Annotated in this window: 52 protein-coding genes and 4 tRNA genes; 39 read left to right on the top strand and 17 right to left on the bottom strand. The window is 64.8% G+C overall.

What is annotated here, in order from left to right:
- Positions 1-96 precede the first annotated feature (96 nt).
- Positions 97-585, top strand: a complete 489-nt coding sequence (locus E3O45_RS00280; RefSeq protein ID WP_134441037.1) for a hypothetical protein — start codon at positions 97-99, stop codon at positions 583-585.
- A 127-nt stretch (positions 586-712) separates the two neighbouring features.
- Here the strand turns inward: E3O45_RS00280 and E3O45_RS00275 are convergent, their stop codons facing one another.
- The 4 genes from E3O45_RS00275 to E3O45_RS00260 form a co-directional block, all read right to left on the bottom strand.
- Positions 713-2,878, bottom strand: a complete 2,166-nt coding sequence (locus tag E3O45_RS00275; RefSeq protein WP_134441036.1) for a 3-hydroxyacyl-CoA dehydrogenase NAD-binding domain-containing protein — start codon at positions 2,876-2,878, stop codon at positions 713-715.
- Positions 2,875-4,080: a thiolase family protein gene (locus E3O45_RS00270; RefSeq protein WP_134441035.1), complete on the bottom strand. Its 1,206-nt coding sequence runs from the start codon at positions 4,078-4,080 to the stop codon at positions 2,875-2,877. The genes E3O45_RS00275 and E3O45_RS00270 overlap by 4 nt, the downstream gene beginning before the upstream one ends.
- Before the next feature lie 98 nt (positions 4,081-4,178).
- Positions 4,179-5,375 (bottom strand): HRDC domain-containing protein, encoded by a 1,197-nt coding sequence (locus E3O45_RS00265; RefSeq protein ID WP_134441042.1) that lies wholly within the window; start codon positions 5,373-5,375, stop codon positions 4,179-4,181.
- Between the two features lie 19 nt (positions 5,376-5,394).
- The gene (locus E3O45_RS00260) at positions 5,395-5,934 is read right to left on the bottom strand and encodes a DUF3000 domain-containing protein (RefSeq protein WP_092449193.1); all 540 of its coding nucleotides are present in this window, start codon (positions 5,932-5,934) and stop codon (positions 5,395-5,397) included.
- Between the two features lie 76 nt (positions 5,935-6,010).
- Here E3O45_RS00260 and E3O45_RS00255 point away from each other — a divergent pair, with 76 nt between their 5' ends.
- The gene (locus E3O45_RS00255; protein WP_134441034.1) at positions 6,011-7,267 is read left to right on the top strand and encodes a S9 family peptidase; all 1,257 of its coding nucleotides are present in this window, start codon (positions 6,011-6,013) and stop codon (positions 7,265-7,267) included.
- Between the two features lie 12 nt (positions 7,268-7,279).
- Here E3O45_RS00255 and E3O45_RS00250 read toward each other — a convergent pair whose 3' ends face one another.
- Together E3O45_RS00250 and E3O45_RS00245 are read right to left on the bottom strand one after the other, a co-directional pair.
- Positions 7,280-7,708 (bottom strand): SufE family protein, encoded by a 429-nt coding sequence (locus tag E3O45_RS00250; protein ID WP_134441033.1) that lies wholly within the window; start codon positions 7,706-7,708, stop codon positions 7,280-7,282.
- Positions 7,705-8,616, bottom strand: coding sequence for a sulfurtransferase (locus E3O45_RS00245; RefSeq protein WP_092449134.1), 912 nt, complete (start codon positions 8,614-8,616; stop codon positions 7,705-7,707). The genes E3O45_RS00250 and E3O45_RS00245 overlap by 4 nt, the downstream gene beginning before the upstream one ends.
- A 159-nt stretch (positions 8,617-8,775) precedes the next feature.
- Here E3O45_RS00245 and zapE point away from each other — a divergent pair, with 159 nt between their 5' ends.
- Positions 8,776-9,828 (top strand): cell division protein ZapE, encoded by a 1,053-nt coding sequence (gene zapE / locus E3O45_RS00240; RefSeq protein WP_104135025.1) that lies wholly within the window; start codon positions 8,776-8,778, stop codon positions 9,826-9,828.
- A 177-nt stretch (positions 9,829-10,005) separates the two neighbouring features.
- The gene (locus E3O45_RS00235) at positions 10,006-11,226 is read left to right on the top strand and encodes an ammonium transporter (protein WP_134441032.1); all 1,221 of its coding nucleotides are present in this window, start codon (positions 10,006-10,008) and stop codon (positions 11,224-11,226) included.
- Positions 11,227-11,489: 263 nt separating this feature from the next.
- Here E3O45_RS00235 and E3O45_RS00230 read toward each other — a convergent pair whose 3' ends face one another.
- Positions 11,490-12,671 (bottom strand): MarP family serine protease, encoded by a 1,182-nt coding sequence (locus E3O45_RS00230; protein WP_134441031.1) that lies wholly within the window; start codon positions 12,669-12,671, stop codon positions 11,490-11,492.
- A 192-nt stretch (positions 12,672-12,863) separates the two neighbouring features.
- Here E3O45_RS00230 and E3O45_RS00225 point away from each other — a divergent pair, with 192 nt between their 5' ends.
- Entirely contained in the window at positions 12,864-13,595 is a 732-nt protein-coding gene (locus E3O45_RS00225) for a YqjF family protein (protein WP_134441030.1), read from the top strand.
- A 68-nt stretch (positions 13,596-13,663) separates the two neighbouring features.
- Positions 13,664-14,233 (top strand): hypothetical protein, encoded by a 570-nt coding sequence (locus E3O45_RS00220; protein ID WP_134441029.1) that lies wholly within the window; start codon positions 13,664-13,666, stop codon positions 14,231-14,233.
- Positions 14,234-14,246: 13 nt separating this feature from the next.
- Here the strand turns inward: E3O45_RS00220 and E3O45_RS00215 are convergent, their stop codons facing one another.
- Both E3O45_RS00215 and E3O45_RS00210 read right to left on the bottom strand, forming a co-directional pair.
- The gene (locus E3O45_RS00215; protein WP_134441028.1) at positions 14,247-14,900 is read right to left on the bottom strand and encodes an SDR family oxidoreductase; all 654 of its coding nucleotides are present in this window, start codon (positions 14,898-14,900) and stop codon (positions 14,247-14,249) included.
- A gap of 36 nt (positions 14,901-14,936) precedes the next feature.
- Positions 14,937-15,650, bottom strand: coding sequence for a M50 family metallopeptidase (locus tag E3O45_RS00210; protein WP_134441027.1), 714 nt, complete (start codon positions 15,648-15,650; stop codon positions 14,937-14,939).
- Here E3O45_RS00210 and E3O45_RS17340 point away from each other — a divergent pair.
- Positions 15,649-16,002 carry a three-helix bundle dimerization domain-containing protein gene (locus tag E3O45_RS17340; protein ID WP_166789338.1) on the top strand — a complete coding sequence of 118 codons (354 nt, stop codon included), beginning with the start codon at positions 15,649-15,651 and terminating at the stop codon, positions 16,000-16,002. The genes E3O45_RS00210 and E3O45_RS17340 overlap by 2 nt on opposite strands.
- Positions 16,003-16,071: 69 nt before the next feature.
- Here the strand turns inward: E3O45_RS17340 and E3O45_RS00200 are convergent.
- Positions 16,072-16,144 (bottom strand) — tRNA-Val (locus E3O45_RS00200).
- 358 nt (positions 16,145-16,502) lie between these two features.
- On the opposite strand from E3O45_RS00200, the gene E3O45_RS00195 reads away from it, so the two are divergent.
- The 4 genes from E3O45_RS00195 (at position 16,503) to E3O45_RS00180 (ending at position 17,182) form a co-directional block, all read left to right on the top strand.
- Positions 16,503-16,574, top strand: a tRNA-Gly gene (locus E3O45_RS00195).
- A gap of 60 nt (positions 16,575-16,634) precedes the next feature.
- Positions 16,635-16,705: transfer RNA gene (locus E3O45_RS00190), tRNA-Cys, on the top strand.
- A 60-nt stretch (positions 16,706-16,765) separates the two neighbouring features.
- Positions 16,766-16,837, top strand: a tRNA-Val gene (locus tag E3O45_RS00185).
- Positions 16,838-16,987: 150 nt separating this feature from the next.
- Complete coding sequence (locus E3O45_RS00180; protein ID WP_092449125.1) at positions 16,988-17,182, top strand: DUF1918 domain-containing protein; 195 nt, start codon at positions 16,988-16,990, stop codon at positions 17,180-17,182.
- 106 nt (positions 17,183-17,288) lie between these two features.
- Here E3O45_RS00180 and E3O45_RS00175 read toward each other — a convergent pair whose 3' ends face one another.
- Positions 17,289-18,350: an Ig-like domain-containing protein gene (locus E3O45_RS00175; RefSeq protein WP_134441025.1), complete on the bottom strand. Its 1,062-nt coding sequence runs from the start codon at positions 18,348-18,350 to the stop codon at positions 17,289-17,291.
- Positions 18,351-18,575: 225 nt separating this feature from the next.
- Between E3O45_RS00175 and thrS the strand changes: the two genes are divergently transcribed.
- The 13 genes from thrS (at position 18,576) to E3O45_RS00110 (ending at position 32,465) form a co-directional block, all read left to right on the top strand.
- Positions 18,576-20,549 carry a threonine--tRNA ligase gene (gene thrS / locus E3O45_RS00170; protein ID WP_241985149.1) on the top strand — a complete coding sequence of 658 codons (1,974 nt, stop codon included), beginning with the start codon at positions 18,576-18,578 and terminating at the stop codon, positions 20,547-20,549.
- 25 nt (positions 20,550-20,574) lie between these two features.
- Positions 20,575-21,168 carry an HIT domain-containing protein gene (locus E3O45_RS00165; RefSeq protein WP_134441041.1) on the top strand — a complete coding sequence of 198 codons (594 nt, stop codon included), beginning with the start codon at positions 20,575-20,577 and terminating at the stop codon, positions 21,166-21,168.
- 103 nt (positions 21,169-21,271) lie between these two features.
- Positions 21,272-22,174: a pyridoxal 5'-phosphate synthase lyase subunit PdxS gene (gene pdxS / locus E3O45_RS00160; protein ID WP_092449122.1), complete on the top strand. Its 903-nt coding sequence runs from the start codon at positions 21,272-21,274 to the stop codon at positions 22,172-22,174.
- Between the two features lie 17 nt (positions 22,175-22,191).
- On the top strand, positions 22,192-22,827 hold the full coding sequence (pdxT, locus tag E3O45_RS00155; RefSeq protein ID WP_370450279.1) for a pyridoxal 5'-phosphate synthase glutaminase subunit PdxT: 636 nt from the start codon (positions 22,192-22,194) through the stop codon (positions 22,825-22,827).
- Positions 22,828-22,901: 74 nt separating this feature from the next.
- A complete protein-coding gene (locus tag E3O45_RS00150; protein WP_134441023.1) occupies positions 22,902-23,471 on the top strand; it encodes a DUF1697 domain-containing protein in 570 nt (189 codons plus the stop codon).
- 105 nt (positions 23,472-23,576) lie between these two features.
- Positions 23,577-24,341 carry a YebC/PmpR family DNA-binding transcriptional regulator gene (locus E3O45_RS00145; RefSeq protein WP_134441022.1) on the top strand — a complete coding sequence of 255 codons (765 nt, stop codon included), beginning with the start codon at positions 23,577-23,579 and terminating at the stop codon, positions 24,339-24,341.
- 4 nt (positions 24,342-24,345) lie between these two features.
- Complete coding sequence (gene ruvC / locus E3O45_RS00140) at positions 24,346-24,972, top strand: crossover junction endodeoxyribonuclease RuvC (protein ID WP_092449119.1); 627 nt, start codon at positions 24,346-24,348, stop codon at positions 24,970-24,972.
- Positions 24,969-25,649 (top strand): Holliday junction branch migration protein RuvA, encoded by a 681-nt coding sequence (gene ruvA, locus E3O45_RS00135; RefSeq protein ID WP_134441021.1) that lies wholly within the window; start codon positions 24,969-24,971, stop codon positions 25,647-25,649. Before ruvC ends, ruvA begins: the two co-directional genes overlap by 4 nt.
- The gene (gene ruvB / locus E3O45_RS00130; protein WP_134441020.1) at positions 25,646-26,695 is read left to right on the top strand and encodes a Holliday junction branch migration DNA helicase RuvB; all 1,050 of its coding nucleotides are present in this window, start codon (positions 25,646-25,648) and stop codon (positions 26,693-26,695) included. The genes ruvA and ruvB overlap by 4 nt, the downstream gene beginning before the upstream one ends.
- Before the next feature lie 108 nt (positions 26,696-26,803).
- Positions 26,804-27,208, top strand: a complete 405-nt coding sequence (gene yajC, locus E3O45_RS00125) for a preprotein translocase subunit YajC (RefSeq protein WP_092449116.1) — start codon at positions 26,804-26,806, stop codon at positions 27,206-27,208.
- Positions 27,209-27,298: 90 nt separating this feature from the next.
- On the top strand, positions 27,299-29,026 hold the full coding sequence (secD, locus tag E3O45_RS00120; protein WP_134441019.1) for a protein translocase subunit SecD: 1,728 nt from the start codon (positions 27,299-27,301) through the stop codon (positions 29,024-29,026).
- Positions 29,026-30,039, top strand: a complete 1,014-nt coding sequence (gene secF, locus E3O45_RS00115; RefSeq protein WP_104133159.1) for a protein translocase subunit SecF — start codon at positions 29,026-29,028, stop codon at positions 30,037-30,039. The genes secD and secF overlap by 1 nt, the downstream gene beginning before the upstream one ends.
- Before the next feature lie 170 nt (positions 30,040-30,209).
- On the top strand, positions 30,210-32,465 hold the full coding sequence (locus E3O45_RS00110) for a bifunctional (p)ppGpp synthetase/guanosine-3',5'-bis(diphosphate) 3'-pyrophosphohydrolase (protein WP_092449113.1): 2,256 nt from the start codon (positions 30,210-30,212) through the stop codon (positions 32,463-32,465).
- Here E3O45_RS00110 and E3O45_RS00105 read toward each other — a convergent pair.
- The 3 genes from E3O45_RS00105 to E3O45_RS00095 form a co-directional block, all read right to left on the bottom strand.
- Positions 32,462-33,064 (bottom strand): type IV toxin-antitoxin system AbiEi family antitoxin, encoded by a 603-nt coding sequence (locus E3O45_RS00105; RefSeq protein ID WP_134441018.1) that lies wholly within the window; start codon positions 33,062-33,064, stop codon positions 32,462-32,464. The two genes, E3O45_RS00110 and E3O45_RS00105, sit on opposite strands and share 4 nt — an antisense overlap.
- 113 nt (positions 33,065-33,177) lie before the next feature.
- Positions 33,178-34,410: a DUF349 domain-containing protein gene (locus E3O45_RS00100; protein ID WP_134441017.1), complete on the bottom strand. Its 1,233-nt coding sequence runs from the start codon at positions 34,408-34,410 to the stop codon at positions 33,178-33,180.
- Positions 34,411-34,519: 109 nt separating this feature from the next.
- Positions 34,520-35,314, bottom strand: coding sequence for a peptidylprolyl isomerase (locus E3O45_RS00095; RefSeq protein ID WP_134441016.1), 795 nt, complete (start codon positions 35,312-35,314; stop codon positions 34,520-34,522).
- 106 nt (positions 35,315-35,420) lie between these two features.
- On the opposite strand from E3O45_RS00095, the gene E3O45_RS00090 reads away from it, so the two are divergent.
- The 11 genes from E3O45_RS00090 to aroB all read left to right on the top strand — a co-directional run bounded on the left by E3O45_RS00090 (position 35,421) and on the right by aroB (position 46,999).
- Positions 35,421-36,761: a replication-associated recombination protein A gene (locus E3O45_RS00090; protein WP_134441015.1), complete on the top strand. Its 1,341-nt coding sequence runs from the start codon at positions 35,421-35,423 to the stop codon at positions 36,759-36,761.
- A gap of 295 nt (positions 36,762-37,056) precedes the next feature.
- Positions 37,057-37,686 (top strand): 30S ribosomal protein S4, encoded by a 630-nt coding sequence (rpsD, locus tag E3O45_RS00085; protein ID WP_092107727.1) that lies wholly within the window; start codon positions 37,057-37,059, stop codon positions 37,684-37,686.
- 129 nt (positions 37,687-37,815) lie between these two features.
- Positions 37,816-38,187, top strand: a complete 372-nt coding sequence (locus E3O45_RS00080; protein WP_092449108.1) for a DUF948 domain-containing protein — start codon at positions 37,816-37,818, stop codon at positions 38,185-38,187.
- A gap of 133 nt (positions 38,188-38,320) precedes the next feature.
- Positions 38,321-38,551, top strand: a complete 231-nt coding sequence (locus E3O45_RS00075; protein WP_092449107.1) for a hypothetical protein — start codon at positions 38,321-38,323, stop codon at positions 38,549-38,551.
- A 63-nt stretch (positions 38,552-38,614) separates the two neighbouring features.
- Positions 38,615-41,269, top strand: a complete 2,655-nt coding sequence (gene alaS, locus E3O45_RS00070; protein WP_134441039.1) for an alanine--tRNA ligase — start codon at positions 38,615-38,617, stop codon at positions 41,267-41,269.
- A gap of 101 nt (positions 41,270-41,370) precedes the next feature.
- Entirely contained in the window at positions 41,371-41,841 is a 471-nt protein-coding gene (gene ruvX, locus E3O45_RS00065) for a Holliday junction resolvase RuvX (protein ID WP_134441038.1), read from the top strand.
- Positions 41,842-41,843: 2 nt separating this feature from the next.
- Positions 41,844-43,247 (top strand): endolytic transglycosylase MltG, encoded by a 1,404-nt coding sequence (gene mltG / locus E3O45_RS00060; protein ID WP_134441014.1) that lies wholly within the window; start codon positions 41,844-41,846, stop codon positions 43,245-43,247.
- Positions 43,240-44,148, top strand: a complete 909-nt coding sequence (locus E3O45_RS00055) for a shikimate dehydrogenase (protein WP_134441013.1) — start codon at positions 43,240-43,242, stop codon at positions 44,146-44,148. Before mltG ends, E3O45_RS00055 begins: the two co-directional genes overlap by 8 nt.
- Positions 44,149-44,153: 5 nt before the next feature.
- Positions 44,154-45,362 (top strand): chorismate synthase, encoded by a 1,209-nt coding sequence (aroC, locus tag E3O45_RS00050; protein ID WP_134441012.1) that lies wholly within the window; start codon positions 44,154-44,156, stop codon positions 45,360-45,362.
- A 7-nt stretch (positions 45,363-45,369) separates the two neighbouring features.
- On the top strand, positions 45,370-45,891 hold the full coding sequence (locus E3O45_RS00045) for a shikimate kinase (protein ID WP_134441011.1): 522 nt from the start codon (positions 45,370-45,372) through the stop codon (positions 45,889-45,891).
- Positions 45,892-45,910: 19 nt separating this feature from the next.
- Complete coding sequence (aroB, locus tag E3O45_RS00040; RefSeq protein WP_134441010.1) at positions 45,911-46,999, top strand: 3-dehydroquinate synthase; 1,089 nt, start codon at positions 45,911-45,913, stop codon at positions 46,997-46,999.
- A gap of 3 nt (positions 47,000-47,002) precedes the next feature.
- Here aroB and E3O45_RS00035 read toward each other — a convergent pair whose 3' ends face one another.
- From E3O45_RS00035 to E3O45_RS00025, 3 genes are all read right to left on the bottom strand, one after another.
- Positions 47,003-47,482 (bottom strand): DUF779 domain-containing protein, encoded by a 480-nt coding sequence (locus E3O45_RS00035; RefSeq protein WP_092449100.1) that lies wholly within the window; start codon positions 47,480-47,482, stop codon positions 47,003-47,005.
- A gap of 142 nt (positions 47,483-47,624) precedes the next feature.
- On the bottom strand, positions 47,625-49,148 hold the full coding sequence (locus tag E3O45_RS00030) for an aldehyde dehydrogenase family protein (RefSeq protein WP_134441009.1): 1,524 nt from the start codon (positions 49,146-49,148) through the stop codon (positions 47,625-47,627).
- A 58-nt stretch (positions 49,149-49,206) separates the two neighbouring features.
- Entirely contained in the window at positions 49,207-50,559 is a 1,353-nt protein-coding gene (locus E3O45_RS00025; protein ID WP_166789337.1) for a GAF domain-containing protein, read from the bottom strand.
- 295 nt (positions 50,560-50,854) lie between these two features.
- On the opposite strand from E3O45_RS00025, the gene E3O45_RS00020 reads away from it, so the two are divergent.
- The 4 genes from E3O45_RS00020 to nusB all read left to right on the top strand — a co-directional run bounded on the left by E3O45_RS00020 (position 50,855) and on the right by nusB (position 52,851).
- A complete protein-coding gene (locus E3O45_RS00020; protein WP_134441007.1) occupies positions 50,855-51,259 on the top strand; it encodes a hypothetical protein in 405 nt (134 codons plus the stop codon).
- Between the two features lie 9 nt (positions 51,260-51,268).
- Positions 51,269-51,703: a type II 3-dehydroquinate dehydratase gene (locus E3O45_RS00015; protein WP_134441006.1), complete on the top strand. Its 435-nt coding sequence runs from the start codon at positions 51,269-51,271 to the stop codon at positions 51,701-51,703.
- A gap of 168 nt (positions 51,704-51,871) precedes the next feature.
- Positions 51,872-52,435 (top strand): elongation factor P, encoded by a 564-nt coding sequence (gene efp, locus E3O45_RS00010; protein WP_092107753.1) that lies wholly within the window; start codon positions 51,872-51,874, stop codon positions 52,433-52,435.
- The gene (gene nusB, locus E3O45_RS00005; protein WP_134441005.1) at positions 52,432-52,851 is read left to right on the top strand and encodes a transcription antitermination factor NusB; all 420 of its coding nucleotides are present in this window, start codon (positions 52,432-52,434) and stop codon (positions 52,849-52,851) included. The genes efp and nusB overlap by 4 nt, the downstream gene beginning before the upstream one ends.
- Positions 52,852-52,962: the final 111 nt, after the last annotated feature.

The raw sequence follows: 52,962 nt of genomic DNA, 5'->3' as shown, positions 1-52,962 counted from the left end.
ACGAATTGGAAGCAAGCCCTCAGCCAGCTCGTGATGATTTACCCCGACCGAATCAACCCCCACCTCTAACCAATTCCCAACACTTACACAAAAGATTTGACAGGCTCCGGTGTCGGCCCCGACCGTGGCGGGCCTGCTGCGCGAGGAGAACTGCAGCCTTCAGGGCGACGCCAGACGATCGAATGCGGCCACTATCCGGACCGAGATGCCCAGTTCGCCCGCATCAACGCCGCGGCCGTAGAGCACCTAGCGGCGGGGCAGCCGGTGATCAGTGTGGACGGCAAGAAGAAGGAGCTGGTCGGCAACTTCCGCAACGGTGGTCGGGAGTACCGGCCGGCTGGTGAGGCGGTGGCGACCAGCGTCTACGACTTCACGGGGGCACTCGGCAAGGTCACGCCCTACGGCGTGTATGACAGGGCTGCCCGCACCGGCCTAACCGTCACCGCCGGACTCGACGACACGATGTACCCCAAAGGCATCAAGATCACCGGCCGTGAGATGACAGACCTGGAAACCCAACACCTCACCGGGCACGACTTCCACGGCGACTGGAACTACACCGTAAGCCCAGCAGATCAACCCTGAACTACGCGTGTTGTTGATTTACAGGCCCTAAGAACATGGACGGGCCGGGCCCCGTCCGCGGGCCCAGCTTATAAACTGGGCCCGCGACCATAAGGTGGGCCCGGTCTATGACCCGGCCCCGTTCTCGCTATATTTGAGCGGATGTCGCCCCGACGGCAGCACCGATGCCGCGGATCGCGGGGGTGTGGAAGGTGCCGCCGAAGACCCGCTCGCTCGCGCCGACCCGGTCGAGGTACGGGGTGATCCCGCCCATCTGGAACGGCCAGCCGGCGCCGAGGATCATGCACAGGTCGATGTCCTCGGCTGCGTGCACCACGTCGTCGTCCAGCATCCGCTTGATCTCGTCGACCAGACCGTCTTCGACCCGCTGCAGAATTTGCTCGGCGGTCATCGGGGTGCTGCCGCCGGCGACGATCTTGAGTGCACCCTTGTCGAAGCCGGTACGGCGGCCCTTTCCGTCCCGCTCAAGGATCTTGCCGTGTTCGGCAAGCTTGTGCAGGTTGTCGCTCTCGAAGAACCGGTCGGGGAACGCCGCATGGTGCGTGTCGAGCACGTGAGCGCCCACGGTGAGGCCGACCAGCTCGAGCAGCTCGAACGGGCTCATCGGCAGCCCAAACGGCGCCACGGCGGCCTCCACGACCTCGAACGGGGTTCCGGTGTCGACGGCGTGCATCGCTTCACCGAGCAGCTTGGCGAGTACGCGGTTGACCACGAAGCCGGGCGTGTCCCGGGTGATCACCGCATTCTTGCGTAACTTGCCGGCGATGGCCATGGCCGTGGCGAGGGTGACCTCGTCGGTCTGCGGGGTGTTGACCACCTCGATCAGTGGCATGACGGCGACCGGGTTGAAGAAGTGGAAGCCGACCAGCCGCTCCGGGTGGGCAAGCTTCGACCCGATCTGCTCGACCGACAGCGACGATGTGTTCGTCGCCAGAATCGCCTCGGGCGACACGAACTTCTCGATCTCGGCGAACACGTTCTGCTTGACGCCGAGTTCCTCGAAGACGGCCTCAATCACCCAATCGGCATCGGAGAACAACGACTTGTCGGTCGTACCGGTGACGAGCGCGCGCAGCCGGTTGGCCTCGTCGGAGGAGATGCGATTCTTAGCCTCAAGGGCCGCGATCTCACCGTGAATGTACGCAATGCCCTTGTCGACGCGGGCCTGGTCGAGGTCGGTGATGACGACGGGGACCTTGAGCCGCCGCACGAACAGCAGCGCGAACTGGCTGGCCATCAGGCCGGCGCCGATAACGCCGACCTTAGTGATGGGGCGGGCGAGCTTCTTGTCCGGCGCGCCGGCCGGCCGCTTGGCCCGCTTCTGCACGAGGTTGAAGGCGTAGATGCTCGCCTGCAGCTGGTCACCGGCGATGAGACCGGCCAGGGCCTCATCTTCGCGCTCGAAGCCCTCTGCGCGGCTGCCGCTCTTGGCGGCCTGCAGCAGATCGAGTGCCACGTAGGGGGACTTCGCGACCTCACCGATGCGGTTCACCAGCATCTTGCGGGCGATGCCGATGGCAACGTCCCACTTGACCAGGCGTTCGATCTTGCCGGGCGCGTTTGGACGCGACACCTTCGTGGTACCGGCGATCACCCCGTCGGCCCAGGCGATGGAATCTTCGAGGAACCGCGCCGACGTGAACATGACGTCCGCGATTCCGAGCGCGAGGGCATCCGCTCCGGTGAGGGTGCGGTTGTTCTTGAGCGGGTTCTCGATGATGACCTTCAGGGCATTCTCAATGCCGATCAGGTTGGGCAGCAGGTAGGAGCCACCCCAGCCGGGGATCAGGCCGAGAAAGACCTCGGGTAATGCGATCGCCGGCACGGCCGCGTCGACCGTGCGGTAGCCCGCGTTGAGGCCGATTTCGAGCCCGCCACCGAGTGCGAGTCCGTTGATGAAGACGAACGACGGCACACCCAGCGTGTCGAGCTTGCCGAGGGCGTGGTGGCCGAGCTGGCTGAGCAGCTTGCCGGTGTCGATCGAGGGGATTTCGGCTACCTTACTGAGGTCCGCTCCGGCGGCGAGAATGAACGGCTTGCCGGTGACGGCGACGCCGTGTATCTCGCCGCGCCCGGCGCGAGCTTTCAGCTCGTCCATAGTGGCGGCGAACTCGAGCAGGGTAACCGGGCCGAGCGTGTTCGGCCGGGTGTGGTCACGCCCGTTGTCCAGGGTTACCAGGGCGAGGGTACGGCCGGCACTCAGTGGCACGTCGCGCACAAAAGAGTGCGTGACGACCTCGTCAGCGGAGATCGCAACGAGCGAGCTGAAATCGAGAGAATCGTAGTTGGTCATCGCTTCGCTGCCTTCTTGTTGAAGTGCGGGTTTTCCCAAATCACGGTGCCACCCTGGCCGAGACCGATGCACATGGCGGTGAGGCCGTAGCGCACCTCCGGGTGGCGCTCGAACTGGTGGGCCAGCTGGTTCATCAGGCGAACGCCCGAGCTGGCAAGTGGATGTCCCAGCGCAATCGCTCCGCCGTATTCGTTCACGCGCGGATCCTCGTCATCGATGCCGAAGTGGTCGAGGAACGAGATCACCTGCACGGCGAATGCTTCGTTGAGCTCGAATAGGCCGATGTCGGTGATCGACAGGCCGGCCTTGCGCAGCGCCTTCTCGGTGGAGGGCACGGGGCCAAGGCCCATGACCTCCGGTTCGACGCCGGCGAAGGCGAAACTCGTCATGGTCATTTTCACGCCGAGGCCAAGCTCCTTGGCGGTGGCGCCGCTGGCCAGCAGGCAGGCGGATGCGCCGTCATTGAGCCCGGAGGCGTTGCCGGCGGTGACCCGTCCGTGGGAGCGGAAGGGAGTGCGCAGGCCTGCGAGTCCCTCCATGGTCGTCTCCGGGCGCGGCGCTTCGTCGCGCGTCGCCAGGCCCCACCCTGATTCGCTGCGGGTCGCCACCGAAATCAGGTCGGGCTGAATCGTGCCAGCTTCGTAGGCCGCGGCGACCTTCTGCTGGCTGCGCAGCGCGAACCGGTCTGAACGTTCCTTGGTGTATTCGGGGAACCGGTCGTGAATGCGTTCGGCGGTCGCTCCCATGTTGAGGGCGTCTTCGCTGACCAGACGCTCGGACAGGAATCGCGGGTTCGGGTCGGCCCCGAATCCCATCGGGTGACGGCCCATGTGCTCGACGCCCCCGGCGATGGCGAGGTCGTAGGCACCGAAACCGATCGAGGACCCCATCATTGTCACCGCGGTCATCGCCCCGGCGCACATGCGGTCGATCGCGAAGCCGGGCACCGATTTCGGCAGCCCGGCCAGCAGTGCAGCCGTGCGACCGAGGGTCAGGCCCTGGTCGCCGGTCTGCGTTGTGGCAGCGATCGCGACGTCGTCGATACGCTCCGGGGGTACCCCCGGGTTGCGTTCCATCAACCCGATGATCGCCTTGACCACGAGGTCATCGGCTCTGGTATTCCAGTACATGCCCTTTTCGCCGGCGCGTCCGAACGGGGTGCGAACCCCGTCCACAAAGACGACTTCTGCTCTCTCGGCCACAATGCCTCCAGTACGTGTTGGATCAGATTCGAATCGACCTGTCAGGTCGTTTCGATCCTAGGGTGGTGAAATTTCCCACCCGAATCGTTTGCCGGATCCTACGACTCCAGATCCGACACGGGATCGGCAACTTGTGGAACTGCTACAAAAGCATCCGCTATAAATTGTGCAGTCACGTCAACTTGCCAGCGTCGCGCCCCCAACTGGGTCAGCACTTCTCCGACGGATGCCGCATCCAGCGGCTCCGGCGGCGTCCACGCCACCCGGCGCAGAAAGTCCGGGGTCAGCAGGTTCTCCAGGGGAATCGCCAACTCGTCGCTGACGGTCTGCAGCGCAGCCCGCGCCGCCTTGTAGCGCACGTCCGCCTCGGGGTTGCGGTCGGCCCAGGCGCGTGGTGGCGGGAGGGTGTCGTTGCTCGCCTTGAGCGGTGGCAACTCGGTGGTGACGCGGCCACGTTGAATGGCGGCCCACCAGCGGTCGAGTTCGTTGCGACTCGCCCGCCCGTTGAACTCGCGCAGGTCGGACAGCGCCTGGCGGGTCGCGGGAAGCACCCGTGCCGCGGCGAGCAGGGAGGCGTCGGGAACCAGACGGCCGGGGGAGACATCCACGTCGCGGGCGAACTCGTCGCGGGCCAGCCATAGTTCCCGGGCGACGGCGAGGTTGCGCTGGCCACGCAGCGAGTGCAGGCCGGACAGTCGGCGCCACGGGTCGACGCGGGCGGCCTTGGCCTCCTTGGCCAGGGTGGCGGCGAATTCCTGGTCGGCGATGTCGGTCTTGTCGGATTCCACCAACAGATCGACCATGCGGTCGCGCAGGTCGGGCAGTAGCTCCACGTCGAGGGCGGCGTAGACCAGCCACGATTCCGGCAGCGGCCGGGTTGACCAGTTCGCGGCGGAGTGTTCTTTGGCCAGGTGGATGCCGAGCAACTCTTCTACCACGGTGCCCAGGCCCACGCGGGGGAGGCCGAGTAGCCGGGCAGCGAGCTCGGTGTCAAAGATGCGTGCCGGGTCAAGCCCGACCTCACGCAGGCAGGCGAGGTCCTGGCTGGCGGCGTGCAGAATCCACTCCGTGTCGGCGAGGGCCTCGTTCAGCTCGCTGAAATCGCCGATCGGCGGCGGGTCGAAGAGAAACGTTCCGGCGCCGCGACGGTAAATCTGAATCAGATAAGCGCGTTGCGAGTAGGTGAAACCGGATGCCCGCTCCGCGTCGACCCCGACCGGCCCGGTTCCGGCCGCCAGGGCGGCCGTGGCGGCGAGGTAGGCCTCGCGGGTATCCACGACCCGGTGCAGAGCGATGGTCTGGTTGGATTGCGATTCAGCCACGGGCTGCTCGGCGTGCTGACAACATGCTGACTCCTTCCCCAGCGGGAGGGAGTCCGGCGAGCATGCAGAGCAGCTCGCCCCACCCCTCGACGTGGGCGGTGAGATTGTGATCCAGGGGTGTCCACGACGCGCGCAGCTCAATCTGCGCGCCATCTCCCTGTTTGGCGAGTTCGCCAAAGCCTGACGAGATTATTTTAGTCGCCGTTCCCGACGCCGCGGTGTACTTGGCCTTGCGGGAGTTCAGGGCATCGACCAGCCAGGCCCAGGTGACTTCGGCCAGAAAGGGATCGAGTCCGATTTCTACCTCGAGCGGTGCCTGCGCAAAGCATACGACGCGAAAAGCACCGTTCCATCCCTCGGGCTCATCCGGGTCGTACAGCAGAATGAATCGGCCGGTTCCGAGCTCGGAGTCTTTGCCGGGTCGCATCGGCGTGATATTGGCCGCCAGGGCGAAGGAGTACGGTGCAAGCTGGGCCGGCGCGGAAATCTCGGTGACGACTAATTCGGCCCGACTCGTCGCGCGACGAATCATTGACAAAGCCGCGGCAAACTCCACGGGCAGCGATTGATCTGTTTCGGGCACGTCTGCAGACTAGAGTTTTTTCTGGGTGTTGTCCGTGAGGCACGCCGACCAGTTGGAGGTGCGGGTGAACGAGGCACAGCCCCCAAACGGGCGCGCAGACGCTGCGCAGCGGTCGATTCTGGGGCCGATCCTGGCCGTCACGGGCCTGGCCATCGCCGGTGCGGCCGTCGTCGGTCTCGCCACCAGCGCCATTCTCGCCGCGGTCATGGCCAAAACCATCGTCACACCCCCGGCCAAACGTGCGGATGACACGCGGGTGTTCGCGGTCGACCTCGGGCGCGGCCTGATCACCCTGCAACGGCACCGTGATTCGGTGCTCGCGGGCGACTATAGCTTTTTCTTTGGCAACGACACCGGCCACGCCCGCGTCGGCGCGATCACCGATCGAACGGGCGCCACCGTCACCCGGCGTATCCTCGCTGTGGACTACGGCGACCTCCAGGCCGCCCGGCGCGGCCGGTTCAGCGGCTGGCTCTACACCGGCCCCGACGATCTCGGCTTCCCCTGGCACAGTGTCGCCGTCCCGACCGCACTTGGCCCGGCCCCTGCCTGGCTCATTCCAGCGGATGCCGCAGCTGCGGGTGGTCGCTGGGTGATCCAGGTGCACGGCCGGGCGGTACGCCGGGAGGAGGCGCTGCGGGCGGTGCCCGTGTTTCGAGCGGCCGGCTACACGTCGCTGCTCGTCTCCTACCGCAACGATGGGGACGCCCCGGCCAGCCCCGATGGGCGCTACGGGCTGGGCGACACGGAGTGGGCCGACGTCGATGCGGCCATGAGCTTTGCCGCTGACCAGGGAGCGACCAGCGTCGTGCTGATGGGCTGGTCGATGGGGGGAGCGATCTGCCTGCAGGCCCTCACCCGCAGCGCACAGGCGCCGCTGATCGTCGGGGTGGTGCTGGAATCTCCCGTGATCGACTGGGCCGACGTCGTGGCCGCACAGGCCATCGATCGCCGGCTGCCGAGGCAGATCGCCCGCGGAGCAGTCGCGCTGATGGGGTCACGGCAGGGACAACGGCTGACCGGACTCGGAGCGCCGATCGACTTCGGGCGGCTCGACTTCGTGGCGCGCGCCCGTGACCTGCACCGGCCCATTCTGCTGCTGCACAGCGACGATGACGGTTTCGTTCCGGTCACCGGGTCGCGCCGCCTCGCTGACCGGCGGCCCGACTCGGTGACCTTCGTGGCGTTCACCGAGGCGCGCCACACCAAATTGTGGAACTACGACCCCGGCCGTTGGGAGGCCGAAATCGCCGGCTGGCTGGCGCGGTTGACGCGGCGTTGACCGCGCCGAGCGTCACGCAGCCACACGCTCCCGTAATTGACGCTTGGCCCGGCCGAGCATCGCGCTCATGCCGCGCAGGCGCAGCGGTGAGACGGCCTCACTGAGTCCGATCGACTGCGGGTAGTCATCGGGAACGCCCAGTACCTGCTCCACGCTCAGGCCGTCGAGACCCTGCGCGAGGATCGACGCGAAGCCGCGGGTGGTGGGTGACTCGCGGGGAGCCGTCGCGTGCAGGTGGAACAAACCATCGGCATCCACTTCAACGAAGATGAAGACCGGCGACTGGCATTCGACGACGCGTTCGAGCAGGTCGGGGTGATCCTGAAACTTCTGCGGAAGTTCCGGCAGTTCGTTGGCGAACTCGAGCAGCAACAGCAGTCGGTCCTTCTGCTCGAGGGCGAGGAAATCCTCCCGAATCTCGGCCAGCAGGTCCGCGGTCATCGGCGAGGTGCCGGAGCCGGGGCGTCGCCCGGCTCGGTGCCGACGGCGATCGGCACGGCGACGGCGTTGCCCCACTCGGTCCAGGATCCGTCGTAATTGCGCACATTCTCGAAACCGAGCAGGTGGGTCAGCACGAACCAGGTGTGGCTGGAGCGTTCGCCGATGCGGCAATAGGCGATGACGTCGTCGCCGTCGGTCAGTCCGGCCTCATCCCGATAGATCGCGTCGAGTTCACTGCGCGAGCGAAAAGTCGAGTCGGTGTCTGCGGCGCGAGCCCACGGCACCGAGGCGGCCGAGGGAATGTGGCCGCCGCGCAGGGCACCCTCTTCCGGGTAGGCGGGCATCGTCGTGCGGGCTCCGCTGTATTCCTCGGGGGAGCGTACGTCGATGAGCGGCTGTCCGAAGTGGCCGAGTACGTCGTCTTTGAACGCCCGAATGGGAGCGTCGTCGCGTTCGACGACGGGGTAATCGGTGGGGGTCACGTTCGAAGCGTCCGTGGTCATCTCGCGTTCCTCGGCGAGCCATTTCTCGCGGCCACCGTCAAGCAGGCGCACGTCGTCGTGTCCGAACAGGGTGAAGACCCAGAGGGCGTAGGCGGCCCACCAGTTGCTCTTGTCCCCGTAGATGACGACGGTGCTGTCGCGGGCGATGCCCTTGCTCGACAGCAGGGCGGCAAAGGCGGCGCCGTCGATGTAGTCGCGGTTGACCTTGTCGTTGAGGTCGGTGTGCCAGTCGATCTTGACCGAGCCGCGAATGTGGCCGACTTCGTAGAGCAGCACGTCTTCGTCGGACTCGACCACCACGAGACCGGCATCGCCCCGGTGTTGGGCCAGCCACTGCGTGGAAACCAGTTTCGAGGGGTGCGCGTAGGCGGCGAATTTCTCGGTCGTGTCGAACGGGGCAGACATGTAACCTCCAGGTGGGCAGCGGATGCATTCGCAAGTCGGGTTGACCGCGGATTAGGCTTATCGATGCCCACCAGTTAAACCTACGCGGTGCCGGCACACTGCGCATTTTGGTTACACCGCGCATTTCGCAGATCGAAGAACGAGAACGGGCGTTTCAGCATGGCACCAGAGGCCCACGAAAAGGCACAGCACACGGTTCCGCAACTCGCCGACCGCACGCCGACGATCACCGGTCGCGAAATCGTGGCCGAGCTAGTGCCGCCTCCCCAGTTTGAACACGCTTCGTTTGAGAACTACCGCCCCGACCATGACTATCCGTCGCAGATGACCGCGGTCGAGAAACTCATCGAATTCGTAAACCCCCGGCCGGCCGGGTTCTTCTCCCGCCGCCGTCAGGCCAAGGACGACCTGCCCGGCATCTACCTCGACGGCGGTTTCGGCGTCGGCAAGACCCACCTGCTTGCAGCGCTCTGGCATGCGGCGACCGGCCCCAAGTATTTCGGTACCTTCATCGAATACACTGCGCTGGTCGGTGCGCTCGGCTACCAGGAAACCATCAAGGAGCTGCGCAGCGCGAAGCTCATCTGCATCGACGAGTTCGAACTCGACGATCCGGGCGACACCATGGTGATGACCCGGTTGCTCGGCGAACTCGTCGCCACCGGCACCCGGGTAGCCGCCACGTCGAACACCCCGCCGAACTCGCTCGGCGAGGGCCGGTTCGCCGCGCAGGACTTTCTGCGGGAGATTTCCGCAATGAGCGCCAACTTCGAGACCCTGCGCATCGACGGGCTCGACTACCGTCGTCGCAACGTGTCCGGCCAGGCCGTCTCCGTCGAACCCGAAGCGCGCGAACACCTGGTGAATACCCTCCTTCAGCGCGGTTCGAAGGTAACCGAAGACGACTTCGGTGCCCTCATGCGCCACCTCGGCACCGTGCATCCCTCCAAGTACGTCAAGGTCATTCGCGACGTCGAGGTCATCGCCATCCGCGGGGTGTACCTGCTGACCGATCAAACGGATGCCCTTCGCCTGGTGGCCTTCATCGACCGCGTTTACGACGCTGAAATTCCCATCGTCGCGAGCGGGCGCCCACTCAACGAGGTGTTCGACGACGAAATGATGGCGGGCGGCTACCGCAAGAAATACCAGCGCTCCCAGTCGCGTATGGTCGCCCTCACCACCGGTGAGCTACCGCCGCACACCGATTAGCGCACATTTACCGCGCACGAGGCACGAAACGTGGCGTTAACAATTCACTCGGGCTCGTAACCGGCACGAAACACGTCGGAACGTTTGTTGTAACAGCCACCTCAGATACTTGACTCGTATCCGAGGTGGCTCACTTCGCGTTACACCCTGCACATTCGAGACGCGTGAGGACAATCTATGGATACCGGAAGCATCGCATGGGGGCTGACAGCCACCGCACTGGTGTTGTTTATGACACCGGGTGTCGCCTTCTTCTACGGCGGACTGGTCAAGGCCAAGAGCGTCATCAGCATGATGATGATGAGCTTCGGCGCATTGGGTCTCATTAGCGTCCTCTGGATTCTCTATGGCTTCAACATGAGCGCTGTCGGCAGCCCCACTCAATTCGCCGGAAACCCGTTCTCGGACTTCGGCCTGGGCCAGCTCGCCATGGGCGAGACCGGCAGCATCGATCTGCTCGGTGCCACCTACGGTGCCACCTTCGCCATCATCACCGTTGCCCTGATCAGTGGCGCGGTCGCCGACCGGGCCAAGTTCGGGTCCTGGATGATCTTCGCCGGCGTCTGGGCGACCCTCGTCTACTTCCCGGTCGCTGCCTGGGTCTGGGGCGGTGGCTGGATCATGAAACTGGGTGAGACGCTGAGCCTCCCGGGCGTCATCGACTACGCCGGCGGCACCGCGGTGCACATTAACGCCGGTGCAGCTGCTCTCGCCCTCGCGCTGGTTCTCGGCAAGCGGGTCGGCTTTCAGAAGGGCATCACCAAGCCGCACAACGTGCCGCTCGTGCTCATCGGTGCCTCCATTCTCTGGTTCGGCTGGTTCGGCTTCAACGCCGGCGCCGAATGGCTCAACGGCCTCGCCAACGTTGGCATCATCGTCGTCAACACCCTCGGTGCCACCGCAGCGGCCATCCTCGCCTGGATGCTGGTCGAGAAGTTCAAGGACGGCAAGGCCACCTCGGTCGGTGCAGCATCCGGTGCCGTTGCCGGACTTGTCGCCATCACCCCGGCCTGCGCCAACCTCGAGCCCGGCTGGGCACTGCTGCTGGGTGCCGTCGCCGGTGCCGTCTGCGCCCTCGCCGTCGAACTCAAGTTCAAGCTCGGCTTCGACGACTCGCTCGACGTGGTCGGCATCCACCTCGTCGGCGGCATCATCGGCACCCTGTACCTCGGCTTCTTCGCCATCGGTACTGGCCTGTTCACCGGTGGCGACCTCGGTCAGCTCGCCGTGCAGGCTATCGCGGCCTTCTCGGTCCTCGTCTACTCCTTCGTCATCGCGTACCTGCTTGGTCTCGCGATCGAGAAGACCATCGGTTTCCGCATCAAGAACGAAGACGAACTGGCCGGAATCGACACCAGCGTGCACGGCGAAGAGGGCTACGCCCTCGAGCGTGTCTAGGCTCTGAACAGTCCCGACTGGTCGGGTAACGGGCGGTACGGAAGCGGGATCATCCGCTTCGGTACCGCCTTTCTGCGTAACCGCCCACGGTGCCGCCGGTGAACGGATGCGGCGGGTGAACGGATGCCGCGGGTTCACCGGCAACTGCGGGTGAACCCGCCGCTGACTCACCGAACTGTCGGCGAATGGATGCCGCTGGCTCTTCCGTGACTGCCGACAATCAATAGCTTTGCCGCAACTGCGGGTGAGCGGATGCCGCTGACTCAGCCGCGAACGCAGGTGCCGGACGAGACCGGGGCGTTCCGGCCCGGTGCCTCGTTGATGACCGGCTGAACCTCATCGAGCGCGAGGGCGTAGCCGACATTGTCGGTGTTGGACGCCTTGGCAAAGATGACGCCGACGACGAGGCCGGACTCGTTCAGCAGCGGACCGCCAGACTCGCCCTGCTGCACGTCGGACGCCACGGTGTACACCTGGCGCGGCGTCGGGTCCTGGCCGTAGATGTCGGCGACGCTGATGGTGCCGAGCGAGATAACCTGGGCCGGGTCGGAGACGTACGGACCGCCGAAGGGGTACCCGTCGGCGACCGCGCCACTGCCCGCGGAAAGATCGGCGCCGACAGTGAGTGGGGCTGCGCCGAGTCCAGGCACCGAAATGACGGCGAGGTCATCGACCGGGTCGAAGTAGACGATTTCCCCGGCCAAAGCCTCACCGGACGGCGTCTCAATCACGGGCTGGTTCACCCCGGCCACGACGTGGGCGTTGGTGATGACGCGGCCGTCGGACACCACGAATCCGCTGCCCGACTGGCTCTGGCCACAGGCGTAGGCCGTTCCGGTGATGCGTACGACGGACTGCGCGGCCACGGCCAGGGCCGGGCTGCTGGTGTCGGCCTGGGCAGCATCCGGTGTCGGGCCGGTGAAGGCGTCGACGATGCGCGGCAGACCCTGGGACACCGCAACGGAGCGAAGTTGCGCGAGGAGGGCCTTGACCCGGTCAGGGGTCGCCGAGTCGATGCGAGACACCACGGTAGATTCAGCGATGGCGGGGGAGAGGAATGGTATACCCAGTGCACCGATGCTAAACGCGACCATCGACGCCACGAGCGCCGAGGCGACCGCAGCGAAGGCTGCACCGAGTACGCGGTTGATCGTGCCGAGCGGGGAACGCTTCGATTTGCGGCCGACCATGCTGCCGGCGGAAGCACCGACCGAGTGTCCAATGAGTACGAGCAGAACGGCCACGGCGATCGTGCCGGGGGTGCGCCATTCCGGCGCGGGAATCCAGCCGCCGACCAGCGGTACCACGAAGAAGGCGGCGAATCCACCGGCGACCGCGCCGATTATGCCGGTCAGGCTGCGCAACAGACCGCTGCGGTAGCCGTTGACGAGGGCGACGACCAACAACAGAATGAGCAGGAGGTCGAGCACGGTTGAGCCTGGCATTCGTCTCCCTTAGTTGATGCTGCACGTGTTGTTCGGTCACGATCTCGTATTGTTCATGGTTACACAGGCCTCCTTCGCGATTGCTGAGCGCAGCCGGCGCCCCGCGTGCTTTCCCGGCCGATCAACAGGCGCGGGGCACGCCAAACTGAAGTATCGTGAACCGACAACCGACGTCGGCCCGAAAGGACAGCGGTGACTCCAGCAGAGTCCTTGCCCATCTCCACGATCGCACCGCCCCTGGCCGGGCGGGCCGTGGCCAGCCAGCGCTGGTCGCACCTGGTGTTTCTTCATTGGAGAGTGGATGCTGCGCTGATCGCGCCGCTCCTGCCCAGCGGCCTGGTTCCCGATGAGCATGACGGATCGAGCTGGGTGGGCCTGATCCCGTTCGTCCTCGATCGCGCGACCGTTCTCGGGAGCCCGCCGATTCCGTACTTCGGCACCTTCGTCGAGGTAAACGTGCGCCTCTACGCCGTTGACGCCCGGGGGCGTCGCGGCGTTGTGTTCGTATCGCTGGAGGCCAGCCGCCTCGCTGCCGTGCTCGCTGCGCGTGCGCTGTTCTCGCTGCCCTACATCTGGTCGCGCACGCGGCTCTCGGTTGATTCCGGACAGTACCGGTACACCGCGACGCGCCACCGCGACCGGACCGCGCACACCGAGGTGGTGGCTCGGCCGGGTTCAGTCGCCGTGCTGGATGACCCGTTGGCCGATTTTTTGACCGCGCGCTGGGCCCTGTTCACAAGCATCCGTGGTCGCATCGTGCACCTGCGCAACCATCATGAGCCGTGGCCGTTATACCGTGCTGAGCTCCTGAGTATTGACGACAGCCTGCTGGCCGCAGCCGGTTTCCCCGGTCTGGCCGATCGCGCTCCCGACTCTGTGCTCTACTCGCCCGGCGTGACGACCTGGTTCGGACGGGGCAACTGACCGGGTGGGCGTACTCAGAAAGTTCTGAAAAAATGTTCTGATCGACCACGATACTGAAGGAGTACAGCATGGGATTTCTTGATTTTCTGCTCGGGCGCAAGGAGCAGGCACCCACCGACGATCGGCCAGTGCGGTCGAATAGCGGTCCGGTCCGCAGCGAGGATGAGATCGCCGTCGAGCGCTACCAGTACCTGCTGCGCACCGCACCGCCCGAGACCATCGAGAAGGTGCACACCGAGGCGTTCTCCAAATTGACCGAGGAACAGCGCGATATTCTCTTTCGCCAGCTCACCGAGAACCTCGAACCGAGTGAGCGTCCAGCGGATGCCGCGCCGGCCCACCTGGCCCAGGCGGCGACCCGGGCCGAGCTCCGCGAGCCGGGCACGCTCACCCGGACCTTCGGAAACCAGAACGGCATGGGCTTTGGCAGCATGGTCGGCGGATCACTGCTCGGTACGGTCGCCGGTTTCGTCATCGGATCGGCGCTGGTCAGCTCCTTCATGCCGATGGACGGTGGCGGCACGGATGCCGGTGCCGACGCGAACAGCGAGACCAACGCCGATTCGGGCAGCGACTCCGGTGGAGACGCTGGAGGAGATTTCGGCGGCGGCGACTTCGGTGGAGACTTCGGGTTCTGATCTCCCAGGGCCGTTAGTGGACGGCGGCGATGGCCTCACCAACGGGAACGTCGCCGTCGGTGAACTCAATGAACTTCCCGATGCTGTTGTCGCTCGCGAGCACGGCTGCGGCGACGAGCGCGACGTTCTCGCGTGAGGTGTCGCCGCCCGTGCCGTCGGACCCCACCATGATGGAACCGCTCGCGGCGTCGAGGGTCAGCGCGCTCGGTCCGAGGATGGTCCAGTTCAGTGAGGTTGCTCGCAGGTAGTCGTCGGCTGCCGCCTTGGCCTCGTAGTAGGCGAACATGCCGTCGTCGGGGGAGGCGCCGTGGTCGGCGCGCGATCCCTTATAGGAGACCATCACGTAACGGTAGATGCCGGCCTGCGCTGCGGCGACCATTGAGCGGATGGCCGCATCTCGGTCGACCGCATAGGTGCGCTCAGCGCTTCCCCCGCCGGCCCCGGCGGACCAGACGATGGCGTCGTGGCCGGCCAGGAGGGCCGTGAGCTGATCGGTGGACAGATTCTCGACATCCGCTTGCAAGGGGGTTGCGCCGGTCGCCAAAACGTCGGCGGCATGCTCGGGGTTGCGGACGAGGGAGCTGACCTCGTGGCCGGCAGTCGTGAGCAGACGGGCCAGGTGGAGGGCAACTTTTCCGTGCCCGCCGATGATTGCAATATTTGTCATGTGATTAAGCCTGTCACGATTGGCTGCCGGCAGCGCTCAGGGTTGAAGAAAACCCAGCAGTATCGCGGCGAGCGTAACGCAGCCCAGTTGGACGCCGAGAAAGACGGCCACCCAGAACAGCCCCGGAATGTGGGTGAGCCGAGCCAGCTGGTCGGCGTCAGACGATGACTCGGCCCTGCGCGACCGGGACTGTTGCAGCTCGAGGGACGTGCGCAGTGCACCGAGCAGGAGAAATGCCGTGACTAGTAGGGCGAACACGCCCTGTAGCTGCGGCGTGCCGAACCAGGAGACACCGAAGACGATGGCACCCGTGACGGCGACCGACCAGAGCCCGAACCAGTTGCGAATCTGCACGAGCAGCAGCGCGAGCGCCGCGAGCAGCGCCCAAAGCAATCCCAGGTCGTACCCCCGGCTGAGCAGCCAGGCAGCGCCAAGGCCGAGCAGCGCGGGGGCGGGGTAACCGGCCAATAGGGTGAAGATCATGCCCGGCCCGCTCGGGCGACCGCGGCTCACGGTGAGTCCTGAGGTGTCCGAATGCAAGCGGATGCCGCCCAGCCGCCGCCCACAGACCACCGCGACGACTCCGTGGCCGCCTTCGTGCACGATGGTGATGGCGTGCCGGGCCAGGCGCCATACCGGCGGAAAAAACACGATCGCCGCGGCCGCCGCCACGGTCAGCCACGCGGTGAGGGGGGCGAGCGCGGCGTGCGGAGTCGTCATGCGCTGCCAGATGTCGAGGAGCAGGTCCATGCGTCTCAGACTAGGTGTCTGCCGAGCAGCCCTGGATAGCTGGGGCGGCGAGCAAATGCCACCGTGCGACGGCGTGGTTCGGGAGGAACACGCACAGGGGGTGCGTAAGCGAGATGGGCCGCTGGACACTGGTTCCATGGAGAAACGCACGGAACGGCAGAATATCCACGAAATTATCGAGCGGCTGACGGCGCAGTTTCCGCTGGTTACGCGATCGCGAGTTGACCACGTCATTGAACTCGAATACGTGAAATTGAATGGCAGGCCGGTTCTTCAGTACGTTTCCAATCTGGTCGAGCACGCTGCGAAGGCCCGCCTCGCCCGGGTTGCCGTGGTCAACGTTGCTGCCTGAGGACGGCGTGAATCAGGCGACTTAACCATGAAAAGCCCCGATTTCTCGGGGCTTTTCGTGTATTCGCGGTGGGCGATGCGGGACTTGAACCCACGACCTCTTCCGTGTGAAGGAAGCGCGCTACCAGCTGCGCCAATCGCCCAATTGCACTCACACCACAAACCAAAGTTGCTGGTGCGACTTTTGATACTAGCCCAGACTGGCGGGTCGTCGCACATCGACGCCGCTCTCGGTGTGGCGCGGACCACCCCCGCACCAGCTCGACGGCACAGCCACGTCACGCGGGAGCTTCGCCGCTGCGCGGGAGACGGCGGAACTGGCGCAGGTCCAGCGCAGCGTGTTGCGCGCGGGTTGTGGCCAGCGCGCTTACTCCTGGCGCAACTCCCGTGCCGCCCGCACCCCACCCACGCCACCCGGCGCAACACGCCGTAAAAGCCTCGGTTTGGTTTCCGTCTGGCTATTCAGCTAGAGTCTCTGAGTACGCAGAAATGCGAACAGTTGCGGATGTGGCGCAGTGGTAGCGCATCACCTTGCCAAGGTGAGGGTCGCGAGTTCGAATCTCGTCATCCGCTCGAATGAACTGGAATCGCACCTTTGGGTGCGGTTCCAATTCGTTTGGTATGAACCCAACTGGTGGATTGGCCGAGAGGCGAGGCAGCGGCCTGCAAAGCCGTTAACACGGGTTCGAATCCCGTATCCACCTCAATTCCTGGTGCACTCGCCGAGAACTGTATTGCAGAGACACCGTAATTCCCAGAATCTTGGGCGATTGGCGCAGCGGTAGCGCGCTTCCCTGACACGGAAGAGGTCACTGGTTCGATCCCAGTATCGCCCACACAGCATTTGAAGAAACATGAAAACCCCGGTCAGCCGGGGTTTTTTTGTACCCAAAACCGGCCGTGCACTATCTGGGCAACACGCCGGCTGGTGTGCCCTTGTGCAGCATCCACTGCCCGCGTAGTTTTGCGCGCAGGAGGTGAGTGCAATGCGCGCCACAGAGGGAGATCGGATTGTCATTCGCGGCAAAACGGTGGAACGTCCGGACCGTCGCGGCGAGATACTCGAGGTTCGCGGGATCGACGGCGGGCCGCCGTACCTCGTGTTGTTCGACGACCGGCACGAGAGCATCGTGTATCCCGGTGCCGACTTCGTGATCGAACGTTCGTCGGAGTCGGTTTAGGTCAGCGCCTGATTTGCGCGTCTGCCAACCCGCGAATGCGGATGCCGCGCCCAGGTCGCCGGGAGAGGGTGAGAGTTCAGCGACGCTGAACTCTCACCCTCTCCCGTTACCGAATAACCCGCACCAATCGCGGCAGGGCCAACGCCGGAGCGTACTTCGTCGTACCCAGATAGCGGGCCACGAGCGCGTGCGTGCCTACCTTCAATGACGTGTACTTGAACGTGGCTGAACCTTTCGAAAGCGCTACCGGCTGGCCGACCTTGGTCGTCACGTCATAGAACTGCACGAACCCGGTCACCGTTCCGGCCGCTGACGTGAATGTCGCTGTGGCCGAGACGGGCGTTCCCACGTGCACATCACCCCGGGGCATGACGGTCAGCGTTCGACTTACCCTGGCCGGCTTCGCCACGACCGTGACAACCACTGTTGGTGAGGTCGATGGGTTGTAGAAGACGGCGAAACTCTCCGCCGTGATTCGGTGCACCCCCACGGACAACCTCGTCGTCGTGATCGTCGAATGCCACTCGCCGAATACCTGGTCGCCGACCAGCGGTCGGCCATTGTCGAAGAAGGTGATCTCTTCGCTGGAACGATCACCGTCCAGGGCGCGGCCCTGACTGTCCGTGACGTCTGCGGTGAAGGTGATGCGCTGACCGGCCGTGATGGTGCCGGACGGCGTCGCGGTCAGGGTCGTTTTGGTGTCGGGTCCGGTCGGCACGAAGTAGTCAAAGGTTTTCGATGCCGGGGCAAAGTTTCTATCTCCGAGATAGTCCACTCGAAACTGGCGCGTGCCCGCCTTGCTGGGGTAGGCATCGGAGAAGAAGATGCCGGCCGTGTCGCTCGGCAGGAGCGCGGGTGTCTCGGTGCGGTTACCGGGCTCAAGCGACACGACGCGCACACTTCCCGTCGGAACGGCAGTGGCGGGGGCAACGGCCGAGATCTCGCCGTAAACGGATGCCGCCTGGCCGGCAAAGTAGAAGTCAAAGGTGCCAGCCTCAATGCTGACCGTGCCCCGCCCCGTGGAAAGGGCCGGGGCATCCGTTGCTGCCGATGCGGCGGGTGCGACGATCAGGGCACCGAGCACGGACGCAATCACCAGTGCGGGCAGGCGCCAGGAACGCTTCACGCCGCTGCGGGCGGCTGGGGTTGGGTGCAGTAAAAGTGTCATGGCTCGCTTCTTCGCGGTCGGTGGTGCTCGGACCCCCAAATCACGGACAAAGTACTCCCATATCGGCTCGGTTTGTAGGGCGTGCGAGCGCTATCGCGGTCTCTCGGTCGCTCAACCGACGATCAGCCCGGCGCACGCCGCTAAAGTTGACGGGTAGGCAAACAACAGGGAGTAGTACACGTGGCTGACGGCTTTGCGCTTTTCACCGACCGATCCGTTGTCGCAATGCGCGTCAACGGTGAGTTGAAAGATCTGGCGGCCACCGTGTTGCCGACGGATGCTGTCGAACCGGTCACCATAGATTCTCCCGATGGCCTAAATATTCTGCGCCACTCGGCCACCCACGTGCTGGCCCAGGCCGTGCAGACCGTCAACCCGGCCGCCCGCCTCGGCATCGGCCCATTCGTCACCGACGGCTTCTACTACGACTTCGATGTGGCCGACCCGTTCACCCCCGAGGACATCAAATCGCTCGAAAAGGCGATGGACCGCATCATCCGCCAGGGCCAGCGGTTCGTGCGTCGCGTCGTCACCCACGACGAAGCCCGCGCCGAACTGGCCGCCGAACCCTACAAGCTCGAGCTCATCGGCATCAAGGGCGGTCCCGGTGAGGGCGACGCTGCCGCCAACAACAGCCCGACCGCCGACGACGAGTCGGTCGAGGTCGGCGGCGCCGAACTGACCATCTATGACAACGTCGACCCGAAGACCGGGGAAACAGTCTGGAAGGACCTCTGCCGCGGCCCACACCTGCCCAACACCCGCATGATCGGCAACGGCTACTCACTCACCCGCCTGGCCGCCGCCTACTGGCGCGGCTCAGAGAAGAACCCGCAGCTGCAACGCATCTACGGCACCGCGTGGCCCACCAAGGACGAACTGCGCGCCTACCAGGCCCGTCAGGAAGAGGCGGCCAAGCGCGATCACCGCAAGCTCGGTGCCGAACTCGACCTGTTCAGCTTCCCGGAGGAGATCGGCTCCGGCCTGGCCGTATTCCATCCCAAGGGCGGGATCATTCGGCAGGAGATGGAGAGCTACTCCCGCAAACGCCACGCCGAGGCTGGCTACGATTTCGTCTATTCACCGCACATCACCAAGTCGACGCTGTTCGAAACCTCGGGCCACCTCGACTGGTACCGCGAAGGCATGTTTCCCCCGATGCACCTCGACGAGGAACGTGACGATACCGGTCACGTCACCCGCCAGGGCGTCGACTATTACCTCAAGCCGATGAACTGCCCGTTCCACAACCTCATCTTCAAGTCCAGTGGCCGCAGCTACCGTGACCTGCCGATGCGCTTGTTCGAATTCGGATCGGTCTACCGGTACGAGAAGTCCGGCGTGCTCAACGGCCTTACCCGCGTTCGCGGCATGACCCAGGACGACGCCCACATCTACACCACCAAGGAAGGCATGAAGGAGGAGCTCACCAGCACCCTCAACTTCGTGCTGCAGCTGCTCGCCGACTACGGCCTCGAGGACTACTACCTCGAACTGTCCACCAAAGACCCAAAAAAGTTCGTCGGCAGCGACGAAGCCTGGGACGAAGCCACCGAGACGCTCCGCGAGGTCGCCGAAGTCTCCGGTCTCGATCTGGTCGCCGACCCGGGTGGAGCGGCCTTCTACGGCCCCAAGATCTCGGTGCAGGCCAAGGACGCCATCGGGCGCACCTGGCAGATGTCGACCATTCAGCTCGACTTCAACCTGCCCGAACGGTTCGACCTCGAATACACCGCGAATGACGGCAGTCGCCAGCGCCCGGTCATGATTCACCGCGCCCTGTTTGGCTCGATCGAGCGCTTCTTTGCCGTGCTCACCGAGCACTACGCCGGGGCGTTCCCGGTCTGGCTGGCCCCGGTGCAGGTTGTCGGTATTCCCGTCTCCGAGCAGTACGGCCCCTTCCTCGACGACGTGATCGCCACCTTGAGGAAGGCCGGCGTGCGCGCCGAAGTCGACCATTCTGACGATCGCATGCAGAAGAAGATCCGCACTCACACCAAGGCCAAGGTGCCGTATCAGCTCATCGTGGGCGAAGATGACCAGGCCAACGGCGCGGTGAGCTTTCGCTTTCGCGATGGGACGCAGCAGAACGGGGTGCCGGTAGACGAGGCCGTGCGCATCATCGTGGAGTCGATCGAGAACCGCGCGCAGGTGAGCACGACCCCGGTCGCCCCCGCTGTGGCCGAAGTGCAGGCCTAGCGTGCCGGCGATTCCGGCCGATCGGCTGCGCGGTTCCGACGCGCTCGGCGCGGGTGCCAACGAAACCGATGCAGAATTCGCGGGTGTTCCGGATGCCTTCCAACGGCTCTGGACGCCGCACCGGATGGTCTACATCCAGGACGGGCAGCAGCCGCACCCCGACGACTGCCCGTTCTGCATCGCGCCGACCCTGGACGACGAGAAGGCGCTGATCGTGGCGCGCGGCACCCATGCCTACGTGCTGCTCAACCTTTTTCCGTACAACAGCGGCCACCTGCTGGTCTGTCCGTATCGGCACGTCGCCACCTACGACCAGGCCACTCCGGAGGAGATCGCCGAAATCGGCGAGTTCACCCAGATCGCCATGCGGGTGCTCACCCAGGTGTCGAACTGTGACGGCTTCAACATCGGTATGAATCAGGGACGTATCGCGGGGGCTGGCATCGCCGAGCACCTGCACCAGCACATCGTGCCGCGCTGGGCCCTGGACTCGAATTTTTTTCCGATCATCGCTGGCACCAAGGCCATCCCGCGCCTGCTCGGCGACGTTCGCCGCGAAATTGCCGACGGCTGGCCGGGCGCGTTGACTCCCTCGGCCGCCACGGCAGCTTCCCTCTAGTTTTGCTCTAGGCCGGGCAGCGTGCTGGCACGCCCCGGTCATCCGTTCAACCGACACCAGCCGCCGACCAGATCACCACCGCGCAAGGAATATAATCGTAGCTATGACTCAATCAAACTCTGCCGAACAAGTTGGCTCGAGCCGCGTCAAGCGGGGACTCGCCGAAATGCTCAAGGGCGGCGTCATCATGGACGTCGTCACCGCTGCCCAGGCTCGCATTGCTGAAGACGCCGGCGCTGTAGCCGTCATGGCGCTCGAACGCGTTCCCGCCGATATCCGCTCGCAGGGTGGAGTTGCCCGTATGAGCGACCCTGACCTGATCGACAGCATCATTGCCGAGGTCAACATCCCGGTCATGGCGAAGACCCGCATTGGGCACTTCGTTGAGGCGCAGATTCTTGAGGTGCTCGGCGTCGACTACATTGACGAGTCCGAAGTGCTCAGCCCGGCCGACTACGTCAACCACATCGATAAGTGGAACTTCACCATTCCCTTCGTCTGTGGTGCCACCAATCTCGGTGAGGCGCTCCGCCGCATCAACGAGGGCGCGGCCATGATTCGTTCCAAGGGCGAAGCCGGCACCGGTGACGTCTCCGAAGCCACCAAGCACATCCGCACCATTAACGGAGAAATTCGTCGTCTCGGTTCGCTGAGCAAGGAAGAGCTGTACGTTGCCGCCAAGGAGCTGGCGGCGCCGTACGAACTGGTGGCTGAGATCGCCGCAACCGGAAAGCTGCCCGTTGTTCTCTTCACTGCAGGAGGTGTGGCCACGCCGGCCGACGCCGCCATGATGATGCAGCTCGGTGCTGACGGTGTGTTCGTTGGCTCCGGCGTCTTCAAGTCGGGCAATCCCGAACAGCGTGCCGCCGCCATCGTGAAGGCTGTCACCTTCTACGACGACGCCAAGGTCATCGCTGAGGTCTCCCGCGGCCTCGGTGAGGCCATGGTCGGCATCAACGTGTCGGACATCCCCGCACCGCACCGCCTCGCTACGCGCGGCTGGTAGCCCGACCGTTCGTGACGATTCTCTCGAAGGGCACCCGACCGGCAGAGGCCGCTGTACCGGCAGGTCTGCGGGTCGGGGTGCTCGCCCTGCAGGGCGACTTTCGTGAGCACGCGCAGGTATTGCGCGCGCTCGGCGCGAACGTCGCCCTGGTGCGCCGTCCGGAAGAATTGCTCCAGGTCGACGGTCTGGTCATTCCGGGCGGCGAATCGAGCGTCATGGACAAGCTCGCCCGTACCTTCGGCCTCGCCGAACCGCTCCGCGCAGCCATCCGCGGCGGGCTGCCGGTCTATGGAACCTGCGCGGGGCTGATCATGCTCGCCGACACGATTCTCGGTGGTATGAACGGCCAGCAGAGCCTCGGCGGACTCGACATCGCCGTGCGCCGCAACGCCTTCGGTTCGCAGACCGCTTCCTTCGAGACTGACCTGGACATTCCGGCGCTCGGCGAGAAGCCCGTGCACGCGGTGTTCATTCGGGCGCCGATCGTGGAGACCGTCGGGCCTCGGGCGACCGCACTGGCCACCCTCGCCGACGGCCGCTGCGTCGCCGTGGAACAAGGCAACCTGCTCGGCACCTCTTTTCACCCGGAAATCACCGGCGAATACCGTTTTCACCAGTATTTCCTGCAGAAAATGGTCGCCGCCGCCCGCTGATGCCAGGCCTAATTGTGCCGCGCGCGCGAGTGTGGCTAGGGTTCAGACATGACTCAGACAACCGGTGGTCAACGATGACCCGATATGTAGCACTGCTCCGTGGCATCAACGTCAACGGCATCACCATCGCAATGAGCGATCTCGCCGACACCTTTCGTGAACTCGGCTACACCGACGTCAAAACGGTGTTGGCGAGCGGCAATGTGATCTTCAGCATCGACAGTCCGCTCGTCGATACTCCGCTGATTAGCAAAGTGGATGCCGCAGCCCTCAAGGCGCGCATCGAAGCGGCCCTGACGGCTCGCTTCGAGTACGAAGCATGGATCGTGCTCGTCGACGCCGAATCGCTCGACCGCATCGTGCGCTCGTACCCGTTCGACGCCGACCGCGACGGCTGGCACCCCTATGTCATGTTCTCCTCCGACCCCGGCCACCTCAGCGAGCTGGCCGGACACGCCAAGGAACTCGATGCCACTGACGAGCGCATCGAACTCGGCCACGGCGTGCTGTACTGGGAGGTGCGCAAGGCCGTCGGCATCAAGAGTGCCTTCAGTAAGAAGAGCGCCAAGCTCAAGTACCGCGACACCACCACCACCCGCAACCTGCACACGCTGCACAAGCTGCTGGAAGTCACACCGGGATAGACTGGGTCGGCACCAAGTGTGCACCAACTTCGCAGCGATCATCAGAGCTTGATCGAGCACAACTCATTCGAACACAGCTAGTTCGAGCACAACAACGGGAGATGTATGTCCGGGCATTCCAAATGGGCCACCACCAAGCACCAGAAGGCGGTCACCGACTCCAGACGGGCCAAGGCGTTCGCCAAGCTCATCAAGAACATCGAGGTTGCGGCCCGCCTGGGCGGCGCTGACCTCTCGGGTAACCCGACGCTGGTCGATGCCATTCAGAAGGCCAAGAAGACCTCCGTGCCCAACGACAATATCGACCGCGCCGTCAAGCGTGGTGCCGGGCTGTCTGGCGAACAGGTCGACTACACGACCATCATGTACGAGGGCTATGCCACGCACGGTGTCGCGATCATGATCGAGTGCCTCACCGACAATAAGAACCGTGCTGCCGCCGAGGTACGCACCGCAATGGCCCGCAACGGGGGAGCCATGGCCGACCCGGGCAGTGTCGCCTACAACTTCCACCGCAAGGGTGTCGTCGTGGTCAAGCACCTGCCCACGATCACCGAAGACGACATTATGCTCGCCGTGCTCGACGCCGGCGCCGAAGAGGTCATCGACGAGGGCGAAACCTTCGAGATTCACTCTTCCGTTGGCGACCTCGTTGCCACCCGCACCGCGCTGCAGGCCGCCGGCATCGACTATGAGTCCGCCGATATCGCCTTCATCCCGTCGCTCAAAATCGAGGTCGACGCCGAAACCGCCCGCAAGGTGTTCCACCTGATTGACGCGATGGAAGACCTCGACGACGTGCAGAACGTCTATTCCAACTACGACCTGTCGGCCGAGGTACAGGCCGCACTCTCGAGCGAGTCCGAGTAGTTCGATGGCGGTCCGGGTTCTCGGCATCGACCCGGGCCTCACCCGCTGCGGTGTCGGCGTGGTCGATGTCGAAGGCAACCGTTCGGCCCGCCTGGTGGACGTGACCGTGCTGCGCAGCGCGCCCGACCTGCCCCTGGAGCAGCGGCTGCTGCTGCTGTCGCAGGGCCTCGAAGAGATGCTCGACCGGCACCGGCCGCAATTCATCGCCATCGAACGGGTTTTCGCCCAGCACAACGTGCGCACGGTCATGGGAACGGCCCAGATCAGTGGGGTGGCCCTATTGCTCGCCGCCCAGCGCGGACTACCGGTGACCCTGCACACCCCGAGCGAGGTGAAGGCGGCCATCACCGGGTACGGGTCCGCCGACAAGCAGCAGGTCGGCACCATGGTCGCGCGCATTCTCGGGCTCACCGAAATTCCTAAGCCCGCCGATGCAGCGGATGCCCTGGCCCTCGCGATCTGCCATGCCTGGCGCACCGGCGCCTCCGGCGGCACGCTGCCGACCGTCGTCTCGGTCAAAGCGGCCACGGGAACGCCTGCCGCGCTGACCCCGGCGCAAAAGGCCTGGCGTGCCGCCGAACGCGGGTCGGTGCCAGCGGTGTCGGCGGTGCCCCGTAGTCTTAAGCGGTGATCTCTTCCGTACGTGGCCTTGTCCTGTCTGCCGTAGGCTCAACCGCCAGCTCATCAACGGTGGTAATCGAGGTCGGGGGAGTCGGCCTCGGGGTGCAGGTGACGCCGGCTACCGCCCTCGGCGTGCGCATCGGTGACGAGGCGCGCCTTGCGACCACGCTCATCGTGCGCGAAGATTCCCTTACTCTCTACGGTTTTCCCACGGCTGATGAACTCGCCGTGTTCGAACTGCTGGTCGGCGTCACGGGGGTTGGCCCCAAATCCGCCCTCGGCGTGCTCGCCGTGCTCAGCCCCAACCAGATCGGGCAGGCCGTCAATGCAGACGACGACGCAGCCTTCCGCAAGGTCAGCGGCATCGGTCCCAAGACCGCGAAACTCATCGTGCTCTCCCTCGCCGGAAAAATCGCCGTCACCGCCGAAAGCGCCCCGACTCGCCGACCCGGCGCTACCTCGGTCGCCGCGAGCGTGCAGGCTGCCCTGATCGGTCTGGGCTGGTCCGAACGGGTCGCCGCTGAGGCCGTCGATGAAACCCTCACCGAGCTGGCGGATGCTGCCGGTGCCGATTCCGTGCCGCCGACCGTCGCCGCTGTGCTCCGGCTGGCCCTCGGCCGCCTCGGCCCGGCGGCGCACCATGCCACCGGGTCTGCAGCTGCGTCGACCGGATCGGGCCGTTCGTGACCACGGACCCGGGCGTCGAGCTCACCAACCCCTCGCTCGAAAGCGAATCCGAGCTCGCCTTCGAGGGCGCGCTGCGCCCGGCGAGCCTGGCCGAATTCGTCGGCCAGAAGAAGGTGCGCGGGCAGTTGCAGCTGCTGCTGACCGCCGCGACGATGCAGAACCGCACGCCGGACCACATCCTCCTGGCAGGCCCGCCCGGCCTCGGAAAGACTACCCTCGCCATGATCGTCGCCTACGAGGGCAACCGGCCGCTGCGCATGTCGAGCGGACCGGCCATTCAACACGCCGGTGATCTCGCTGCGGTGCTGTCCTCACTGGTTCCCGGTGAGGTGTTGTTCATCGATGAAATTCACCGCATGGCGCGATCGGCCGAAGAGATGCTCTACCTCGCGATGGAAGACTTTCGCATCGACATCATGGTGGGCAAGGGCGCCGGGGCCACCTCGGTGCCTCTCGACCTTGCCCCGTTCACCCTGGTGGGGGCCACGACACGCTCCGGCCTGCTGCCGAACCCGCTGCGTGACCGATTCGGCTTTACCGCGCACCTGGAGTTTTACGCCGAGAGCGAGTTGGAACAGGTGCTCTATCGCGCCGCCCAGCTCATCGACCTGCCGATCGAACGCGACGCGCTGGCCGAGATCGCCGGCCGGTGCCGGGGCACACCCCGCATCGCGAACCGCCTGCTGCGCCGGGTGCGCGATTACGCGCTCGTGCACGGGGGCGGCGCCAACATCGCCGCGGTGCACGCGGCGCTCGAACTCTACGACGTCGATCCGATCGGCCTGGATCGTCTGGACCGGGAAGTCATGAAGATCATCCTGACGCGATTCGGTGGTGGACCGGTCGGCCTGAACACCCTGGCCGTCTCGGTCGGCGAGGAGTCCGAAACCGTCGAAGCGGTCGTCGAGCCGTTCCTGGTACGGATAGGATTCCTCACGCGTACCCCGCGCGGCCGTGTTGCGACCAGCGCGGCCTGGCAACATTTTGGTCTCACACCGCCCCTGGGCATTACCCCACAGGGAAGTGCGACCCTTCTTGACCTATAATTCAATTTGGCCCGCCTGTCTAGAGGCATATTCTCTCTAGGCCTACTGGCGGGTCTTCACCCACAAGCTTCGGCCACCCGCGCCGCAATCGGAAGGTTTTACCGCTCCATGGATTCTTTGACTCTCGTCATGCTGGCCGTTTTGGCCGTACTCGTCTTCTTCATGTTCCGCAACGGCCGCAAGCGCAAGAAGGACCAGGAAGCCCTGCAGGCGACCATGGTTCCCGGCGCCGACGTCATGACCAACTTCGGTATGTACGGCACGATCATTGCCATCGACGAAGAGGCCAACAAGGTCGAACTTCAGATCGCTCCCGGCGTCATCGTTGAGATCCACCGTCAGACCATCGCTCGCGTGGTGGAGCCGATTGTCGCCGACGACGTCGAAGATGACTCTGCCGTTGAAAGCATCGACTCACTGCGTGAATCGGAACTGTCTGAGCCGGAATTCGGCCAGCGCGTGGTCGAGAGCGACACCGACACCACCGAACAGCCCAAAAAGGGCGACGCATAATCTAGCTCCCGCACCAACAACGCACGTACTGCAACACGCGGCGCGCCCACACATTCTGGTGTGGGCGCCAACAGAAAGCTGAGTTCATAGGTGGCTAAGTCGTCGTCTCCGGCCAAAAAGGCCTGGCGTTCCCTGACCTGGCTGGGCGTGCTCATCGTCGGCCTGATCGCTCTGAACGCGTTCGGCGTGTTCACTCAGAACGGGTCGTGGACGCCGAAGCTGGCGCTCGACCTCGAGGGTGGAACGCAGATCATTCTCGCCCCGCAGGTCGAGAGCGGCGCGACCGTCACGTCTGAGCAGCTCACCGAGGCCGTGGGCATTATTCGCCAGAGGATCAACTCCTCGGGAGTCTCCGAAACCGAGGTCAACACTCAGGGCGGCCAGAACATCGTCGTATCGATCCCCGGTACCCCCGATGACGCCACCCTGGAGCGCATCAAGTCTTCGGCCAAACTGGAATTCCGCGCCGTGCTCGTGGCCGGTCAGCCCTCGGGCCAGACCGTCGGTGCCGACGGTACCGCGACCCCCGCACCGGAGGCAACCGTCGACCCGAGCCTGTCCACGACTCCGACGGTCGAGCCCACCGACGCGAGCGACCTGAACTACGTCACCCCGGCCCTGCAGGCCGAGTATGACGCCTTCGACTGTGCCGCGATCAACACCACGAACGTCGCGCCGGCCGATGAACCCCTCATCACCTGCGAAACGGATGGCTCGATTAAGTACATCCTCGGCCCGGTCGAGGTTGACGGTTCCACCATCACCGACGCGACCAATGGTCAGCGCACCACCTCGTCGGGCGCAACCACCGGCGAGTGGGTCGTCAACATTGTGTTCAACAGCGAGGGCACCACGAAGTTCGCCGACGTCACGACGCGGCTGAACAGCCTGACCGGGGCGCAGAATCAATTCGCCATCGTGCTCGACGGCGCTGTCATCTCGGCGCCGTCCAACACGCAGGGAGCCATCCTCAACGGCAAGCCGGAAATTTCGGGCTCCTTTGACCAGGACAGCTCGAAGGCCCTCGCTGACCAGCTCAAGTTCGGCGCTCTGCCGATCAGCTTCACCGTACAGAGCCAGGACACCATCTCGGCCACCCTGGGATCGACGCAGCTGCTCAACGGACTCATCGCCGGCTTAATCGGTCTGATCCTCGTCGTCATGTACTCGCTCGCCCAATACCGTCTGCTGGGCCTCGTGACCGTTGCTTCGCTCGCAGTCGCGGCCGTGATCACCTACCTGCTCATCACGATCCTGTCCTGGCGTGAGGGCTACCGTCTGTCGCTGGCCGGTGTTGCCGGCCTGATCGTGGCGATCGGTATCACCGCCGACTCCTTCATCGTGTACTTCGAACGCGTACGCGATGAACTGCGTGACGGTCGCGGGCTGGAGTCGTCGGTCGAGGCCGGCTGGAAGCGTGCCTTCCGCACCATCGTCGCCTCTGACGTCGTGAACTTTCTCGCCGCCGCCGTATTGTTCGTGCTCGCCGTCGGAAACGTGCGCGGCTTCGCTCTGACCCTCGGCCTCACCACCATCGTCGACCTGCTCGTGGTGAGCATGTTCACCCACCCGATGTTGCAGCTGGTTGCGAAGACCCGGTTCTTCAACGAGGGCCACAAACTCAGCGGCCTCGATCCTCGTGCCCTCGGCGCGGTTTACCGTGGCCGTGCCCGCTTTGAACCCTCGTCGACCATGTCGGCGACGAAGGTGGCGTCCTCGAGCAAAGAGGCGGCCAAGCGACAAACGATCGCCGAACGTAAGGCGTCTGAGCTGGTAAGTACCAGTACTGATCGATCGACAGACGGGAAGGATTCCTGATGGCCAGCTTCTCGCAGTTCGGAAATGACCTCTACACCGGGGCACGGTCGCTCAATATCGTCGGGCGCCGCAAACTCTGGTACCTGATCGCCGGTGGCATGATCCTCATTGCCCTGGTCGGCCCGTTCCTGCTGCGCGGTGGTTTCGTGTTCGGCATTGAATTCACCGGCGGCAGCGAATTCGTCGTCTCCCAGACGACGAGTCAGTCGCAGACCACGGCAACGGATGCCGTCGCGAGCGTCGCTCCCGACGTCGTTCCGAAGGTCTCCACCGTCGGCTCAGACGGTGTTCGGATCCAGACCGACCAGATGTCTGAGGGGGAGACGACGGAAGTACGCGACGCCCTCGCCGCCGCCTATGACGTTCCGGTCACCGAAGTGGCCACCTCCTTCATCGGAGCGACCTGGGGGCAGGACATCACCGGCCAGGCGCTGCGCGCCCTGATCGTGTTCCTCGTGCTCGCCGGTATCATCATGGCGATCTACTTCCGCACCTGGAAGATGTCGGTCGCGGCCATGGTCGCGCTGCTCCATGACCTCGTGATCACGGCCGGGTTCTACGGCATCACCGGATTCGAGATCACGCCGGCCGCGGTGATCGGGTTCCTGACCATTCTGGGCTACTCGCTCTACGACACCGTCGTGGTCTTCGACAAGATTCGGGAGAACACCAACTTCGATGGATCGGGCTCGAGCCGCACCTTCGCGGAGTCGGTCAACCTCGCCGTGAACCAGACGCTGGTGCGCTCGATCAACACCTCCGTCGTCGCCGCCCTGCCCGTGGCATCCATTCTGTTCATCGGTGCCTTCGTGCTCGGTGCTGGCACCCTGCGCGACATTTCGTTGGCTTTGCTCATCGGCATCCTGGTCGGTACCTACTCAACGATCTTCATCGCTTCGCCGCTGTATGTTCAGCTGCGCGCCGGCGAGGCCGCCATTCGCAAGCACGACAAGCAGGCTTTGGCGGCACGCGCCAAGGCTTCGACGCCGGCTGCGGAGTCCGTTACCGCGTAGCATTCGCTCCGTGATCGAAACGGTCAGCCCCGATGGGCTGGCCGTTTCGCTGCATGTGGGCAGGGCAGATCGCTTGCAGCGTACGGGAGAGGCGTCGCGAACCGGCATAATTGAGGGAACGCAAACACAGCCCGCGCGGTTTCAACCGCTGTGAGTTAAGAGGTGAGACTATGACGGACACGACGACGCCATCTCCAGCCTCGCTGCGCCGTTTGGTTCCGCGCATCTTCTCTCGGGCCCAGCCCGCTGGTGCCGTCGACCGCCTGATCAAGACGGTGCGGCTGAACCACCCCAAGGTCGACCTGTCGATCATTGAGCGTGCCTACACGGCCGCCGAGCGTGCCCACGACGGGCAGATGCGGCGCAGCGGAGAGCCGTACATCACCCATCCCGTTGCCGTGGCCCAAATTCTGGCCGACCTCGGCATCGGCACCAAGACCATAGCCGCTGCGCTGCTGCACGACACCGTCGAAGACACCGACTACACGCTCGACGCCCTGCGGGCCGACTTTGGCGACGAAATTGCGATGCTGGTCGACGGCGTCACCAAGCTCGACAAGGTGAAGTACGGCGACTCGACTCAGGCCGAGACCGTGCGCAAGATGATCGTCGCCATGTCCAAGGACATCCGCGTACTCATCATCAAACTGGCCGACCGGCTGCACAACGCGCGCACCTGGGGCTTCGTACCCAACGAATCCGCCGTGCGCAAGGCTACTGAAACCCTTGAGATCTATGCACCGCTGGCTCACCGCCTGGGTATTCAGACCATCAAGTGGGAACTCGAAGACCTCTCTTTCGCCGTGCTGTACCCCAAGCTTTACGCCGAGATCGAAAGCCTGGTCAAACAGCGCACCCCGCAGCGCGAAGAGTTCGTGCAGCAGATCATCGACACCATCAGTGACGACCTCAAGTCCGCTCGAATTCGGGGAAAGGTTGCCGGGCGCCCCAAGCAGTACTACTCGATCTACCAGAAGATGGTCGTGCGCGGCCGCGAATTCGACGAAATCTACGACCTCGTCGGCATCCGCGTTCTCGTGAATTCGGTAAGGGACTGCTACGCCGTGCTGGGTTCCATTCATGCCCGCTGGACTCCACTGCCCGGGCGGTTCAAGGACTACATCGCCACCCCCAAGTTCAACCTCTACCAGTCGCTGCACACGACGGTGCTCGGCCCGAGCGGTCGCGCGGTCGAGATCCAGATTCGTACCACCGAAATGCACCAGCGCGCCGAATTCGGCGTCGCCGCGCACTGGAAGTACAAGGAGCAGGTCAACGGCAAGAGCGCCGGCGGCCCGGGCCCGCAGAGCGACACCGATATGGCTTGGCTGGCTCATATCTCCGACTGGCAGGCCGAAACCGCCGATCCCGGCGAGTTCCTCGACTCACTGCGCTACGAGATCGGTGCCAAAGAGGTTTATGTCTTCACGCCGAAGGGCCGCGTCATCGGGCTGCCCTCGGGCGCGACCCCGGTTGACTTCGCCTACGCGGTGCACACCGAGGTCGGCCACCGCACCATGGGCGCCAAGGTCAATGGCCGTCTGGTTCCGCTGGAGAGCGAACTTATCACCGGAGACGTTGTCGAGGTATTCACCTCGAAGAACCCCGACTCCGGGCCCAGTAAGGACTGGCTCAATTTCGTCAAGAGCCCCCGCGCGCGCAACAAGATTCGGCAGTGGTTCACCAAGGAGCGCCGCGACGAAGCCATCGAGCAGGGCCGCGACGCCATCGCCAGGGCCATGCGCAAGCAGAACCTTCCGCTGCAGAAGCTGATGAACCAGGACTCCTTCGCGGAGGTCGCGGCTCAACTCAAATATGACGACGTGTCGGCCTTGTATGCGGCGGTCGGTGAAGGCCACGTCTCGACCCAGTCCGTGCTCGAAAAGGTTGTGTCCTCGGTGCAGAGCATCGACGACAACGACAGCAACGATTTTCCGGTTGCTGCCCGCGGCCGGCCGCAGACCACCCGGAACACTGATTCTGGTGTGCTCGTGCGCGGTGCCCCGGACATTCTGGTCAAGCTTGCCCGTTGTTGCACGCCGGTTCCCGGCGATAAGATCGTCGGGTTCGTCACCCGTGGTGCTGGTGTCTCGGTGCACCAGGCGGCGTGCCACAATGTGCAGTCCCTGCTCAAGGAACCCGAGCGCATGATCGAGGTCGACTGGGCGCCAACGTCGAAGAGCCTGTTCCTGGTGCACATCCAGATCGAGGCACTCGACCGATCCGGATTGCTTTCCGATGTCACCCGGGTGCTGTCTGAGCATCACGTGAACATTCTCTCGGCCACGGTCAACACGTCGAGTGACCGCCTGGCGCTCAGCCGGTTTGTGTTCGAGATGGGTGACACCACCCACCTGGATCGCGTCCTCAATGCCGTGCGCCGCATCGATGCTGTCTACGACGTCTACCGGGTCAACGACGGCTAGACGCCCACTGCTTTCTCGGGTGCTGCGCTCGACTGGTGCAGGGAGCGCAACGCGTCGCTGACCGCCGCGAACCTGGCCACGGCGACGACGCTATAGGCCGGGCTGCCGCGCTGGCAGAGGCGCACGGCCGCGGAGATCTCAGGATACCCGCCGTAGTGCAGCAGCCGGGCTAAAAGCGCGATGATCTCGGCCCCCGAGGTCGCTGACGGATAGCGCGCCAGGTCGACGGCGGTACGCAGGGGAGTGGTCACCCGGACATTAGCGATGGTGCGCACGTCATCGGGAGAGCGCACGATTTCGCGCAGCTGAACACGTGGTGACCAGACGGCCGTCGTGCGCGCACCAATGAGCACACAGAATTGGTGGCGACGGGGCTCAGGTGCGACGCCGTAGATCCACGCGGCGGTGAGGCGCTCGGCGATGGCGCGGGGTGGGACCAGCCGGCTGGCGGAGACGGCCCGTGTGGAGCATCCGTCTATTTCATCGATCACACACCAGGAGTCGGCGAGTTGAAAGACCTGCCCGTCGAGCCGGGCGCTGCACAGCTCGGCCAGGGGCAGGTCGTTGATCGTGCGCGTTGGTGCCCGGGGATTCATCATGCCGCCATGCTGTCCCTTAACCAGATCCAGGCCCCCGAAGGAGCCTGGATCTGTGGAGAAAATGACCACCGGTGCGGGGTGGGGATAGTTCCTGCCGGGTGTTGCAGTCGTGCCTACTGGCCCATCGCCTTGAGCCAGGCCTTGCGGGCCTCGAGTGCTTCGTTGGCGTCTTTGATGGCGCGGGCGTTCTGGCTCTTCTGAGCGGTGGCCAGTTCATCTTCAAGCTTGGCGATCGCGTCATTCAACTGGCCGGCGAAACCCTCGGTGCGGGCCTTGGTCTCTGGATTATTGCGCTTCCAGTGGTCGTCATCGAGCTTGCGCACGACGGCTTCGACCTTGCGCAGGCGATCCTCGATCGGCTTGACCTGGTCGCGCGGAACCTTGCCGATGACGTCCCATTTGCGCTGGATGACCGTGAGCGTGTCGCGAGCGGCATTGCGGTCGGTGGTTGTCAGCAGAGTCTCGGCCTCGGTCAGGAGTTCCAGCTTGAGTACCAGGTTCGCGGAGAACTCCTCGTTGTCCTGAGCTTCCACCTCGCTCTTGACGGAGTAGAGCACGTCGCCGGCGGCCTTGAACTTCGCCCACATGGCGTCGTCCTGCTTTTTGCCGCTGCGGCCGGCCTGCTTCCACTCGTCGAGCAGCTTGCGGTAGGCGGACACCCCGTCGGCACCCTGCGGCGCGAGCGCCTCAGCCTGCTCGATTAGGTGCTGCTTCTTGGTGCGAACGTCCTTGTGCGCGCTGTCGAGCTCGGCGAAGAACGCCTTGCGGTTCTGCTCAATCGTCGTGCGGGCCGCCCGAAAGCGCTTCCACAGGTCGTTGGCCTCGCCCTTGGGAATGCGCGGGGCATCGTGCTGGTGCGCCTGCCACTTCGCAAAGAGGGCGTCGAGGGCAGCGCTGGTCTGCTTCCACTGCGTCTTGGCCGGATCTTCGGCGGCGAGGCGCTCGGCCTCGGTCACGATCTCGGCCCGTTCGGCGACGGCGGCAGCGGATGCTGCTTTGGTCTCGATGCTCTGCTGCTCGGTGAGTTCGGTGACGGCTCCGCCGAGCGCGCCGAGGCGTTCTGCCAAGGCGGCCAGGTTGCCGACGGCGTTGGCGTTGGCAACGGCGACGGTGAGATTGGCCACCGATTTGGCCACGTCTGCGGCCGGAGCGCCACCCTTCGCACGCTGCTCAAGCAGGGTGACCTGCCCATTGAGTTCAACGTACTTGCGTTCGAAGTAGGCCAGGGCCTCTTCCGGAGTGGCATCCGGGTATTGGCCGACGGCGCGTTCGCCATCCGCCTCGCGCACGTAAACCGTGCCGGTTTCGTCTACGCGACCCCATGGTTGCTGATCTGTCGTAGTCAAGAGCCTCACCTTTGCTGAGTTGTTGTGTGGGCGCCGCGGGAAGAAAAAATGCGGAGCCAGGAAATACCCTGATAAGCCTATTGCAATAGCGCAGGGGGATCGATCGATCCTACTGAACTGTTATGCCGGTAATCGTGGTCGGTACGACGGGCGAGGCGCCGCCTGCCGTGATTCCGGCATCCGTGATCTCGGTTTTGATCTGGTCGAGGCCACTCGTGACGCGCCCGAGCACCGTGTAGCCGCCCGCACTGTCGGCGGGGATGGTGCTGTCTTCGTAGACGATGAAGAACTGGCTGCCGTTGGAGAAGCCGTCGTTGCCGGAACGTGCCATGGCGAGGGTTCCAGCTGGGTACACGTCGTCGATCGGTGCATTCTCCACCGGTCCGTAGCTGTAATCGGGGCCGCCGGTGCCATCGCCCACCGGGTCGCCGCACTGCAGCACGAAAATGCCCTCCACCGTCAGACGGTGGCAGGTGAGGCCGTCGTAAAACCCGGTCTGAACGAGGCTGATGGTCGACGAAACCGCCTGCGGCGCCAGGGCGCCGTCGAGCTCGATTCCCACCGGAATGTCATTGAGGGTCATGGTGCCGGTCCAGGTTCGACCTTCGGCCAGCGTGCTGGCGGGCACCACACCCGAATTGGCACCGGCGGCAGCCGTCGGCGTCGTGGTCGGGGTGTCGGTGGCCGCAGTGGTCGCTTCCGGAGTACCTGGTCCGCCGTTGAAGTAGAAGACCTGCGCCACCACGATCAATGTGAGTACGACGAGCAGCCCCCCGCCGGCGATCAGGTTGTCCCGCACACGCCGCTTCGACTGGTGCTCGTGCACCGCCCGTCGGGCCTGGTAGGAACGAACACGTCCGCGCTCTTCACGTGCTGCACGCTCGAGCTTGTAATTCGAAGCCACTTGGAACCCCTCCAGGGCCGTCGGGGTTGGCGACGACCGGACAAAAGCAGTCGGGCGCCAACGCTCCCGACCTCGTAGAACTCTACGCACAAACTACGCTGGAGGAATGTCGGATGCTCAACCGGGTCTGCGGAGTGGCCAGGCCCCCCTCGCCGTACGAATGCGCCCGAAAACCCTGGACGAGGTGGCCGGCCAGCGTCATCTGCTCACCCCGGGGTCGCCCCTGGTCAGTCTGGCCAGCGACAAGACGGGGGAGCGCGGCAGCGTGTCGGTCATTCTTTGGGGACCGCCCGGCACCGGCAAGACCACGCTCGCGCAGGCGATCGCGCACAGTTCCGGACGTCGTTTCGTTGAACTCTCTGCTGTGACGGCCGGCGTGCGCGACGTGCGGCAGGTGATGGAAGACGCCCGAACCAACCGCGACCTCTACGGTCTCGCGACGGTGCTCTTTCTCGATGAGATCCACCGCTTCTCCAAGGCTCAGCAAGACACCCTCCTGCCAGGGGTCGAGAACGGCGTCGTCATCCTGGTCGCCGCGACGACCGAAAATCCGTCGTTCTCGATCATTTCCCCTTTGCTGTCTCGTTCACTGTTACTCACCCTCGAAGTTCTGAGCGACGACGACCTCGGGATCGTCGTTGATCGTGCGGTCACCGATTCGCGCGGCCTCGCTGACCGGTTTGAACTCGAGGCCGAGGCTCGCGGCGCGATCATTCGCCTGGCCTCGGGGGATGCGCGGCGGGCGCTGACGGCGCTGGAGGCGGCATCCGTTTCGGCGGAATCGACGCTCGAACCCGGCGCGACCGGCAAGCCTGTCATCACGACCGACATCGTCTCGCTCGCCGTTGACCGTGCACTGCTGCGCTACGACCGCAACGGTGACGAGCACTACGACGTAATCAGCGCGTTCATCAAATCGGTGCGCGGCAGTGACGTCGACGCGGCGCTGCACTACCTGGCCCGCATGATCGAGGCCGGCGAAGACCCGCGCTACATCTGCCGCCGCATCATCGTCCTCGCCTCCGAAGACATCGGCATGGCCGACCCGCAATCGCTCCTGATCGCCGTCGCCGCCGCCGATGCCGTCGCGCTGATCGGCATGCCTGAGGGGCGAATCCCGCTCGCCCAGGCCGTTGTGCACCTCGCGACGGCCCCCAAATCGAACGCCGCCTACATGGCGCTCGATGCTGCCATAGCGGATGTCCGCGCCGGCAAGATGGGCCGCGTGCCCAAGGGCATTCGCGACGCGCACTACCCCGGCGCCAAACGCCTCGGCCACGGCAAGGGCTACGTCTACCCGCACAATGACCCGCTCGGAGTGGTCACCCAGCAATACCCTCCAACGGAGCTGAAATCCACCCGCTACTACGAGCCGACCGAGCACGGCCACGAGCGCGATATCTCCGCCCGCCTCCTAAAAATCCGCCGTATAGTCCGCAACGAATAAATGCGCATCCAGTTTTCCCGAGAGGGCTCGCGACCGACGCTGCCCGCATCGGGAACTCGCGCTGGTCTGCAGAGCCTGAGCAGGGCATCCGCTGTGCTAACCTTGACTCTGCCTACAACTGGTTTCGGCATGCGGCTGCGTCCGTTTCCAGTTTGGAGGGGTTTCGTTCTGTAGCCGAACGTCCCATGGCACCCAATCCTCTGATCTCCCATGACGACTGTGTCGATTAGACACTGTGCTGAAAAGACGCACTCGCCCTGGTATCCCTGTTATTGAGTCCGATTGAAAGGAAACCGTGTCTACCAAGTCACGTACCCGCAGTAAAACTCGCCTCTCGCGCGCGCTGGGCATTGCCCTCACGCCGAAGGCAGCCCGCTTCCTTGAGAAGCGCCCCTATGCACCCGGTGAGCACGGCCGCACCAAGCGCAAGACCGATTCGGACTACGCCGTTCGTCTGCGCGAAAAGCAGCGCTTACGCGCCCAGTACGGCATTCGCGAAGCCCAGCTCAAGATCGCCTTCGAGCAGGCTCGTCGTCGTCAGGGACTGACCGGTGAGAACCTCGTCGAGATCCTCGAGACCCGTCTCGACGCCCTCCTCGTGCGTTCAGCCATCGCCCGCACCACCGCCCAGGCTCGCCAGATGATCGTGCACCGTCACATCCTCGTTGACGGAGAGCTCGTTGACCGGCCCTCCTTCCGCGTGAAGCCGGGCCAGCTCATGCACGTCAAGGCTCGCAGCGAGGGCATGGAGCCCTTCCAGGTTGCAGCAGCCGGCGGACACGTCGACCTGCTCCCCAAGCTCCCGCCGTACCTCGAGGTTGAGCTCGACAAGCTTCAGGCCCGCCTCGTGCGCGCACCGAAGCGCATCGAGATCCCCGTGACATGTGAAGTTCAGCTCGTCGTGGAGTACTACGCAGCTCGCTAACCTGTGCGGTTGGATAGTTAGTTAACCGGTCTTTGACCGGTACGCTGAAGGGCGGATCATCTCTGGGTGATCCGCCCTTTTTTGTATTCCCGGGCGTCCCAGGGGCCCATTGATCTGAGTGGAGTCACCGTGTCGGGTGGAGATATTGCAGGGCTGATCGCCGCCGGCGTATTCGCGATTCTGGTGGCGGTCATCGCCGTTCCACTGGTCAAGCTGGGCCGGGTGTTCGATGAAACCACCGCGGCCATCCACGATCTCAGCGAGGGAATCACCCCGATGCTTGCCGAGACGACCGAAACCATCCGATCCACGAATCAGCAGCTGGCGAGGGTCGACACGATCACCAGCAACGTAGCGGATGTCACCGGTAACGTCTCAGCGCTCGTCGCGCTGTTCGCGGCCACCGTCGGCGGTCCGCTGATCAAGCTCGCCGGATTCTCGGCCGGCGTGCGAGCCGCCTTTCGTGGCGGGCGGGCGGGGTCGGGGCGAAATCGGGGTTGACCGGCTACGCTGGAGACGGCGTTGATATTCTCGCGCCCGACTTATCGATAGCTGCGGCTAGCGGTGCCAGGCTCCATTCAATTCGGTTCTATTGACTGAAAGCACAGGCCGCGCAGATTCAGGGAGAAGTGCCATGAAGAACGTCATCTGGTTGGTCATCGGTGTGGCCGCTGGCTTCGTCGTTGCCCACGAGGTCAACAAGACTCAGCAGGGTAAGCAGTTCTTCACCGAACTTGACACCAAGGCGCGCGAGTTCGGCGAGGCCATCTCCGAGGGGTATCGGCAGCGCGAGGCCGAGTTGCACGCAGCGCTCGGTGACGTTGCGGATGCCGTTGGCGACGCGCCGGCACCAAGCGCGTCCTGAGCATCCGCTTAAAAAGGGCACCACGCTCCACCTCACTCATGCACTTCAATAGCTATGGACACCATGCAGACTGCTGACATTCGCGGGCGCTGGCTCGACTTCTTCGCCGATCGTGGACACACCGTTGTGCCGTCCGCTTCCCTGGTGAGCGACGACCCCACCCTTCTCTTCACCGTGGCCGGCATGGTGCCGTTCGTGCCGTACCTGACCGGGTTGGTTCCGGCACCGTATCCGCGCGCCACGAGCGTGCAGAAATGCATTCGCACCAACGACATCGAAGAAGTGGGCAAGACCCCGCGCCACGGCACGTTCTTTCAAATGAACGGAAACTTCAGCTTCGGCGACTACTTCAAGGAAGAGGCCATCGGCTTCGCCTGGGAACTGCTGACTACCCCGGAAGACCAGGGCGGGTACGGCTTTCGCGAGAGCGACCTCTGGGTCACGATCTACCTCGACGACGATGAGGCGCACCGTTACTGGCGCGCGCTCGGCGTGCCGGACAATCGCATCCAGCGCCTCGGCATGGACTCCAATTACTGGTCCACGGGCCAGCCCGGCCCGGCCGGCCCCTGCTCGGAGATCTTCTTCGACCGCGGCCCCGCCTACGGCGCCGATGGTGGCCCGGCCACCGACGACGACCGTTATGTCGAAATCTGGAACCTCGTCTTCATGCAGTACCTGCGCGGCGAGGGCAACGGTAAGGGCGACTTTCAGATTCTGGGCGACCTGCCGAAGAAGAACATCGACACCGGCATGGGCCTCGAGCGCGTCGCCTTTTTGAAGCAGGGCGTCGAGAACATGTACGAGATCGACCAGGTGCGCCCGGTATTGGACCGGGCCGCCGCGCTCTCCGGACGACGTTACGGCGCCGACCACGCCGACGACGTGCGCATGCGCATCGTCGCCGACCACGTGCGTTCCTCGCTCATGCTGATGAGCGACGGCGTCATGCCGTCGAACGAGGGTCGCGGCTATATCCTCCGCCGCCTGCTGCGGCGTAGCGTACGCGCCATGCGCCTGCTCGGCGTCGACACCGTGAGCATGCCCGAACTACTGCCGGCTTCCCGCGACGCCATGAGCGCCGCCTACCCGGAGGTGAAGAGCGACTTCGGGCGCATCAGCCAGGCCGCGTTCGCCGAGGAAGAGACGTTTCTGCGCACCCTCGCGAGCGGTAGCGCGGTGCTCGACCTCGCCGTGGCCAAGACCAAGAAGGCCGATAAGACCGAACTGGCCGGACCGACCGCTTTTCTGCTGCACGACACCTACGGTTTTCCGATCGAGATCACCCTCGAAATCGCCGAGGAAGCCGGCCTCAGCGTCAACCGTGACGCCTTCGACGTGCTCATGACCAAGCAGCGCACCATGGCCAAGGCTGATGCGAAGTCCAAGAAGACCACCCTGGCCGACCTCGGGGTCTACAGCGCGTTCCGCGCCCTTGGCGAGACCGTGTTCACCGGTTACGAGGACCTGCAGAACGAGTCCAGCGTGCTCGGTCTCATCGTCGATGGTGAGTCGGTGACGAGCGCCGTTGCCGGAGAAACAGCCGAGGTCATCCTCGCCGAGACGGCGCTCTGGGCCGAAGCGGGCGGGCAGGTAGCGGATGCCGGCCTTATCGTTGGCCCCGGCTACGAGCTCAAGGTGCTCGACGTACAAAAGCCGGTTAAGGGTCTGATCAGCCACAAAGTGCTCGTGCAGTCCGGCGAGGTCGGCGTGGGCGAGCGCGCCACGAGCGTGGTCGACGAAAACTGGCGCCGCGGCGCCCGCCAGGCGCACTCCGGCACGCACGTGCTGCACGCGGCCCTGCGCCAGGTGCTCGGCCCGAACGCGCACCAGTCCGGTTCGTACAACAAGGCCGGCTTCTTTCGCCTCGACTTCTCCTGGAACCAGGCGCTCTCGCCGGCGACTCGCACCGAGATTGAAGAAATCTCCAACAACGCCATTCGCGACAACCTGCCGGTGACCACCCGGGAACTGCCCATTGCCGAGGCGAAAGCGCTCGGTGCCATGGCGCTGTTCGGCGAGAAGTACGGTGACGTCGTGCGCGTCGTCGACATCGGCGGCCCGTGGTCGCGCGAACTGTGCGCCGGTACCCACGTGGGCAGCAGCGCTGAAATCGGCATGATCAACCTGATCAGCGAGGCGTCGGTCGGTTCGACCAACCGTCGCGTCGAATCCCTCGTCGGCCTCGAAGCCTTCCGCGACCTCGCCGCCGAGCGCATGCTGGTGTCGCAGCTGACCTCGAGCCTGAAAACTCCTCGCGAGCAGCTTCCCGAACGCATCAGCGATCTGGTAGCGAGCCTCAAGAGCGCCGAGAAGAAGATCGCGGCCTTCGAAGCCCGGGCCCTAACCGACCGGGTCCCTGCTCTGCTGGCCACGGCCCGCCGGGTCGGGGCAGTAACGATCGTGGCCGAAGACCTCGGCGTGCTCGGATCCCCGGACGACGCACGGATGCTGGCCCTCGCGACCCGCGAACGCCTCGGGACCGACGCCGTCGTCGTGGCGCTCTCGGCGATTGCCGCGGACAAGCCCGTCGTGATCGTCGCCACCAACCAGGCAGCTCGAGATGCCGGCCATAAGGCCGGTGCCCTTGCCAAGACCGTCGCCGGAATCCTCGGTGGTGGTGGCGGCGGCAAGGACGATCTGGCTCAGGGCGGCGGCCCCAACGGCGCCGCCATCCCGGCCGCTCTCCAGGCGGTTATCGCGGCGGTCAGTCGCTAACGATGAGGTCCGACCGCGCTCGCTCACGCTCTGGCTCCGCCGACCCTGGTCGTTCGGCGGCGCTGTCCGGCTGGGTCGCGCCGGGTGCGGTCGCCGGCACGATGCGCTCAGGCGTGCGCCTGGGTGTGGATGTGGGCAAGGTGCGCATCGGCCTGGCCCGCAGCGACAACCACGGCATGCTCGCGACCCCGGTGGAAACCGTCGCCCGCGACGAGGCCGGAGTGACCGATCTGGCCCGCATTCTCGCGGTGGCCCTCGAGCTTGACGCCGTCGAGGTCATCGTCGGCCTGCCGTTGGCGTTGTCAGGCAATGAGACCGCCTCCACGGACGACGCGGTCGGTTTCGCCGCGCGCCTGGCCGCAACTCTGGCCGTGCCGGTGCGGCTCGTCGACGAACGTCTCTCGACGGTGTCGGCGCAATCCGCGCTGCGGGCATCCGGTCGTGCCGCGAAAACGCAGCGGCCAGTAATCGACCAGGTGGCCGCGACTATTATTTTGCAACATGCGCTCGACAGTGAGCGTTCCTCCGGGCGACCGCCAGGGTCGCCCGTCGAACCGACCGAGAGGCCGTAATCGTGCCCAGTACCCCGGAAGAGCCCCTGCCGAGCCGACGCCAGTTACGCGCGCAACAGGCCGCTGCGGAGCAGTCCGCCGCGGAACAGGGCGCGACGGAGCGAACTGGCGCCGGGCAATCCGGAGCCGGGCAATCCGGAGCCGAGCCGGCGGCAGCGTCCGGGGGGACGGCATCCGTTCAACCGCCGTTGCTGCCGCGACAAGCGGCCGAGTCGGCAGAACCGGGCGATGATGCCGCCGCGTTCCTGACGGCGAGCAACGTCGGTGGCTCCGGTCGGGGACGCACGAACCGTCGCTCACTGCTCGCGGACGAACCGCCGCGGGAGAAGAGGAGCTACAAGGGAGCCTGGGGCTGTCTGATCGTCTTTGTCGTTCTTGCCGCTCTCGTGGCCGGAGTCGCACTGTTTCTGCAGGGACCCATCTCCCAGATCATTGCTGCCACGCAGGGGCCGGCCGACTTCACCGCGGAGGAAGCGGCGACCGGCGAAGACGTGATCGTCATGATTCACGACGGCAACGGTGGCTCAGAGATCGCCGCGACACTCGTCGAAGAGGGCGTGGTCAAGAGCTTTGATGCGTTCTACTCCATCCTGTTGCAGACGGCCCCGGAGCCGGTGTTTCAGCCCGGTGCATACCAGCTCAAGACGAAGATGGTCGCGAGCACCGCGCTGGACGCCCTGCTCGATGAGGACACTCGACTGAACCAGACCGTTATCGTGCCTGAGGGGACCGCGGCCGTTGACGTGCTGGCGTCGATCTCCGAGGGAACCGACATTCCTCTGGCGGACCTGCAGGCGGCGGCCGCCAATGTGGCCCAGTTCGGCCTGCCCGCCGAAGCGACCACCCTTGAGGGTTTTCTCTTTCCCGCGACGTACACCTTCTCGCCGGAGGCCACCGCCGCCGTCGCGTTGCAGACCATGGTCAACCGGCAGTATGAGGCCCTCGATGCGGCCGGTGTCGCCGTCGCAGACCGCTGGTCGACGATCGTGTTCGCCTCGTTGATCCAGCGTGAAGCCGGCCTGCGTGATGACTATTACAAGGTGTCGCGGGTGTTTCTGAACCGGCTCGACCCGGCCCAATGGGACAGCGGCCTGCTGCAATCGGACGCGAGCGTCGCCTATGGCACGGGCAAAACCCACCTGGTTACCACGACCGACGCCGAACGTGCCGATGCCGGCAACCCCTACAACACCTATGCGCACCCCGGCATGGTCGTCGGCCCGATCTCGAATCCCGGTGATCTCGCGATCGATGCGGCCCTGCACCCGGTCGACGGATCCTGGCTGTTCTTTGTGACGATCAACCTCGACTCCGGTGAGACGGCTTTTTCCACCACGGTCAAGGAACATGATGCTGCCGTTATCGTTTGGCAGAACTGGATGAGGGAGCACCCCGAATATGGTTGATCTGACGCTAAATCGGGCCCCATCGAACAGGCTCGCGGTGCTCGGTTCGCCGATCAAGCATTCCCGTTCGCCGTTACTGCACCGGGCCGCCTACCGGCAGCTGGGACTCGACTGGTCCTACGATGCTGTTGAGGTGAAGGCCGGTTCGCTCGCCATGTTTCTGAGCTCCATCGGGCCGGACTGGCGTGGTCTTTCGCTCACCATGCCGCTCAAACACGAGGTGCTTCCGTTCATCGACGACTGCGACCGGGTGGCACAGCTGACTGGATCGGTCAATACCGTGCTGCTGCGCCAGGTGGCCGGGCGCGGCACCCTCACCGGCTATAACACGGATGTCGCTGGTCTGGTGCGTGCGTTGGCCGAGGGCGGCGTCACCCGGGCGAAGCACGTGACCCTGCTCGGAGCCGGCGCGACGGCGGCATCCGCTTTGATGGCCGCCGCGGAACTCGGTGCTGAGTTCGTCAGCGTGCTCGTGCGCGACCTGCCGAAGGCGCAGCCGCTCGTTGAACTCGGTCGGTCGCTCGGAGTCGTCGTCGACCTCAGTGATTTCAACGGGTCCGGCGGCAACGGAAGCGACCTCGTGATCAGCACTCTGCCCGGCGGGACGGTGCTGCCTGCCCCGCTGCCGATCGAATTGCGTGAGCGTGCGACGCTGTTCGACGTTGCCTACTCACCGTGGCCAAGCGGGGTGGCACGCGAGTGGGAATCGGCCGGCGGAACTGTGCTGAACGGCCTCGGCATGTTGCTGCACCAGGCGCTCATCCAGGTGCGGGTGTTCGTGACCGCTGACCCCTTTGAACCACTCCCCGGCGAGCCGGACGTGCTCGCCGCCATGCGTAGTGCCCTGACCCGCGACGCAGCCCCCGGTGACACTGGCTCGCACGATGCTGTGGAAAGATAGGAACTATGCTTCGTTGGCTCACCGCCGGAGAATCCCACGGCCCCGAACTCATCGCTATTGTCGAGGGTTTGCCCGCAGGGATCCCGGTCTCCCTTGATTCGATCCGCCTCGATCTCGCGCGCCGCAAACTCGGCTACGGCCGGGGCGCGCGCATGAAATTCGAAGAGGACGAGCTCACCCTCTCCGGCGGCGTTCGGCATGGCCTCACCCTCGGCGGCCCGGTCGCACTGCGCATTGGCAACTCCGAATGGCCCAAATGGGTCGATGTGATGAGTGCCGCCCCGGTCGACCCGGCCACCCTGACGCGTGGCCGCGGGGCACCATTGACCAGGCCCCGCCCGGGTCACGCCGACCTCGCCGGCATGCAGAAGTACGGTTTTGACGAGGCGCGCCCCGTGCTGGAGCGCGCGAGTGCCCGCGAGACCGCCGCCCGCGTCGCGCTCGGCGCCGTCGCCCGCTCATTCCTGAACGAACTCGGAATCCACCTGGTCAGCCACACCATCGCCATCGGGCCGGTCCGCGTGCCCGACGGCGCGCCGCTTCCTGAGCCTGAGGACGTCGACACGCTCGATGCTGATCTGCTGCGCTGTTTTGACGCCGCGACATCCGCTCTGATGGTGGCTGAAGTGGATGCTGCCCATCACGACGGCGATACCCTCGGCGGCGTCGTCGAGGTGCTCGCCTACAATCTTCCCCCCGGGCTTGGCTCCTTCGTGCACTGGGATCGTCGGTTGGATTCCCAGCTGGCCGCCGCGCTCATGGGGATCCAGGCGATCAAGGGGGTCGAGGTCGGCGACGGCTTCGAGACCACGCGCCGCCGCGGCTCCGAGGCACACGACGAACTCGTACAAGCGGATGGCGCCATTCAGCGAGTCAGTGACAAGGCCGGCGGAACCGAGGGCGGCATGAGTACCGGAACCGTGCTGCGCGTGCGGGCCGGCATGAAGCCGATCGCGACCATTCCGCGGGCGCTGCGCACCGTTGATGTCGCCACGAGCGAGCCGGCCCCGGCGCACCACCAGCGCTCCGACGTCTGTGCGGTTCCGGCGGCCGGCGTTGTGGCCGAGGCCATGGTGGCGCTCGTGCTCGCGAACTCGGTGCTGGAGAAGTTCGGCGGAGACTCGATCGGGGAGACCCGGCGCAACCTGGAGTCGTACCTCGCCAACATTCCGGCGAACCTGCGCACGGGCGCGTCGAGCGACGCGTCGCTCTAGACCTGCGATGCTGACTCTGCGGAACGCCTTGTTACCGATCGTGTTCATCGGTCCGATGGCCGCCGGCAAGACCAGGATCGGTCGACGAGTGGCGCGCGACCTGAATTTGCCGTTCATCGACACCGACAAGCGCATCGTCGAAAGTTACGGTCCGATTCCGGAGATCTTCGCGCGTGAGGGCGAAGAGTACTTTCGCATCGTCGAACGTGAAGCGGTGGACTGGGCCCTCGGCGAGCCGGCCGTCATCTCCCTCGGCGGGGGAGCAGTGCTGCACGCCGAGACGCAGGCCGACCTCGAATCCGCGACCGTGGTGTACCTCAGCGTGACCACCGCTGCCGTCGAGGCCCGCCTCGGCGGCAATAAACGGCCTCTCCTGGCCGGCGGTATCGGCGACTGGGAACGCATCTACAACCAGCGCCGTCCCATCTATGAGGCCCTCGCGACGATTCGCCTGGATACCTCCAACCGACCGATCACCGGCATCGCCGATGAGATCGTAAATTGGGTACAAGAAAGAAATGATGATTGAGAAGTCAGGGACAACACAGATGACCGAACAGACCAGTACCACCGTGATCACCGTGACCGGGGTCGACAGCTATCCGGTCAGCGTGGGGCGTGGCCTGGTCAACACCGTCGCCGAGCAGCTCGGCACCGGTGTCAACAAGGTGCTCATCGTGCACACCTCGACCGTCGGCGCCCGCGCGGTCGCCCTGCGCGACAGCCTGCTCGAAACCTACGCCGAGGTTTTGCTGGCCGAAATTCCCGACGCCGAAGCGGCCAAGCGGGTTGAGGTTGCCGCGTTCTGCTGGGGCGTCATGGGCCAGTCCGACTTCAGCCGCACCGACGCCGTGATCGGCCTCGGCGGTGGCGCAGTGACCGACCTCGCCGGATTCGTGGCCGCTACCTGGCTGCGTGGCGTGAAGCTCGTGCAGATTCCCACGAGCGTACTCGGCATGGTCGACGCGGCCATCGGCGGCAAGAACGGCATCAATACCGCCGAGGGCAAGAACCTCGTCGGCACCTTCTACGCGCCGGCCGCCGTATTGTGCGACCTCGACCTGCTCGACGCCCTGCCGAAAAACGAGATCCTCGCGGGCTTCGCCGAAATCGTCAAGGCCGGCTTCATCCAGGTTCCCGAAATTCTCGACATCATCGAAGCGGATGTCGAGCGGGCCACCGACCCGACCACCCCCGAATTCCGTCGGCTGATCGAACTGTCGATTGCCATGAAGGCGCGCATCGTGGGGGAGGACTTCAAGGAAGCCGGCCTCCGCGAGATCCTCAACTACGGGCACACCCTCGGCCACGCCGTCGAGCACGCCGAACGCTATGGCTGGCGCCACGGTGCGGCCATCGCCGTCGGCATGATGTTCGCTGCGGAACTGGCCGCGCTCAGCGGACGGCTGTCGGTGGAGGTCGTCGACCGGCACCGCAGCATCCTGGAATCGCTGACCCTGCCGACCGGTTACCCGGTCGGACGCTGGCCCACCCTGCTGGCCACCATGCAGCGCGACAAGAAAAACCGCAGCGGGATGTTGCGCTTCGTGGTCCTCGACGATGTGGGCAAGCCCACCATCCTCGAAGGCCCGGACGCCTCGTTGCTGTTCAGCGCCTACCAGGCGATCGGGCAGTAGCCGCTACGCCGGGATTGTCGCCTGCGCGGGCGGGGCTTCGGCATCCGCTTCGATCTGGTCAGTGCCGGCAAACGGGGTCATCGTGGTCATGAGCTCGGAACGGATCAGAAAGCGCACGCCGCGCGGGGCCTCTGCACTGAAGCCGCTGCCGCGGCCGGGCACCACGTCGACCGTGAGAAAGGTGTGGCTCCAGTAGTTGAACTGTTCGGCTGACATCCAGAAGTCGAGCGGCTGGGCGGGGTCGCCGGCTGGAGCGAGATCGAATTGGCCGAGCCGCACGTCCTGGTCGGAGGTGATGAACTCGTCGGCCATGAACAGCATCGGCGAACTGCCGTCGCAGCAGCCACCGGACTGGTGGAACATGAGTGGGCCGTGTTCCTCCCAGAGGCTGCGGAGCAGGTCAACGGCGACGGGTGTGAGCTCGACGCGGGGAACGGTTTCGCCGGCGATCGTGACCGACGCGGTTATTGTGGTAGTCGACATTGACGGAACTTTCTGCTCATGGCGGACCCTTCTACTGCTGAAGGGGGGCTGCCTACGACGTTACGTCGTCGACAGCCCCCGGGCCAGACCTTCAGCGAACTCCCACCGAACGGGTGGGCATCCTCTGGTCTAACGGTTCGGTTTAGAAGAAGCCGAGCTTGTTCTCGGAGTACGACACGAGCAGGTTTTTGGTCTGCTGGTAGTGACCGAGGGCGAGTTTGTTGTTTTCGCGGCCGATTCCAGAGCTCTTGTAGCCTCCGAAAGCGGCACCGGCCGGATAGGCGTGATAGTTGTTGACCCAGACGCGACCGGCCTGGATATCACGGCCAGCCCGGTAGGCGACGTTGCCGTTGCGCGACCAGACCCCGGCACCGAGACCATAGATGGTGTCGTTGGCGATCGAGATGGCATCCTCGTAGTCGGTGAAGCTCGTCACGGCAAGCACCGGTCCGAAGATCTCCTCCTGGAACAGGCGCATCTTGTTGTGGCCCTCGAAGATGGTCGGCTGCACGTAGTAGCCGTCGGTGAGGTCGCCGCCGAGGTCGGCACGTTCGCCACCGAGGGCCAGCTTGGCACCCTCCTTGGTTCCGATGTCGATGTAGGAGAGGATCTTCTCAAGCTGGTCGTTGCTGGCCTGCGCGCCCATCTGGGTGTCGGTGTCGAGCGGGTTGCCCTGAATGATCTTCTTAGCGCGGGTGACAGCGTCGCTGAGGAAGCTGTCGTAGATCGGCTTCTGCAGCAGGGCGCGGCTTGGGGCCGTGCAGACCTCGCCCTGGTTGAAGGCGAACAGCACGAAGCCTTCCTGGGCCTTGTCATAGAAAGCATCCTTCTCCTGCGCGACGTCGCTGAAGAAGATGTTCGGGCTCTTGCCGCCGAGCTCAACGGTCGACGGAATGATGTTGGCCGAGGCATATTGCAAAATGAGGCGACCGGTCGTGGTCTCACCGGTGAAGGCGATCTTGCGGATGCGGTTGCTCGAGGCGAGCGGCTTGCCGGCCTCCAGGCCGAAACCGTTGACGACGTTGACAACGCCCGGGGGGAGGATATCGCCGATGAGTTCCAGCAGCACGAGGATCGAGACCGGGGTCTGCTCGGCGGGCTTGAGGACGACGGCGTTGCCGGCGGCGAGGGCCGGGGCGAGCTTCCAGACGGCCATCAGGATGGGGAAGTTCCAGGGGATGATCTGGCCGACGACGCCGAGCGGTTCGTGGAACTGGTACGAGACGGTGTCGCCGTCGAGCTGGGCGTGGTCGCCGTCCTGAGCGCGGATCGCCGAGGCGAAGTAACGGAAGTGGTCGGCGGCGAGGGGGATGTCGGCGTTGATGGTCTCGCGCACGGCCTTGCCGTTGTCCCAGGTCTCGGCGACGGCGAGCATTTCGGTGTTGGCGTCGATGATGTCAGCGATCTTGTTCAGCACGGCTGCGCGCTCGGCGGGGCTGGTCTTGCCCCAGGCCGGTGCGGCCTTGTGCGCGGCGTCGAGGGCCAGCTCGATGTCTTCGGCCGTTCCGCGAGCGACCTCGGCGAACGGCTTGCCGGTGACCGGGGTGATGTCTTCGAAGTACTGGCCCTTGACCGGGGCGACCCATTCGCCGCCGATCCAGTTCTCGTACCGCGACTTAAAGGTAACTTTGGAGCCGGGTGTTCCGGGGACTGCATAGACGGTCATGTCACTCCTATATATCGACGACGGTGTCGGGCTCGCAATGCTGCGGCCTGCTTCGACTCTAGGAGCGGGAACGTTGCAGAATGTTGCGATGCCCGCCGATTTCGTCTTCAATGCGCGCCAGGTGCGCCACGACCATTGCGCGTTTGGGTGAACGGGCCGGGAGCAGCTCCAGGCAGGCACGCCACACCTCGGTGTCCCAGGTGGCCTCTTCGGTGCGCGCGTAGCGCAGCAGCAGGTCGACCGACGCATCGGCGAGCATGGCCTCGCGCAGCCGGCTGCTCACTTCCTGGCGAATTTCGACGATACCGGGCGCTGACGATGCCGGCAGCACAGCTCCGCGGTAGGCGCCCAGGGCGACGCGGTGGGCGCCGCGCTCGAGGAAAGCCAGCACGCGTTGGGCATCGAGCTCGAGTTTGGATTCCAACCGATACGGGCGGGACGTGATCGTGATGGGGGAGTCGAGGAGCGCGAGTACCTTCCGTACCCGCACCATTTCGGCGCGCAGCGTCTCCACCGCAGTGTCCTGGTCCGAGAGAAAGCTGGCCAGGCGATCGGCGGAAAGTCCTTCGCGGTGCCAGGCCAGGAGCGTGAGAATCTCGGTGTGGCGGGGCGAGACATCCACTGTGCTGCTGCCGCAGTGCAGCTGGCCGTGATCGGTACCGAGAACGCTCAGGCCGGCCGGTGCCAGTCGCGGCACGCTCAGCGACACCGATGCCCGCGACCGCGGGGCGGGCGGTGAATCGGCCGGTCGGTCGAGGCGTTGGATGCGCAGCTCCGCTTCCATCGCGGCGACGGCAGCCTCGACCAGCGGGAGGGTCTGTGGTGCGACAGCCTGGTCGCCGCCGGTGATATCGATGACCCCCAGGATCTTGCCGGTGTCCGGGTCGTGAATGGGCACCGCCGTGCAGCTCCACGGGTGCGCCAGAGCGTTGAAGTGTTCAGCGCGCCGAATCTGGATTCCGCGGTCGAGGGCGAGCGCCGTTCCCGGTGCGCTCGTGCCGACCCGGCTCTCCGACCAGTCGGCGCCCTCGACGAAGAGCATCTCCTCAACCCGGCGGCGCAGCACTCGATCGCCGTCGATCCAGAGCAGCCGACCGGATTCGTCACCGATTGCAACGATCAGCTCGGCGTCGATGGCGTGGCGGATGAGCAGGTTGTGCACGACGGGTAGCACTGCGGCGAGCGGATGCTGATTGCGCAGGTCGCGCAATTCGCTGTCGGTCAGCGTCCGCTCAGGAGCCACACTCGACGGGTCGAGGCGGAGCGACAGCGAACGCTGCCAGGAGTCCTGCACGAGCTGGCGCACCCCGGTTTTAAAGACCCGATCGGTGATGGCGGATTCGTGGGCCCGCTCCAGGGCGACAATGCTCTCTCGCTCGTCGCCGGTCGGGACCGACGAAGAACTCTTCAAGCCGTATCCCATGAGCGTCTGCCTCCGTTAGCAGTGGACGGGTTCGTGCTGCCGAGATCGGCGTCGGTGTCAGTCTAGGGTAGCTGCTAGAGATTTCCCGGAGTGCTGGGCAGTCTCTGCCCTTTTGGACTCTGAACCACGGTTGTTCGATCCGCCGACAGGCGCGAGGTCTCCGAACCTGCCACGGGAGCGACGGCCCCGATTTCGTCGCCGGAAGATATCCACAGGCGAGGAGCGGCACATATTTTCTGTGCATTACCTCGGTGCAGGCGGATGTCCCGCCCATTCTGGGCGCATGACGATGACAACGAAACTCGAAGACGCCCCGCCCGTGACCACACTGCAGGAGGCCCGCACGCGAGTCTTCGACTTGGTCGGTCACGCCATCCGTCCACAGCTCTGGCTCATGTTGCTCGATCCGTATGGCCAGCAGTTGTCCGTGCTAATCCCGATTGACGGCATTCCGGTGCGGCCCGAGCCCGGGTCAACCCAGCCCTTCGCCGTGCGCATCAACGACATGCTCGCCCAGGAGGCCCCTGGCGGCAGCATCATTCTGACTCTGGAGCGGCCGGGCTCCGCCGCCCTGACCGCACCGGACCAGGCCTGGGCCGCCGAATTGACCCAGTCCTTCGGGAAGCTCATGCGCATCACGGGCCTGTTCGTCGCGCACGACGACGGAGTCGCGGTTCTCACACCCTAGGCTGAGGCGATGAATACAGTGCTGGTTCTGAACGGTCCGAACCTCGGGCGCCTGGGCAGTCGTGAACCCGATGTCTATGGGTCGGCCAACCTGGACGATCTGCGTGTGCTGCTCGTCGCATCCGCTCGTGATGGAGTAGTGATTGACCTGCGGCAGACCGACGACGAGGCCGAACTCATCCACTGGCTGTATGAGGCCGTCGATGAGCGGATGCCGGTGATCCTGAATCCCGCCGCGTTTACCCACTACAGCTACGCCCTGCGGGATGCCGCGGCCCTCGTGACCAAGGCCGGCCTGCCGCTGATCGAGGTGCACATCTCGAACCCGCACGCGCGCGAGACGTTTCGCCACACCAGCGTCGTGAGCGCCATCGCGACCGGCGTGATCGCGGGCCTCGGCTTCGACTCGTATCGCCTGGCGCTCGACTTCGTCACCCAGCCGTAATCGACAATTGCGCGGCAGCGACTTTGGAGCCTGTGCCTCTGAAACCCGTGCCTCTGAAACCCGTGCCTCTGGAGCCTGCGCCTTTGAAACCTGTGGCTTGGACACGTAGACTCGATAAGGTGCCATTTGCACCCGCGCACCTTATCAATTGAACGGAACACCCCTCCCATGGCTTCTACCGCTGATATCAGAAACGGCGTCGTACTCAACATGGATGGCCAGCTTTGGGCCGTCGTCGAGTTTCAGCACGTCAAGCCGGGCAAGGGTGGCGCCTTCGTTCGCACCAAGATGAAGAACGTCGTCTCGGGCAAGACCGTTGACCGCACGTTCAACGCCGGCGCGAAGATCGAGACCGAAAACGTCGATCGCCGCGACTTTCAGTACCTCTACAACGACGGCGACGCCTACGTTTTCATGGATGTGGCCGACTACGACCAGATCACCGTCTCCGCCGCCGTCGTCGGCGATGCGAGCAACTTCATGCTCGAAAACCAGGCCGTGACCGTGGCGCTGCACAACGGCAACCCGCTCTATGTTGAGCTGCCGGCATCCGTTACCCTCGAAATCACCTACACCGAGCCGGGTCTGCAGGGCGACCGTTCCACCGGCGGCACCAAGCCGGCCACCGTTGAGACCGGCTACCAGATTCAGGTTCCGCTGTTCCTCGAGCAGGGCACCAAGGTCAAGGTCGACACCCGCACCGGCGACTACCTCGGTCGCGTCAACGAATGAGCGCTCGTACCAAGGCCCGCAAGCGCGCCATCGACATTCTGTATGCCGCCGATGTGCGTCAGATCAGCATTCCGGAGTCGCTCGCAACCGAGGCCGAGCGTGCCGCGAGCGAGCCGGCACGTCTGGCTTCCTGGCTCTACGCTCGTGAGCTCGTTGATGGGGTCGTCGACCATCGCGAAGAGATCGATGAACTGATCGAAACGTACTCGCAGGGCTGGTCCCTCGCGCGCATGCCCAACATTGATCGCGCCATTCTGCGCATCGGAATCTGGGAGATTCTGTACAACGACGCCGTTCCGCACGCCGTCGCGATCGATGAGGCCGTTGAAGCGGCCAAAATTCTCTCAACGGATGACTCGGGCGGGTTTGTCAACGGATTGCTCGGCAAGATCGCTCAGACCGCTCCGTCGGCCTAACTCCAATACCGTTCAGTTAAGCACTTGAATGGTGATTTCTGGCTCGTGACCGGGTTGTGGCCAGTGGGCGTGGTGGAAGCGTTTGGCGGGCCATTTCGAGACCTTGCGTTT

Source organism: Cryobacterium sp. TMS1-20-1 (assembly GCF_004402355.1).
Classification (GTDB): domain Bacteria; phylum Actinomycetota; class Actinomycetes; order Actinomycetales; family Microbacteriaceae; genus Cryobacterium; species Cryobacterium levicorallinum.
Note: the sequence above shows the minus strand (reverse complement) of the source record. Positions and strands in the feature narration are given on the sequence as shown.

Coding starts and splice junctions, on each gene's coding strand:
- E3O45_RS00275 (WP_134441036.1), bottom strand. CDS start 2,878: ATGACCAACTACGATTCTCTCGATTTCAGCTCGCTCGTTGCGATCTCC.
- E3O45_RS00260 (WP_092449193.1), bottom strand. CDS start 5,934: ATGATTCGTCGCGCGACGAGTCGGGCCGAATTAGTCGTCACCGAGATT.
- E3O45_RS00250 (WP_134441033.1), bottom strand. CDS start 7,708: ATGACCGCGGACCTGCTGGCCGAGATTCGGGAGGATTTCCTCGCCCTC.
- E3O45_RS00245 (WP_092449134.1), bottom strand. CDS start 8,616: ATGTCTGCCCCGTTCGACACGACCGAGAAATTCGCCGCCTACGCGCAC.
- zapE (WP_104135025.1), top strand. CDS start 8,776: ATGGCACCAGAGGCCCACGAAAAGGCACAGCACACGGTTCCGCAACTC.
- E3O45_RS00235 (WP_134441032.1), top strand. CDS start 10,006: ATGGATACCGGAAGCATCGCATGGGGGCTGACAGCCACCGCACTGGTG.
- E3O45_RS00230 (WP_134441031.1), bottom strand. CDS start 12,671: ATGCCAGGCTCAACCGTGCTCGACCTCCTGCTCATTCTGTTGTTGGTC.
- E3O45_RS00220 (WP_134441029.1), top strand. CDS start 13,664: ATGGGATTTCTTGATTTTCTGCTCGGGCGCAAGGAGCAGGCACCCACC.
- E3O45_RS00215 (WP_134441028.1), bottom strand. CDS start 14,900: ATGACAAATATTGCAATCATCGGCGGGCACGGAAAAGTTGCCCTCCAC.
- E3O45_RS17340 (WP_166789338.1), top strand. CDS start 15,649: ATGCGTCTCAGACTAGGTGTCTGCCGAGCAGCCCTGGATAGCTGGGGC.
- E3O45_RS00210 (WP_134441027.1), bottom strand. CDS start 15,650: ATGGACCTGCTCCTCGACATCTGGCAGCGCATGACGACTCCGCACGCC.
- E3O45_RS00180 (WP_092449125.1), top strand. CDS start 16,988: ATGCGCGCCACAGAGGGAGATCGGATTGTCATTCGCGGCAAAACGGTG.
- E3O45_RS00175 (WP_134441025.1), bottom strand. CDS start 18,350: ATGACACTTTTACTGCACCCAACCCCAGCCGCCCGCAGCGGCGTGAAG.
- thrS (WP_241985149.1), top strand. CDS start 18,576: ATGCGCGTCAACGGTGAGTTGAAAGATCTGGCGGCCACCGTGTTGCCG.
- pdxS (WP_092449122.1), top strand. CDS start 21,272: ATGACTCAATCAAACTCTGCCGAACAAGTTGGCTCGAGCCGCGTCAAG.
- E3O45_RS00150 (WP_134441023.1), top strand. CDS start 22,902: ATGACCCGATATGTAGCACTGCTCCGTGGCATCAACGTCAACGGCATC.
- E3O45_RS00145 (WP_134441022.1), top strand. CDS start 23,577: ATGTCCGGGCATTCCAAATGGGCCACCACCAAGCACCAGAAGGCGGTC.
- ruvC (WP_092449119.1), top strand. CDS start 24,346: ATGGCGGTCCGGGTTCTCGGCATCGACCCGGGCCTCACCCGCTGCGGT.
- yajC (WP_092449116.1), top strand. CDS start 26,804: ATGGATTCTTTGACTCTCGTCATGCTGGCCGTTTTGGCCGTACTCGTC.
- secF (WP_104133159.1), top strand. CDS start 29,026: ATGGCCAGCTTCTCGCAGTTCGGAAATGACCTCTACACCGGGGCACGG.
- E3O45_RS00110 (WP_092449113.1), top strand. CDS start 30,210: ATGACGGACACGACGACGCCATCTCCAGCCTCGCTGCGCCGTTTGGTT.
- E3O45_RS00105 (WP_134441018.1), bottom strand. CDS start 33,064: ATGATGAATCCCCGGGCACCAACGCGCACGATCAACGACCTGCCCCTG.
- E3O45_RS00090 (WP_134441015.1), top strand. CDS start 35,421: ATGTCGGATGCTCAACCGGGTCTGCGGAGTGGCCAGGCCCCCCTCGCC.
- E3O45_RS00075 (WP_092449107.1), top strand. CDS start 38,321: ATGAAGAACGTCATCTGGTTGGTCATCGGTGTGGCCGCTGGCTTCGTC.
- alaS (WP_134441039.1), top strand. CDS start 38,615: ATGCAGACTGCTGACATTCGCGGGCGCTGGCTCGACTTCTTCGCCGAT.
- ruvX (WP_134441038.1), top strand. CDS start 41,371: ATGCGCTCAGGCGTGCGCCTGGGTGTGGATGTGGGCAAGGTGCGCATC.
- E3O45_RS00055 (WP_134441013.1), top strand. CDS start 43,240: ATGGTTGATCTGACGCTAAATCGGGCCCCATCGAACAGGCTCGCGGTG.
- aroC (WP_134441012.1), top strand. CDS start 44,154: ATGCTTCGTTGGCTCACCGCCGGAGAATCCCACGGCCCCGAACTCATC.
- E3O45_RS00045 (WP_134441011.1), top strand. CDS start 45,370: ATGCTGACTCTGCGGAACGCCTTGTTACCGATCGTGTTCATCGGTCCG.
- aroB (WP_134441010.1), top strand. CDS start 45,911: ATGACCGAACAGACCAGTACCACCGTGATCACCGTGACCGGGGTCGAC.
- E3O45_RS00035 (WP_092449100.1), bottom strand. CDS start 47,482: ATGTCGACTACCACAATAACCGCGTCGGTCACGATCGCCGGCGAAACC.
- E3O45_RS00030 (WP_134441009.1), bottom strand. CDS start 49,148: ATGACCGTCTATGCAGTCCCCGGAACACCCGGCTCCAAAGTTACCTTT.
- E3O45_RS00020 (WP_134441007.1), top strand. CDS start 50,855: ATGACGATGACAACGAAACTCGAAGACGCCCCGCCCGTGACCACACTG.
- E3O45_RS00015 (WP_134441006.1), top strand. CDS start 51,269: ATGAATACAGTGCTGGTTCTGAACGGTCCGAACCTCGGGCGCCTGGGC.
- efp (WP_092107753.1), top strand. CDS start 51,872: ATGGCTTCTACCGCTGATATCAGAAACGGCGTCGTACTCAACATGGAT.
- nusB (WP_134441005.1), top strand. CDS start 52,432: ATGAGCGCTCGTACCAAGGCCCGCAAGCGCGCCATCGACATTCTGTAT.